At 46.4% G+C, this 57,671-nt stretch carries 59 protein-coding genes and 1 tRNA gene (2 of these 60 cut by a window edge); 28 read left to right on the plus strand and 32 right to left on the minus strand.

Going from position 1 to position 57,671, the window contains the following annotated elements:
- Positions 1 to 949, minus strand: the 5' portion of a protein-coding gene (locus tag QZZ22_RS01520) for a site-specific DNA-methyltransferase (protein WP_292461927.1). The gene continues 17 nt to the left of window position 1, outside the view; the window shows 949 of its 966 coding nt (coding positions 1–949); its start codon is at positions 947 to 949; the stop codon falls past the left edge of the window.
- 280 nt (positions 950 to 1,229) lie between these two features.
- Between QZZ22_RS01520 and QZZ22_RS01525 the strand changes: the two genes are divergently transcribed.
- From QZZ22_RS01525 to QZZ22_RS01570, 10 genes are all read left to right on the plus strand, one after another.
- Complete coding sequence (locus QZZ22_RS01525) at positions 1,230 to 2,639, plus strand: ammonium transporter (protein WP_292461930.1); 1,410 nt, start codon at positions 1,230 to 1,232, stop codon at positions 2,637 to 2,639.
- Positions 2,640 to 2,644: 5 nt separating this feature from the next.
- Positions 2,645 to 2,983: a P-II family nitrogen regulator gene (locus tag QZZ22_RS01530; protein ID WP_292461933.1), complete on the plus strand. Its 339-nt coding sequence runs from the start codon at positions 2,645 to 2,647 to the stop codon at positions 2,981 to 2,983.
- A gap of 494 nt (positions 2,984 to 3,477) precedes the next feature.
- Positions 3,478 to 5,529 (plus strand): Cache 3/Cache 2 fusion domain-containing protein, encoded by a 2,052-nt coding sequence (locus QZZ22_RS01535; protein ID WP_292461944.1) that lies wholly within the window; start codon positions 3,478 to 3,480, stop codon positions 5,527 to 5,529.
- 402 nt (positions 5,530 to 5,931) lie between these two features.
- A complete protein-coding gene (gene nifH, locus QZZ22_RS01540) occupies positions 5,932 to 6,753 on the plus strand; it encodes a nitrogenase iron protein (protein ID WP_292461946.1) in 822 nt (273 codons plus the stop codon).
- 10 nt (positions 6,754 to 6,763) lie between these two features.
- Positions 6,764 to 7,081: a P-II family nitrogen regulator gene (locus QZZ22_RS01545; protein ID WP_292461947.1), complete on the plus strand. Its 318-nt coding sequence runs from the start codon at positions 6,764 to 6,766 to the stop codon at positions 7,079 to 7,081.
- A 19-nt stretch (positions 7,082 to 7,100) separates the two neighbouring features.
- The gene (locus QZZ22_RS01550) at positions 7,101 to 7,481 is read left to right on the plus strand and encodes a P-II family nitrogen regulator (RefSeq protein ID WP_292461949.1); all 381 of its coding nucleotides are present in this window, start codon (positions 7,101 to 7,103) and stop codon (positions 7,479 to 7,481) included.
- Complete coding sequence (nifD, locus tag QZZ22_RS01555; RefSeq protein ID WP_292461951.1) at positions 7,478 to 9,055, plus strand: nitrogenase molybdenum-iron protein alpha chain; 1,578 nt, start codon at positions 7,478 to 7,480, stop codon at positions 9,053 to 9,055. The genes QZZ22_RS01550 and nifD overlap by 4 nt, the downstream gene beginning before the upstream one ends.
- Positions 9,056 to 9,068: 13 nt before the next feature.
- Positions 9,069 to 10,439, plus strand: a complete 1,371-nt coding sequence (gene nifK / locus QZZ22_RS01560; protein WP_292461953.1) for a nitrogenase molybdenum-iron protein subunit beta — start codon at positions 9,069 to 9,071, stop codon at positions 10,437 to 10,439.
- 31 nt (positions 10,440 to 10,470) lie between these two features.
- On the plus strand, positions 10,471 to 11,970 hold the full coding sequence (nifE, locus tag QZZ22_RS01565) for a nitrogenase iron-molybdenum cofactor biosynthesis protein NifE (RefSeq protein WP_292461955.1): 1,500 nt from the start codon (positions 10,471 to 10,473) through the stop codon (positions 11,968 to 11,970).
- Positions 11,967 to 13,385, plus strand: coding sequence for a nitrogenase component 1 (locus QZZ22_RS01570; RefSeq protein WP_292461957.1), 1,419 nt, complete (start codon positions 11,967 to 11,969; stop codon positions 13,383 to 13,385). The genes nifE and QZZ22_RS01570 overlap by 4 nt, the downstream gene beginning before the upstream one ends.
- 42 nt (positions 13,386 to 13,427) lie before the next feature.
- Here the strand turns inward: QZZ22_RS01570 and QZZ22_RS01575 are convergent, their stop codons facing one another.
- From QZZ22_RS01575 to QZZ22_RS01620, 10 genes are all read right to left on the minus strand, one after another.
- Positions 13,428 to 14,009: a nitroreductase gene (locus QZZ22_RS01575; RefSeq protein ID WP_292461959.1), complete on the minus strand. Its 582-nt coding sequence runs from the start codon at positions 14,007 to 14,009 to the stop codon at positions 13,428 to 13,430.
- Between the two features lie 59 nt (positions 14,010 to 14,068).
- Complete coding sequence (locus QZZ22_RS01580) at positions 14,069 to 14,416, minus strand: ferredoxin-thioredoxin reductase catalytic domain-containing protein (protein WP_292461961.1); 348 nt, start codon at positions 14,414 to 14,416, stop codon at positions 14,069 to 14,071.
- 11 nt (positions 14,417 to 14,427) lie between these two features.
- Positions 14,428 to 14,676, minus strand: coding sequence for a glutaredoxin family protein (locus tag QZZ22_RS01585; protein ID WP_292461964.1), 249 nt, complete (start codon positions 14,674 to 14,676; stop codon positions 14,428 to 14,430).
- A gap of 6 nt (positions 14,677 to 14,682) precedes the next feature.
- Positions 14,683 to 14,994, minus strand: a complete 312-nt coding sequence (locus QZZ22_RS01590) for a Rieske (2Fe-2S) protein (RefSeq protein WP_292461966.1) — start codon at positions 14,992 to 14,994, stop codon at positions 14,683 to 14,685.
- 33 nt (positions 14,995 to 15,027) lie between these two features.
- Positions 15,028 to 15,342 (minus strand): Rieske (2Fe-2S) protein, encoded by a 315-nt coding sequence (locus QZZ22_RS01595; protein ID WP_292461969.1) that lies wholly within the window; start codon positions 15,340 to 15,342, stop codon positions 15,028 to 15,030.
- Positions 15,343 to 15,411: 69 nt separating this feature from the next.
- Positions 15,412 to 16,779 carry an MATE family efflux transporter gene (locus QZZ22_RS01600; protein WP_292461972.1) on the minus strand — a complete coding sequence of 456 codons (1,368 nt, stop codon included), beginning with the start codon at positions 16,777 to 16,779 and terminating at the stop codon, positions 15,412 to 15,414.
- Positions 16,780 to 16,794: 15 nt separating this feature from the next.
- Positions 16,795 to 17,262: a MarR family transcriptional regulator gene (locus QZZ22_RS01605; RefSeq protein ID WP_292461974.1), complete on the minus strand. Its 468-nt coding sequence runs from the start codon at positions 17,260 to 17,262 to the stop codon at positions 16,795 to 16,797.
- A gap of 195 nt (positions 17,263 to 17,457) precedes the next feature.
- Positions 17,458 to 18,696, minus strand: a complete 1,239-nt coding sequence (locus QZZ22_RS01610; RefSeq protein WP_292461977.1) for an ABC transporter permease — start codon at positions 18,694 to 18,696, stop codon at positions 17,458 to 17,460.
- Positions 18,693 to 20,021, minus strand: coding sequence for a COG1361 S-layer family protein (locus QZZ22_RS01615; RefSeq protein ID WP_292461979.1), 1,329 nt, complete (start codon positions 20,019 to 20,021; stop codon positions 18,693 to 18,695). Before QZZ22_RS01615 ends, QZZ22_RS01610 begins: the two co-directional genes overlap by 4 nt.
- Positions 20,022 to 20,062: 41 nt before the next feature.
- Positions 20,063 to 20,719 carry an ABC transporter ATP-binding protein gene (locus QZZ22_RS01620; protein WP_292462188.1) on the minus strand — a complete coding sequence of 219 codons (657 nt, stop codon included), beginning with the start codon at positions 20,717 to 20,719 and terminating at the stop codon, positions 20,063 to 20,065.
- Between the two features lie 175 nt (positions 20,720 to 20,894).
- On the opposite strand from QZZ22_RS01620, the gene QZZ22_RS01625 reads away from it, so the two are divergent.
- Positions 20,895 to 21,179, plus strand: coding sequence for a hypothetical protein (locus QZZ22_RS01625; RefSeq protein ID WP_292461981.1), 285 nt, complete (start codon positions 20,895 to 20,897; stop codon positions 21,177 to 21,179).
- Positions 21,180 to 21,428: 249 nt separating this feature from the next.
- Here the strand turns inward: QZZ22_RS01625 and QZZ22_RS01630 are convergent, their stop codons facing one another.
- Complete coding sequence (locus QZZ22_RS01630; RefSeq protein ID WP_292461983.1) at positions 21,429 to 22,385, minus strand: hypothetical protein; 957 nt, start codon at positions 22,383 to 22,385, stop codon at positions 21,429 to 21,431.
- Positions 22,386 to 22,412: 27 nt separating this feature from the next.
- Entirely contained in the window at positions 22,413 to 23,345 is a 933-nt protein-coding gene (locus tag QZZ22_RS01635; protein ID WP_292461985.1) for a hypothetical protein, read from the minus strand.
- A gap of 292 nt (positions 23,346 to 23,637) precedes the next feature.
- Here QZZ22_RS01635 and QZZ22_RS01640 point away from each other — a divergent pair.
- The 3 genes from QZZ22_RS01640 to QZZ22_RS01650 all read left to right on the plus strand — a co-directional run bounded on the left by QZZ22_RS01640 (position 23,638) and on the right by QZZ22_RS01650 (position 26,088).
- Positions 23,638 to 24,676 (plus strand): IS630 family transposase gene (locus QZZ22_RS01640; RefSeq protein ID WP_292461987.1). Its coding sequence is split into 2 segments (ribosomal slippage): positions 23,638 to 24,105 and positions 24,107 to 24,676, totalling 1,038 coding nucleotides; the frame shifts between segments, so codons are not numbered across the junction.
- 393 nt (positions 24,677 to 25,069) lie between these two features.
- The gene (locus QZZ22_RS01645; protein WP_292461990.1) at positions 25,070 to 25,867 is read left to right on the plus strand and encodes a hypothetical protein; all 798 of its coding nucleotides are present in this window, start codon (positions 25,070 to 25,072) and stop codon (positions 25,865 to 25,867) included.
- Between the two features lie 98 nt (positions 25,868 to 25,965).
- On the plus strand, positions 25,966 to 26,088 hold the full coding sequence (locus QZZ22_RS01650) for a hypothetical protein (RefSeq protein WP_292461992.1): 123 nt from the start codon (positions 25,966 to 25,968) through the stop codon (positions 26,086 to 26,088).
- Between the two features lie 87 nt (positions 26,089 to 26,175).
- Here QZZ22_RS01650 and QZZ22_RS01655 read toward each other — a convergent pair whose 3' ends face one another.
- Positions 26,176 to 26,943 (minus strand): hypothetical protein, encoded by a 768-nt coding sequence (locus tag QZZ22_RS01655; protein ID WP_292461994.1) that lies wholly within the window; start codon positions 26,941 to 26,943, stop codon positions 26,176 to 26,178.
- Between the two features lie 241 nt (positions 26,944 to 27,184).
- Between QZZ22_RS01655 and QZZ22_RS01660 the strand changes: the two genes are divergently transcribed.
- Both QZZ22_RS01660 and QZZ22_RS01665 read left to right on the plus strand, forming a co-directional pair.
- Entirely contained in the window at positions 27,185 to 28,513 is a 1,329-nt protein-coding gene (locus QZZ22_RS01660; protein ID WP_292461996.1) for a glutamine synthetase family protein, read from the plus strand.
- Positions 28,514 to 28,516: 3 nt separating this feature from the next.
- Positions 28,517 to 29,056 carry a GNAT family N-acetyltransferase gene (locus tag QZZ22_RS01665; protein WP_292461997.1) on the plus strand — a complete coding sequence of 180 codons (540 nt, stop codon included), beginning with the start codon at positions 28,517 to 28,519 and terminating at the stop codon, positions 29,054 to 29,056.
- 227 nt (positions 29,057 to 29,283) lie between these two features.
- Here the strand turns inward: QZZ22_RS01665 and QZZ22_RS01670 are convergent, their stop codons facing one another.
- The 5 genes from QZZ22_RS01670 to glnA all read right to left on the minus strand — a co-directional run bounded on the left by QZZ22_RS01670 (position 29,284) and on the right by glnA (position 35,161).
- Complete coding sequence (locus QZZ22_RS01670) at positions 29,284 to 30,309, minus strand: Coenzyme F420 hydrogenase/dehydrogenase, beta subunit C-terminal domain (protein ID WP_292461999.1); 1,026 nt, start codon at positions 30,307 to 30,309, stop codon at positions 29,284 to 29,286.
- Positions 30,310 to 30,313: 4 nt separating this feature from the next.
- Positions 30,314 to 31,054, minus strand: a complete 741-nt coding sequence (locus QZZ22_RS01675; protein ID WP_342765066.1) for a hypothetical protein — start codon at positions 31,052 to 31,054, stop codon at positions 30,314 to 30,316.
- A 4-nt stretch (positions 31,055 to 31,058) separates the two neighbouring features.
- Positions 31,059 to 32,570 (minus strand): glutamate synthase-related protein, encoded by a 1,512-nt coding sequence (locus tag QZZ22_RS01680; RefSeq protein ID WP_292462001.1) that lies wholly within the window; start codon positions 32,568 to 32,570, stop codon positions 31,059 to 31,061.
- Complete coding sequence (locus tag QZZ22_RS01685) at positions 32,567 to 33,619, minus strand: glutamine amidotransferase family protein (protein ID WP_292462194.1); 1,053 nt, start codon at positions 33,617 to 33,619, stop codon at positions 32,567 to 32,569. Before QZZ22_RS01685 ends, QZZ22_RS01680 begins: the two co-directional genes overlap by 4 nt.
- A gap of 189 nt (positions 33,620 to 33,808) precedes the next feature.
- Complete coding sequence (glnA, locus tag QZZ22_RS01690) at positions 33,809 to 35,161, minus strand: type I glutamate--ammonia ligase (protein ID WP_292462002.1); 1,353 nt, start codon at positions 35,159 to 35,161, stop codon at positions 33,809 to 33,811.
- A gap of 339 nt (positions 35,162 to 35,500) precedes the next feature.
- On the opposite strand from glnA, the gene hdrC reads away from it, so the two are divergent.
- The 4 genes from hdrC to QZZ22_RS01710 all read left to right on the plus strand — a co-directional run bounded on the left by hdrC (position 35,501) and on the right by QZZ22_RS01710 (position 37,547).
- On the plus strand, positions 35,501 to 36,031 hold the full coding sequence (gene hdrC / locus QZZ22_RS01695) for a CoB--CoM heterodisulfide reductase subunit C (RefSeq protein ID WP_292462004.1): 531 nt from the start codon (positions 35,501 to 35,503) through the stop codon (positions 36,029 to 36,031).
- Positions 36,028 to 36,918 carry a CoB--CoM heterodisulfide reductase subunit B gene (hdrB, locus tag QZZ22_RS01700; RefSeq protein ID WP_292462006.1) on the plus strand — a complete coding sequence of 297 codons (891 nt, stop codon included), beginning with the start codon at positions 36,028 to 36,030 and terminating at the stop codon, positions 36,916 to 36,918. The genes hdrC and hdrB overlap by 4 nt, the downstream gene beginning before the upstream one ends.
- 60 nt (positions 36,919 to 36,978) lie before the next feature.
- A tRNA-Arg gene (locus QZZ22_RS01705) sits at positions 36,979 to 37,056 on the plus strand.
- A 41-nt stretch (positions 37,057 to 37,097) separates the two neighbouring features.
- Positions 37,098 to 37,547 (plus strand): N-acetyltransferase, encoded by a 450-nt coding sequence (locus QZZ22_RS01710; RefSeq protein ID WP_292462197.1) that lies wholly within the window; start codon positions 37,098 to 37,100, stop codon positions 37,545 to 37,547.
- Between the two features lie 11 nt (positions 37,548 to 37,558).
- On the opposite strand, the gene QZZ22_RS01715 is transcribed toward QZZ22_RS01710, so the two are convergent.
- Both QZZ22_RS01715 and QZZ22_RS01720 read right to left on the minus strand, forming a co-directional pair.
- Positions 37,559 to 37,996 (minus strand): GNAT family N-acetyltransferase, encoded by a 438-nt coding sequence (locus tag QZZ22_RS01715; protein ID WP_292462008.1) that lies wholly within the window; start codon positions 37,994 to 37,996, stop codon positions 37,559 to 37,561.
- Positions 37,993 to 39,156, minus strand: a complete 1,164-nt coding sequence (locus QZZ22_RS01720; RefSeq protein ID WP_292462010.1) for an amidohydrolase — start codon at positions 39,154 to 39,156, stop codon at positions 37,993 to 37,995. The genes QZZ22_RS01715 and QZZ22_RS01720 overlap by 4 nt, the downstream gene beginning before the upstream one ends.
- A gap of 189 nt (positions 39,157 to 39,345) precedes the next feature.
- Between QZZ22_RS01720 and QZZ22_RS01725 the strand changes: the two genes are divergently transcribed.
- Positions 39,346 to 40,287: a nucleotidyltransferase domain-containing protein gene (locus QZZ22_RS01725; protein WP_292462012.1), complete on the plus strand. Its 942-nt coding sequence runs from the start codon at positions 39,346 to 39,348 to the stop codon at positions 40,285 to 40,287.
- Between the two features lie 60 nt (positions 40,288 to 40,347).
- Here QZZ22_RS01725 and QZZ22_RS01730 read toward each other — a convergent pair whose 3' ends face one another.
- Together QZZ22_RS01730 and mptA are read right to left on the minus strand one after the other, a co-directional pair.
- Positions 40,348 to 40,662 (minus strand): DUF2098 domain-containing protein, encoded by a 315-nt coding sequence (locus QZZ22_RS01730; RefSeq protein ID WP_292462014.1) that lies wholly within the window; start codon positions 40,660 to 40,662, stop codon positions 40,348 to 40,350.
- Positions 40,663 to 40,713: 51 nt separating this feature from the next.
- Positions 40,714 to 41,691: a GTP cyclohydrolase MptA gene (gene mptA / locus QZZ22_RS01735; protein ID WP_292462016.1), complete on the minus strand. Its 978-nt coding sequence runs from the start codon at positions 41,689 to 41,691 to the stop codon at positions 40,714 to 40,716.
- Between the two features lie 423 nt (positions 41,692 to 42,114).
- Between mptA and QZZ22_RS01740 the strand changes: the two genes are divergently transcribed.
- On the plus strand, positions 42,115 to 42,405 hold the full coding sequence (locus tag QZZ22_RS01740; protein ID WP_292462019.1) for a non-histone chromosomal MC1 family protein: 291 nt from the start codon (positions 42,115 to 42,117) through the stop codon (positions 42,403 to 42,405).
- A gap of 158 nt (positions 42,406 to 42,563) precedes the next feature.
- Positions 42,564 to 43,448 carry an acetylglutamate kinase gene (argB, locus tag QZZ22_RS01745; protein ID WP_292462021.1) on the plus strand — a complete coding sequence of 295 codons (885 nt, stop codon included), beginning with the start codon at positions 42,564 to 42,566 and terminating at the stop codon, positions 43,446 to 43,448.
- Between the two features lie 39 nt (positions 43,449 to 43,487).
- Here argB and QZZ22_RS01750 read toward each other — a convergent pair whose 3' ends face one another.
- Positions 43,488 to 44,528: an archaeosine biosynthesis radical SAM protein RaSEA gene (locus tag QZZ22_RS01750; protein WP_292462024.1), complete on the minus strand. Its 1,041-nt coding sequence runs from the start codon at positions 44,526 to 44,528 to the stop codon at positions 43,488 to 43,490.
- Complete coding sequence (guaA, locus tag QZZ22_RS01755) at positions 44,528 to 45,445, minus strand: glutamine-hydrolyzing GMP synthase (protein ID WP_292462027.1); 918 nt, start codon at positions 45,443 to 45,445, stop codon at positions 44,528 to 44,530. Before guaA ends, QZZ22_RS01750 begins: the two co-directional genes overlap by 1 nt.
- A 208-nt stretch (positions 45,446 to 45,653) precedes the next feature.
- Here guaA and recQ point away from each other — a divergent pair, with 208 nt between their 5' ends.
- On the plus strand, positions 45,654 to 47,774 hold the full coding sequence (recQ, locus tag QZZ22_RS01760) for a DNA helicase RecQ (RefSeq protein ID WP_292462029.1): 2,121 nt from the start codon (positions 45,654 to 45,656) through the stop codon (positions 47,772 to 47,774).
- Between the two features lie 28 nt (positions 47,775 to 47,802).
- Here the strand turns inward: recQ and QZZ22_RS01765 are convergent, their stop codons facing one another.
- Together QZZ22_RS01765 and hxlA are read right to left on the minus strand one after the other, a co-directional pair.
- Positions 47,803 to 48,564: an A24 family peptidase C-terminal domain-containing protein gene (locus QZZ22_RS01765; RefSeq protein ID WP_292462030.1), complete on the minus strand. Its 762-nt coding sequence runs from the start codon at positions 48,562 to 48,564 to the stop codon at positions 47,803 to 47,805.
- An 18-nt stretch (positions 48,565 to 48,582) separates the two neighbouring features.
- A complete protein-coding gene (gene hxlA / locus QZZ22_RS01770; RefSeq protein WP_342765068.1) occupies positions 48,583 to 49,920 on the minus strand; it encodes a 3-hexulose-6-phosphate synthase in 1,338 nt (445 codons plus the stop codon).
- A gap of 103 nt (positions 49,921 to 50,023) precedes the next feature.
- On the opposite strand from hxlA, the gene pyrB reads away from it, so the two are divergent.
- Together pyrB and pyrI are read left to right on the plus strand one after the other, a co-directional pair.
- The gene (pyrB, locus tag QZZ22_RS01775) at positions 50,024 to 50,950 is read left to right on the plus strand and encodes an aspartate carbamoyltransferase (RefSeq protein ID WP_292462032.1); all 927 of its coding nucleotides are present in this window, start codon (positions 50,024 to 50,026) and stop codon (positions 50,948 to 50,950) included.
- Positions 50,950 to 51,414 (plus strand): aspartate carbamoyltransferase regulatory subunit, encoded by a 465-nt coding sequence (pyrI, locus tag QZZ22_RS01780; RefSeq protein ID WP_292462201.1) that lies wholly within the window; start codon positions 50,950 to 50,952, stop codon positions 51,412 to 51,414. The genes pyrB and pyrI overlap by 1 nt, the downstream gene beginning before the upstream one ends.
- Before the next feature lie 245 nt (positions 51,415 to 51,659).
- Here the strand turns inward: pyrI and dapB are convergent, their stop codons facing one another.
- The 4 genes from dapB to QZZ22_RS01800 all read right to left on the minus strand — a co-directional run bounded on the left by dapB (position 51,660) and on the right by QZZ22_RS01800 (position 53,928).
- Entirely contained in the window at positions 51,660 to 52,451 is a 792-nt protein-coding gene (gene dapB, locus QZZ22_RS01785; RefSeq protein ID WP_292462034.1) for a 4-hydroxy-tetrahydrodipicolinate reductase, read from the minus strand.
- The gene (gene dapA / locus QZZ22_RS01790) at positions 52,448 to 53,323 is read right to left on the minus strand and encodes a 4-hydroxy-tetrahydrodipicolinate synthase (protein ID WP_292462036.1); all 876 of its coding nucleotides are present in this window, start codon (positions 53,321 to 53,323) and stop codon (positions 52,448 to 52,450) included. Before dapA ends, dapB begins: the two co-directional genes overlap by 4 nt.
- 19 nt (positions 53,324 to 53,342) lie before the next feature.
- Positions 53,343 to 53,537: a 30S ribosomal protein S17e gene (locus tag QZZ22_RS01795; RefSeq protein ID WP_015053325.1), complete on the minus strand. Its 195-nt coding sequence runs from the start codon at positions 53,535 to 53,537 to the stop codon at positions 53,343 to 53,345.
- Positions 53,538 to 53,658: 121 nt separating this feature from the next.
- Complete coding sequence (locus tag QZZ22_RS01800) at positions 53,659 to 53,928, minus strand: hypothetical protein (RefSeq protein ID WP_342765067.1); 270 nt, start codon at positions 53,926 to 53,928, stop codon at positions 53,659 to 53,661.
- A 130-nt stretch (positions 53,929 to 54,058) separates the two neighbouring features.
- Between QZZ22_RS01800 and dinB the strand changes: the two genes are divergently transcribed.
- Entirely contained in the window at positions 54,059 to 55,147 is a 1,089-nt protein-coding gene (dinB, locus tag QZZ22_RS01805) for a DNA polymerase IV (RefSeq protein ID WP_292462041.1), read from the plus strand.
- Positions 55,148 to 55,337: 190 nt separating this feature from the next.
- Positions 55,338 to 57,254: a methyltransferase domain-containing protein gene (locus QZZ22_RS01810; protein WP_292462043.1), complete on the plus strand. Its 1,917-nt coding sequence runs from the start codon at positions 55,338 to 55,340 to the stop codon at positions 57,252 to 57,254.
- Positions 57,255 to 57,622: 368 nt separating this feature from the next.
- Here the strand turns inward: QZZ22_RS01810 and QZZ22_RS01815 are convergent, their stop codons facing one another.
- A protein-coding gene (locus QZZ22_RS01815) for a DNA alkylation repair protein (protein ID WP_292462046.1) crosses the window boundary here: on the minus strand, positions 57,623 to 57,671 show its 3' end. The gene runs 671 nt beyond the window's last position; 49 of the gene's 720 nt are visible here — the last part of the coding sequence; the start codon falls outside the window, past its right edge; it ends in the stop codon at positions 57,623 to 57,625.

Raw genomic sequence — 57,671 nt, forward strand, 5'->3', positions numbered from 1 at the left:
TTACAATATTCATCATTGAGAAGTAACCCCTGCCAAACTCCTGCGACAGAATGGAATAAGCCTGCCTGTCACTGACTCCCGTGCACTTTATATTATGATAGCGTTCCATTACGTTACCAGTCTCTTCTTTTGTCCAGCGTTTTCGCTGGTTGAAATGCGGATTACCGCCATTTGACCTCATCCCTGCCAGCATCCACCCGCGTTGGATGTTACTGATCTGACCAACCTGATGATCATAGGCCGTTCCGTTTATCTCAAAACCGGTAGAGTACCTCCCGAGAGAACGGGCGACCTTTGCGGTGGAAAAACTGCCCAGGAAAAAGTCACATATGAGGTCATCCTCATCCGAAGAATAAAGCATCATCTTCATAAGAAGTTCAACGGGAAGCTGATTCCTGTTCTTTGTCCTGCCCTTTTTGAAATCCCGCCCGATAGTCCATACATCCTCAAGGTCACAATACAGCATGGATGAACCCTCTGAATCCTTTTCCTCAGCACCGAAACGGCAGTAAGGATTGAACTTAACTTCTGCATTGCCCTTTTTCCGGCAGTAGAGGATATGATAATGAGAAGTCACGAATTTGTGCTTGGTGCTTACCCCGAAGTTGTATTTCCAGATCATGTGATTGATGAGCTCAAGGCCGTTCTGCTCAATGGCAAGCAAGATATCCAGCAGGTTGGTCCATCCTGAAACAATGTACATGGAACCTGTATCTTTCAGAACCCTCTTTGCCTGCTCTATCCACCTGAAAGAGAACTCCCTGTACTTTTCTTTTGAGACTTCCACATAACCTTCCACAACATATTCTTCCTTGCGATTGTAGAGCTTGTGCAACTGATCGCCTTCTATGGCAAAAGGAGGGTCAGTGATAATAAGGTCCACCATTGCATCCGGAAGATAAGTTTTCGCACCTGTGATGCAGTCCATATTGTAGTACGTGTCCCTCATCAGAGCGAAATATGCACTTACAGTATATATACACGCCTTGATATTATTATATTAATGAGTATAAATATTCAAGAGAGAGGATTTCCTGCAGCTTGGCATTAATGAGACTCGCGTACATAAGATGACTGAGCGGAAATATGAGTACTTTATACAAGACGTAATTACGGATTAATATGAATAAACCATTGTGGTAATAACCGGATAATGATTAACTATAAATAGTATAAACTCTACACTAGGTATCCGTCTACCTAATAAAACAAAATTCAGGAGTATAGCCATGATCAGAACGTTACCAAAATTTGATTCCAGAATGATATTGCAGTTCTTGCTGCTTATCAGTGTCATACTTATGGCATTTGCCGTGCCGGGTTCGGCTGAAACCGTAGAACAGAATACAGAGGATATCGCAAGTCTCCAGACTGCCCTTACATTCCTGTGGCTGATAATTGCAGGTGCCATTGTATTCCTGATGCATGCGGGATTCTCGCTTGTTGAGATCGGACTTACCCGTACAAAGAACACAGCCAACATTCTCATGAAGAATTTCATGACCATCTGTCTGGGCGTAGTTGTGTACTGGGCAGTCGGATGGGGAATAATGTACGGTGCGGATTATGCCGGGCTTATAGGCATTGACCAGTTCTTCCTGATGGGAGCTGACAACGCCATGTGGAACAGCTGGTGGTTCCAGATGGTCTTCGCAGCAACCGGTGCAACAATCGTTTCAGGCGCTATGGCTGAGAGGACCGACTTCAAGGCATATTTAATTTACACAGTACTTATGGTAGCCCTTATCTACCCTGTATACGGACACTGGGTATGGAGCGGTGCAGGAATTCTTACAAGCGGCTTCCTCGTTGATGCCATCGGTGTTGCACACCACGACTTTGCAGGATCGGGAGTCGTACACTCCATTGGCGGATATGCTGCACTGGCCGGTGTACTGGTAGTAGGGTCAAGGATCGGGAAGTTCAGGAATGGCAAGCCCCTGGCAATACCAGGTCACAGCCTTCCCCTGGCATTCCTCGGTACCCTTATCCTGGCATTCGGCTGGGTAGGATTCAACGGTGGCAGCACCCTTGACGGTAACGACCCATACATCAACCTCGTAATAGCAAACACGTTCCTGGCAGGTGCAGCAGGTTGTATCGCAGTGATGCTGATCACCTGGCTAAAGACAGGAAAGCCAGACCCTTCCCTCACAGCAAACGGAATGCTTGCAGGCCTTGTAGCAATCACAGCACCTTGTGGCTCTGTTGAGAACTGGGCAGCAATAGTCATAGGTATTGTAGGCGGTATCATAGTATACGCAGGTGTAATGTTCAATGAAAATGTGCTCAAGCTGGACGACCCGGTCGGTGCTATCGCAGTACATGGATATTCCGGAAGCTGGGGATTGCTCTCAGTGGGAATATTCTCAGTAGGCATGGGCAATGGCATACTTGCAGATGCAGTATATGCAGCAGAGGGTGTAGGACTGATCTATGGAGGATACCAGCAGTTCCTTATCCAGGTAGTTGCTGTAATAATCAGTATAGTATGGGCATTTGGTATCTCATTCATAATCTTCAAGGTGCTCGACTGGACCATAGGACTGCGTGTATCTGAAGAACACGAGATCACCGGGCTGGACATAGTAGAACATGGTATCAGTGCATACCCTGAGTTCATGATTCAGGAGGAGTGATTTAAATGATGAAGATAGAAGCGATCATAAGGCCAACAAAGATTCACGAAGTCAAGGATGCACTTGATGCAGCAGGATTTGAGAGTGTTACAGTTACCGATGTAAAAGGCCGCGGTAAGCAGAAGGGTGTAATGCAGCAGTGGAGAGGACGCAAGTATTGCGTGGACCTGCTGCCAAAGATAAAGATGGAAATTGTTGTTAATGACATAGACATCGACAAGGTCGTTGACATCATTTCAAAGGCAGCAGCCACCGGAACCATCGGCGACGGTAAGATCTTTGTTTATCCGATTGCAAAGATAGTAAGGATACGTACAGGAGAAACCGATGGAGATGCGCTTTAAGCGCATTTCCAATACCTCCTTCTACTTTTACAGGCTTTAACCCAGTATTTTCAAAAGATATAGGCTTTTTTGGTACAGGGATGTCCATTACGCGGGCTTCCTCAATTTTTCTTCATTCCAGCATTTACCGAATGTCCGTGCACATAGAGCGGAATCTGTATTACACATAGAAATAAATTGACCTGCTTTTTTGGATATGCACATACTGCACCTGACAGAGACATCATATTTTGCGTGATGATGCAACTGCAAAGATGTATGAAGATACACTGAATCTGACTATATACCTGAAAGTGCACTGCACATTCTTGATAGTGGTTTTTGAATATATGCATTCACGAGAATAGATATATATAGAATAGATATATATATATATATTAAATATAGTATATATCCGCTAATTCTATACTCAGATTTTGCAATTTAACATGAGAACTCTAGTAAAATATGTAACATACATGCGAAAGTGTATATACAGATTGGGGCGTGCTTAAATGAAGCTTAAAAACATAACAATCAATAAGAAAATAATTGCAGTTTGCCTGCTATTGACTATCCTGCCCGTTGCAATCGTCGGGTTCTATGCATATGAACAAACAGCCTCTGCTATCAGAGACCAGCTGAACGAAAGACTGGATGATCAGGTATTCCTTGAAGAACAATATATTGAAGCAGTCTTCAATGGTGCCCAGGAAAAACTTCAGGTGGGCATAAGTGTGGCTCATAATGAGGTCAATTCCCATGGTAGCCCGGCAATAGTTGACGGTAAGATGATGCTTGGTGAAGATCATACGGTCAACAGCAATTATGCTATAGTAGATGAAATAAAAAGTGAAACCGGTGCAGATGCAACCATATTCCAGGTTAAAGATGGTTCAGCAACCCGGATATCCAGCACCTTTACCAACGACAACGGAAATCGCGTAATTGGAACAGACCTTCCTGAAGCTATCTATACTGCTGTTGTCAAAAAGGACCAGACCTACAGTGGAAGAGCAGATGTACTCGGCAATTGGTACCTGACCATCTATGAGCCAATAAAAGATAATTCAGGAAAGATTATTGGAGTTCTATTCATAGGCATGCCAGAAGAGCACTACAGACAACTTATCAAGGAACAGATCTCAGGTATCACTGTTGGTGAAACCGGATATATGTATATCATGGATTCAAAAGGCAATGTGGTAATCCATCCGGAACTTGAAGGAGAAAATCTTTATGCTCATAATTTTGCAAAAGAGATGGCTTCTAAGAAGGAAGGAAATATCATTTATGACTGGAATGGCCGAGACAAGATGATGAGCTATGCGTACTACGCACCAAATGACTGGGTTATTGCATCAGGCACTTATATTGACGAGTTTGAGGCACCCGTGAGAGCTATTAGAGACAGCCTCATAATAGCAGTCCTGGCCTTTGCAGCCCTGGGCGGCGGAGCTGCATTCCTGGTCAGCAGGTCGATCTCAGGAGGAATTCAGAAGATCGTTGCAGATTTCAAACAGATATCTGATGACGCCATGAAGGGCAAGATCAATACCAGGGCGGAGACTGATGTAGATATAGATTTCACCGCAATCCCCAAGGGCCTGAACGAGATATTGAACTCAATGACAGAAGTCATCAACCTTGTGAGTAAAAGCGCTAACAGTGTCGCTTCTACAGCAGAAGAGATGTCGGCATCCATTGAAGAAATGACTGCAGCCTCAAACCAGATATCCACAACAGTTGGAGAGATAGCCAAGGGGTCACAGGAACAGGCAGGTATGTCCGACCAGGTTGCACATACAATGAACGATATGACCATAGGTGTCCAGGATATTGCCAACAATGCTCAGCAGGCAGCAGGAGCTGCGACCACTGCAAGTGAGTTCATACGGGATGTCGGAAAACAGTCTCAGGACATGCTACTCCAGATGGCTGCAATTCAGAAAGCTACCGATGGTTCTGCCAGTGTTATAAAAGAGCTTGATGAGAAATCCAGGCAGATCGGAGAAATTGCAGAGCTGATCACCAACATTGCAGACCAGACAAACCTGCTGGCCCTTAATGCAGCAATCGAAGCTGCAAGGGCAGGAGAACATGGACGAGGGTTTGCTGTGGTTGCAGATGAGGTCAGAAAGCTCGCCGAGGATTCCAGAAAAGCTGCATCACAGATAGCAAGTCTGCTTATTGAGATCAGAGACGGAACTCATGCTGCAGTATCTTCTATGGAAACAGGCACCCAGACAGTATCGACAGGAGTACAGGCCCTCAACCATACAGTAGAAGCGGTCCAGAAGATAGTGGATGAAAGCAATAAGGTTGCCCTAATGGCGCAGAACATTGCAGCTGCTGCAGAAGAGCAGTCCGCTTCCATTGAGGAGATAACTGCAACAGTAGACGAGGTCGCCTCGCTGTCACAGGAAGCAGCTGCAGGAACAGAGGAAACCTCTGCTGCCGTGGAGCAGCAGAATGCTTCCATGCTGGAGCTGGCAAAGAGTTCACAGGAACTCTCGCAGATGGCTTCCGACATGCAGCAGATGGTTTCAAAATATCTTTCAGAATAAGCAGAAGGGATTTTTTGCCCTTCTCCTATATTTATTTTTTATCGACCCTCTTTCTGGTTTTCTCGTCCTGAACCGCTGACTTTGGGATTTGAATCTTAATGCTTGCCTTGACCCATTAGCGAGCGTCCTAAAATGAAGTTCTACATAAAGATCGTTCTTGATCAGACAGAATTTCCCGTAATAACACCTGGATACTAAAAATGAAATACTCCATTGTTAATTTCCAAAGTAGCTGAATAGGTGCAACTAATATTCTTTTTGCTTATTTTTATAAATTATACCACATTTATTTTTTGCAAAGATTTATATATTATTATCTAGTACATAGGATTCCGTTGTACTACAAAGAAATGCAGCTCCGAAATAGTACAAAAACAAGTAACAAAGAATTGAGGAAAGACCATGAGACAAGTAGCAATATACGGAAAGGGCGGAATAGGAAAGTCAACGACGACACAGAATTTGACAGCAGCACTCGCCACTATGGGAAAAAAGATACTGTTAGTAGGATGTGACCCTAAGGCTGACTCAACAAGAATGCTTCTTGGAGGTCTTAACCAGAGGACAGTACTTGACACATTAAGGGCAGAAGGCGACGAGTCCGTAGAACTTGACAAGCTTTTGCAGCCAGGATTCGGAAACATACAGTGTGTCGAATCAGGCGGACCTGAACCGGGTGTCGGTTGTGCAGGAAGAGGAATAATCACATCAATTAACCTGCTGGAAAACCTTGGTGCATATGACGAGGATCTGGACTACGTGTTCTACGACGTGCTCGGTGATGTGGTATGCGGAGGTTTCGCAATGCCAATTCGTGAAGGAAAGGCTAAGGAGATATACATAGTTGCAAGCGGAGAACTGATGGCAATCTATGCAGCTAACAACATCTGCAAGGGTATCCAGAAGTATGCAAAGGGTGGTGCACGTCTTGGAGGGATCATCTGTAACAGCAGGAATGTAGATGGAGAACGCGAACTTCTCGAAGCATTTGCACAAAGACTTGGAAGCAAGCTCATTCACTTCGTACCAAGAGACAATATTGTCCAGCGTGCTGAGATCAACAGGAAGGTAGTCATTGAATTTGACCCCACCTGTAACCAGGCAAATGAATACCTGACACTGGCCAACAACATCGAAACCAATGAACTGTTCGTTGTCCCAAAGCCAATGGAAATGGATGACCTGGAAGCAATGATGGTAGAATTTGGAATCGTCGAACTCTGAGGTGATAACAATGCAAATGATCCGTGCAATTATCAGGCCGAACAAGGTCTCATATGTCGTAGAAGAACTTGAGAAGGAAGGCTTCGTCTCCCTTACCAAGGTAGATGTATTCGGAAGGGGAAAACAGAGAGGTATTCATACATCAGAGGTCCATTTTGACGAACTTCCAAAGACAATGCTCATGATGGTCGTTGACGACGAGAATCAGGAAAAGATCGTGGAAATAATTAAGCGATCAGCTCACACCGGCAAGTACGGTGACGGCAAGATATTCATCAACCCCATAGAGAGCTCATACACAATACGCACTGGAGAGACAGGCATTTGATTCTCGCAGAGGAATGAAAATGAAGGAAATAACAGCCATCATCCGCATGAACAAGGTCCAGCGGACGATCGAGGCCCTTTCAGACTGCGGATATCCTTCTTTCACGGTCCAGGTGGTCATGGGCCGGGGCAAGCAAAAGGGATTGTGTTATGAATTTGAACCACCGCTACCAAATCCGGAGGGTGCTGCGTCAAAGAACTGCATACCTTTTGTTCCGAAGCGTATGTTCACAATTGTTGTTGATGACGAGGCAGCTGATGAGGTTGTCCGGAAGATAATTGAAGTGAACAAAACAGGGCACGCCGGAGACGGAAAGGTATTTGTGACAGACATACCGGGATCGATCAGGATACGGACCGGGGAAGAAGGCGCCATTACTGTAGAGAGGGAATTACAATGAGCTCTGAAGTAGAAGCCACACAGAACATCGTTGATGAAATGATGAAGAGGTATCCGGAGAAGGTTGCCAGGGACAGGAGAAAACATGTGGTTGTAAGGGACTGTTCCACAGACCAGCACATAGAAGCCGACAGCAAGGTAGTTCCCGGCATCATGACAAACCGCGGCTGCGCTTTTGCAGGCGGCAAGGGCGTGGTCATGGGACCTATCAAGGACATGGTGCATATCGTCCATGGCCCTATAGGGTGCGGTTATTACACCTGGGGAACCCGCCGTAACATGGGAAAGGCGGAGAATGGCGGAGATAACTACCTGCAGTACAGTTTCTCAACTGATATCATAGAAACCGATATTGTGTTCGGTGGTGAGAAGAAGCTCAAGACTGCCATTGATGACGTGGTCAGGATCTTCAAGCCTGGCGCGATTTCCATCTGCGCTACATGCCCTGTGGGACTGATCGGAGATGATATAGAAGCAGTAGCTCTTGAGGCACAGAAGGAACATGGCATCAAGGTCATGGCACTTCGCTGTGAAGGCTACAGAGGGGTCAGCCAGTCAGCCGGGCATCACATTGCAAGCAACGTGCTCATGGAACATGTTGTAGGTACGGAGGAATTGGAGAATCCGACTCCATTCGACATCAACATCTTTGGAGAATATAACATCGGAGGAGACCTATGGGAGATCAAGCCACTATTTGAGAAGATAGGATACCGCATAGTCTCAAGCTTTACAGGCGACGGCTCGTTCCATAGTCTTGCAAAGGCTCACAAGGCAAAGCTAAGTATCCTGCTATGCCACAGGTCTGTGAACTATACAAACCGCATGATGGAAGAAAGGTATGGCGTACCCTGGCTTAAGGTCAACTATGTGGGAGTAGAGGGCACAAAGAAGTCACTTCGAAAGATGGCCCAGTTTTTCGATGACCCAGAACTGACCAGGAAGACAGAGGAAGTAATAGAAGAAGAAATGGCAAAGATCCAGCCCGAACTTGAGAAGTATAGAAGGAAACTGGCAGGCAAGAAGGTATTCATATACTCCGGCGGCTCCAGGTCACACCACTACCAGAATCTCTTCGAGGACCTCGGCATGAAGGTGATTGTTGCCGGATATCAGTTCGCGCACCGGGATGATTACGAAGGCAGGAAGGTCCTTGAAGGTATGAAGGAGAAGGCTTCCAGTTCAATACTTGAGGACCTGCACTATGAAATGGAGGAAGGGTACAAGCCTGCCATCAGTGAAGAGCGCGTGAAGGAACTCAAGGAACAGCTTGGACTGATGGATTATGAAGGAATGTTCCCCGAAATGAAGGATGGGACAGTCGTTGTAGACGATCTTAACCATTATGAAACGGAGTTCCTCATAAAGGAGCTAAAGCCGGACCTGTTCTGTTCAGGTATAAAGGACAAGTACATGGCACAAAAGATGGGAATTCCATCAAGACAGATACACTCCTATGATTACAGTGGAAGGTACACCGGATTCTCAGGAGTGCTGAACTTTGCGAGGGATGTTGACATGTCAGTGAACAATCCGACGTGGAGTCTGATGAAGACACCCTGGAAGGCAGAATAAAAGGAGAGATAGAATGCTAGATTATACGCCAAAGGAAAAGGTTGAGAGAAATGCACTGGTAGTCAACCCTGCCAAGATCTGCCAGCCCATAGGGGCGGTGTATGCTGCAATGGGCGTGCACAATTGTATGCCTCACAGCCATGGATCGCAGGGATGTCTCTCATATTTGCGCATGTGTCTCACAAGGCATTACAGGGAACCAACTGCAGCTACAAGCAGCAGTTTTTCTGAAGGGACCGCGGTGTTTGGAGGAGCATCAAACCTCAGGGAAGCACTCACGAACATAGAGGCAGTCTACCAGCCCGAGGTCATAGCCATACACACCACCTGTGTAGCTGAGACCATTGGTGACGATGTTAACCAGATAATTGAGGATGTGAAGATGGAGGAACTCATCGATCCATCCATTAAGCTCTGTGCAGCATCCACGCCAAGCTATGTAGGCTCTCATGTGACAGGCTATGACAACATGGTGAAGTCCTTTGTCACAAGCTTCGCCCGCAAGTCAAAGCCCAACGGGAAGCTCAATGTCATACCCGGCTTTGTGGATCCGGGGGATATCCGGGAGATCAAGAGGATACTTTCCATAATGAAGATACCTGCGATCGTGTTCCCGGACCAGACAAACGTATTCGACTCTGGCCTTTTAGGAGACGGCTCACTATACGCAAAGGGCGGTACACCTGTCGGAGATATCGAGGATACTGCAAACTCTGTCGGGACGATTGCATTATGCAGCATGGCCGGTGGGGCGGCAGCGCAGTTACTCAAGACAAAGTTCAAGGTCCCTGCACAGACAGGACCAGTGCCGATCGGTGTGCGATACACTGACAGGTTCATCATGAAGGCAGCGGAACTTGCGAATGTTCCGATACCACCGGAACTCGAGCAGGAAAGAGCAAGAGTTGTCGATATGATGACCGATGCCCATCCACACTACTATGGGAAGAAGGTCGCGATCTTTGGTGACCCTGACATAATCCATGGCCTGACAAGCCTGGTGCTTGAGATGGGGATGGAGCCAACCGTAGTCCTTACTGGAACTACGAGCAAGGTATTTGAGAGTGAGATGGCACAGTTGGTACACCCACTGTATCCGGATTCACAGATACTTACCGGAGCCGATCTGTTCACTCTCCATCAGATAATGAAGAACGAACCTGTGGATATGCTCATAGGCAATACCTACGGAAAGCACATCGCACTCGCAGAGGACATACCGCTCATAAGAGTAGGATTCCCCATCATGGACAGAGCAAATATGCACCACTTCCCGGTCATGGGATATGCAGGGGCAGCCAGGATGGTCGAGTGGATCGGCAACACTTTCCTGGATATAAAGGACAAGACAATTCCTGAAGAAGAACTGGAGGTCGTACAGTAACGACCTCATAAACCATTTAAGGAGGAACAATATGCCGGAAATCATAAGCGTTGTGAACACGCTGGACGAGAGACAGCCATACATAGCCCTCAAGCAGGCTAAGAGAAATGATACTGCACTTGCCTGTGACAGTACGTCCCTAGCAGGCGCAATGAGCCAGAGGGCTTGCGTGTATTCAGGTGCGCGTGTGGCCTTAAATCCCGTAACCGACGCGGTACACCTGGTCCACGGACCTATCGGCTGTGCAAGCTATACCTGGGATATCAGGGGCAGCCTGTCCAGCGCAAAGGAGACGTTCCGTACCAGTTTTTCCAGCAATATGAAGGAATTGGATGTGGTCTTTGGCGGTGAGAAGAAACTCTCAAAGTGCATTGAGGAGCTGGTCGGCCTATACGATCCACCAGTAGTGTTCGTATACTCCACATGTATTGTCGGAATAATCGGTGATGACCTCCAGGCAGTTTGTAAAGAAGCAAGCCGGATACACAATATACCAGTAATAGCCGTACATTCGGAAGGGTTCAAGGGTACCAAGTCCGACGGATACAAGGCAGCATGCAATGCCCTGATGCAGCTTATAGGGACAAGGGAACCGGAGATAACTTCCCCGTACACCATGAACATTCTGGGAGATTACAATGTGGCAGGAGATGTATGGCTTGTCAAGCCTCTCTTTGAAAAGATGGGCATCCAGGTCATAACTTCAATGACAGGGGATGCGACCTGCGAAACTATCTCACAGGCACACAGGGCCCGGCTGAACCTTGTGCAGTGTTCCGGGTCCATGACATACCTTGCAAAGTGGATGCATCAGGAATATGGCATTCCCTTCAGGAAGGTCAGTTACTTTGGAATTGAAGACATTGCAATCGCCCTGCGGACAGCAGCCGATTTCTTCGGTTCGCAAGAAATGAAGCAAATAGCCGAGGAAATAATAGAGAGCGAGACCAGAAGGATAATGCCTGAGATCCAAAGCATCCGTAACAGGCTTCAGGGAAAGACAGCAGCCATCTATATGGGAGGCGCTGCCAAGGCACTCACGCTTATCAAGGGATTCCGTGAACTTGGAATGGAAGTGGTCATCATAGGCACTCAGACAGGAAAGAAGGATGACTATGAGCAGATAAGTTACCAGGTAAAGGACGGGACTGTGATAGTGGATGATGCGAACCCGCTTGAACTGGCTGACCTGCTGAGAAGACAGAAGGCAGACCTGATGGTAGCAGGTGTCAAGGAACGCTTCCTGGCTTACAAACTTGGAGTTGCATTCTGTGACTTCAACCATGACAGGGTGATCGAGTTTGAAGGTTACGATGGTTTCCTCAATTTCGCAAGAGAACTTGATGCTTCCATGAACAGCCCCGTATGGAAGGCATATGGGAGCAGACTACAGCCAGCAGTGGGTTCAGCTAATAGCACAGAGAACTTTTCCAGGAGAGCGAATCAAAGAGCAGAACATGAAGAAGCAGTAAAGGAGAGAGAGAACATGCAAGATCACAATACCACCACACTGCAGGAGTCAGTAGCATGACCGACAGAAGTTATGCTACCGTCAATCCCTGCATCATGTGCCAGCCCATAGGCAGTGTGATGGCATTTAAGGGAATAGAGAACTCCATGGTATTGCTCCATGGCTCACAGGGGTGCAGCACTTACATGAGACTGCATCTTGCCCATCACTTCAGGGAACCCGTGGACATCGGGTCAAGTTCCCTTAGCGAGAAGGGAGCAGTATACGGAGGAAGTGAGAACCTTAAGAAGGGGCTGAAGAACCTTATCCTGCGTTATGATCCAAAGGTTATCGGCATTTCTACTACCTGTCTTGCCGAGACAATAGGGGACGACATCGGTCGTATTATCGCCGAATTCAAAGAGGAGGAGGAAGAAATAGCTAGTGAAAGGATAATAATTCCGGTCTCAACCCCCAGTTATGAGGACAGCCACAACAGCGGATACATAAAGGCTGTGGAGGCGATCGTAAAGGAATTCACTGCCACGGATGAATCAGGAAGTGATATCTTCAATAACAAGCTCAATGTGGTGCTCTCAGAGAACGTATCACCTGAGGACACACGCGAACTCAGGAGAATATTGTCCGACATTATCGGCACAAATTCATTCATACTGTTGCCTGACATATCGGAAACCTTTGACGCACCCATTACAGGAGAGCTCCAGAAGATATTCCCGGGAGGGACTTCCCACTCGGATATATCAGACATGAAGAACAGTGCTGCGATGATAGGGCTCGGGATCACTAATGTTAACAGGGCGGTCAGTTATCTTGAACAAACATTCGATATCCCTTCACAGAACCTGCCACTGCCTATTGGACTGGAATATACTGACAGATTGGTGGCTGCACTTTCCATGATCGCAGGAACAGACATACTCGAAGCATACCAGAAGGAGAGAGGTCGCCTGATAGATGCTATGGTAGATGCACACAAGTACATCTACGGAACGAAGGTTGCCATCTACGGAGATCCGGACAATGTCCTGGGTATACTTTCCCTTGCACTTGAGAACGGCATGCACCCCATATTAGTAGTAGCTTCCAGCAAGTCCCCCGGATTCGCAGAATATGCGATGGAAAGGGTCGGACAGGTTAAGCCGGACTGCAATGTCACCATCCTTGAAGATGTGGACTTTGACGCATTCAACGATGCAGTAAAGAAGGCAAAGCCCGAGATGCTTATTGGCAACTCCAATGGCAAGTATATTGCAAAGGAGATGGGAATACCTCTTGTAAGAGTAGGTTTCCCCATACATGACAGGGTAGGTGCCCAGAGGATACTGTCCCTAGGGTACTTAGGTGCAATGAATATGCTGGACAGGGTAACAAATACGATCCTGGAAGCCCAGGAGGAGAAGTTAGTTGCGAAATGGTCTGAACCGGACAGATACGCTCCGCTTGACAGAGAATTTCACATAACAGAAGCATGAAAAGAACTGAAGGAATAAAATTGAAATGGGAGGTCTTCCTGATCAGTGAATCCAGACTACCCGGGGATCCTGCCTCGGGGGTCTTTCCCGGGACACTTTTTCATATCCGAAAACGATGGGCGCGATAACCCGGTAATCATAGGGTATCCCCAGCTCGCTCATGAACTCGACATTATCCTGAATGAAACAGGCAGTACCCACCCAGCAGCTACCGATACCCATGGAGGTTGCTGCAAGCATCATGTTCTGGGCACACATGGCACAGTCGTAGTCTGTGGTAAAACCGGCGTTGCTGCCAAGCACAATTACAAGGATAGGAGCATCGTAGAAGATGTCGAAATCTTCATGTTCCAGATGCTTTTTAAACTCGGTGACATTATCGTTAGGCATATCCTTAAGCTGTGCTAGCAGCTTTGGTTTGCAGTAATCGGACATCCTTTTCATCATTTCCTTGTTCTGCACGACCACAAAGAACCAGGGCTCTGAACCAAAACCGGTCGGAGCGTATATCCCCGCATCGATTATATGGTTTATTGACTCTTCACTAACCGGTTTGTCAAGATAATCCCGGACACTCCTACGCGCTTTTATATTACGCATGACCTCATTGTCTTCCCCCACCATTGACCTCACTCCTCTAACCTTACTTATTTTACTCATATTAGGATGCAATTATGCCAATTTCACCCTTTGCTCTTTGATTCTTCGAATTCCTTTTTTGATATCTGGACAAGTTCATCCGGGTCGTCTACATCCTTATGGACGTAAAGCCCACACCAACAGCGCTTCATTGCATCAAAATGCTCCCTGTGAAAAGGTATGCACGGACATACCAGTTGCATGTCATGCTTCCGCTCACCTGTCAGTCCCTGGCAGGGGCAGAAGGGACTCCCTCTTTCCTTTTCCAGCATAACTTCCTGTTCCAGCAGGAAATCCACGAGCTCCTCATCCGGACTGAACTTATAGCCCAGAGGGTCGATAACCCGCTGGAACATTGTCCTGAATTGCTCTTTACGCTTCTTAGTATCCATGGATTCCCCTCTCACAAATCCAGCAAACTGGAATATTTCTGAGGGTTGTAGCCGACGACCACATCCTCACCGATCTTGACGAATGGGAAAGACATCTCCTCCCCATGGGACCTGCAATCCTCCAGAATAGACTTGCGGGTCTCCTCGTCAGCCTTATCATAATCGATGTACTCAAAGGGAATATCTTTTTCCCTGAAGAATTTCTTGGCCCTCATGCACCAGGGACAGGTACTGAGAGTGTACATTACCACTTTCTTCATTGGACCTCACCGTTCCATATTAATGTAAACCTTGCCATCAGTGACTTTTGTTTCATACGCAGGGACTTTTATCTCCCCGGCATCGAGAAATTCACCGCTCCTTATGTCGAACCGCCAGTCATGGCACGGGCACTGTATCGCATATTCATCCAGAATTCCTTTAGATAGAGGGCAGTCCATGTGCGGGCATTTGTTGGATATTGCATAGAAACCACCTGCCTGTCTGACCAGCAGTATCTTATTACCCTCCATTGATACTGCTTTCATTTCACCATCATCCAGATCATTTTCATTTGTTGCAAAGAACCATGGAACCAAAATCTAATACCTCCACCGGGACATCATATCGTATCAAAGCAGAACGAGTACTTCCCCATCTTCCACTTTGCTCTCGTAAGTCTCAAGGTTTGCGTCTTTATTACCGAGGTGCTTACCTGTCCTTATATCATATTCCCATCCATGGCAGCCGCATTTCAGAATATGCTCATCAATAAATGTGCCCTTGGAAAGTCTGCAGCCCATATGGCCGCACTTACCATAGAGAGAATAGGTCTGCTCATTTTTCCTAAAGATAATTATGGGAGTACCCTTTACCCTGACAAACTCTATGTTCGCATCGATCAGATCTTTTTCTTTTAATGCAAAGAACCAGGATTTCTCCGGCATATGTTAACCTCCCATAGATAAGCAGGGATTCAAAAATATAAATAATTGTCGTGAATTATCACAGGGGGGTCAGGTGAGTACAGGGTCCGGCCTGCCCTGGAAATAGCGGTACTCCTTAACTATGAGGAACATGCTCAAAAGACCTGCCATTAGGTCGGACAGAGGGAACGCCATCCATACACCGGAAATGTCAAAATAACGCGGCAGAAGAAGTACCAACGGTATGAGGAAAAGTATCTGACGGCACATTGAAAGAATAAAGGACGGCCTTGCTTTCCCGATAGCCTGGAATACCGTCGTGCTGATGACGTTCATTCCTATGATAGGAGTTGCAAGGACCATGATCCTCAAAGCTGTTTCCCCGCTGGCTATCAGGGTCGCATCCGTGCTGAATATCCTGAAGAATGAGCCGGGAAACATGAACAGCACGGCAAAACCCAGGAAACCTATAGCAGTCGTGATTTTCAGTGACAGTTTTATTGATTCATTGACCCTTGTGAAGTTCTGCGCACCATAGTTATAACCGACTATAGGCTGCAATCCGTGAGATACTCCTATGATAGGCATCAGAATGAGCATCATCATACGGATCGCGATTCCAAATACAGCTATCGAAAGGTCTCCTCCGTAGACAGCAAGCACGTTGTTCAGGACAAGCATCATAAAACCGTTCGAGGCGCCCATAACAAAAGAACCGAAACCTATGACAGTGATCTCTTTGAGTACCGGATAACTGGGAACCATATCATGCAATTTCACTTTTAAGTGACTGCTGCCTACAAGGTAATAATGCACCAGGTATGCCGTCCCTGCCAGTTGTGCAAGCACGGTGGCGATGGCAGCCCCACGGACACCCATCCCGAAACCGAATATGAATATAGCATCGAGCACGATATTCAAAAGACCGGAGAACACCATGCTATTCATTGCGACCTTGGCGTTGCCTTCCGCCCTGACAAGATTGTTCAGCACGAACCCGAAGGTAAAAGCAAACGTGCCCTGAAGTATGAACACAGAGTAATCCCGGGCATAGGGCAGGTTGTCGGTTGTTGCACCGAACAGGTTCAGGATGGCATCTACATTTGTAAAGAACACTATTGGCAGAAGAATGCTGACAGCCAGGGTGTACATAAAAACATTTCCAAGAGTATTCTCTGCCTTTTTGACATCTCTTGAACCCAACATCCTTGATATAACAGAAGAGCCTCCGACGCCTATACATATGGAAAATGCCATAATGATCATCTGCAGTGGGAAGGCAACCGCTATTCCCGCAATTCCCAATACACTTTGATCACCCAGGGCTCTTCCAACGAAAAATGTATCCACCAGGTTATAGAAAGCGTGGACCAGCAGCCCGATGATAGCCGGGGCTGATAGTTTCCACAGCAACCGGTCTATATTTTGAGTTCCCATAAATTCGCTTTTACTGTTCATAGAAATATCCTGAGATCATATCTGGTAATCTTCTGTTAGTTTTGCATCAGACCTTTTGTCAAATTCCTGCAAGGTGCCCAAGCCTTTGCCAAGCAGCCTGGCAAATATTTCTTTTTCATCTTCCGAAAAATCGGACAGAAGGATACCGTTCCATTGGGTCAGGGTCTTATGTACCACCGGAATGAGTTGTTTGCCCCTATCGGAAATGAATACTCTGTATATTCTGCGGTCATCCCTGTCCCTTGTACGGGAAACATACCCTTCGCCTTCAAGGTCCCTGATAGCTCTTGTTGCAGTAGCTTTGCTCAGGTTCAGATGCCTGGCAAGGCTTTCCTGTGAGCATCCATCCCAGCGGGAAAGGGTCAGCAGGAATGCAAACATCGGCCCTTTCAAGTTATAGGGTTCAAGCACCCTCTCGATATAGAGGTGGTTATGTGAGGCGATGAAGCCTATCTTTTTGCCTATGACCTCGGGTTTTATCATGGAGTACACCTTTTGAAGATAGTTCCACGTGAAACTAAATCGTTTAAAGAGAAACTATTATAAAAAGATATTGAAGGCTAAAATTACTTAGAACCTGCAGGTCGACATGGCAGCAAAAAATAGAATTGACCGAAGGCTAGCATTCCAGCTTTTCAGCCATCCGGCGTATTCCCTGAACGACCTGCCAAAACTCTCTTATTCGTACCTCAATGCGTCTACCGGCCTCATCTTCGAGGCATTGTATGCAGGCACCACGCCTGAAATTATGCCTATGAAGACAGCGATGGAAATGCCCAGAAGCATCAGTTCCGGGGAGAGGGTGGAACCCATGGATGATCTCATCATCGTCAGTCCCAACGACGGTAGCAGGGACGTTAGCCCGAGACTCAGTACGATACCGAGCACTCCACCGACAAATCCCACCAGTGCCGAGTTGACCAAGAATATCATCATGATGTCCCTGTTCCTGGCTCCAATAGCCTTCATAGTACCGATTTCCCGTGTCTTTTCCATTACCGAAGTGAACATCGTGTTTGCAATACCTACCGAACCTACGATCAGGGAAACACCTGCTATGGCTCCCAGGAAAAGGCTCATGGATGACATCATCTCACTGGCAGACTCAGCCATGGATAAGGAGTCGCTTACGCTGAAGTCCCTGTCCTTCTCATTCATGATATGCCTTGATATCATGAGTTTCTCTTCAACATCTGCGACCACTACCTCGACATTTTCTACATCGTTGACCTGAATAACAATAGAATCGTAGACACCTACCTCTCCATCCTCTATCAGTTCTACTGCAGCATCTATCGGCATTATCACGGCATTGTCATCCTCACCTGATGCAAGTATTCCTACAACCCTGACGGATTTCCCGTTGATAGTTATGACCCTGTTAAGGCCTATCTGGGTATCGTACATTTCGTTGGCTATCCTGTAACCAATGACCGCAACGTAATTATCTGCGGGTTCCAGCAGCCTGCCGGACTCAACATCATATGTGATGGTATACTGCCATAGCTGGGGATCGACACCTGTGATGGATAGTTCTGCGGATTCACCCATGTAGTACACATCCTCCTTACCGGATATCTTGCCGTACATGTAACTTATATTGTCTACAGATTTGAGAGCCCGCATATCCTTATCAGTAATTTCCGCATCATCTGAGGAAGACGAGGAACCTCCACCACCGCCGCCCGGGGGTCCCATGGCTGAGAAGGCCCGAGTGTAGCCCGGAGTAACGGTAATAGTCGTCAAATCCATATCAGCAAGGCGGCTTTCCATATCTGCTGACATGCTGTCACTTATAGACATGATTGTGACGACTGCACCGACCCCGATGACAATGCCTATTATAGTTAGCCAGCTTCTGATCTTGCTGTGCAGCAGGATGTTGGTAGCAAGCTTAAGATATGTCCTTCGTCTCATTGCCCTTCCTTCAGGATCTTCCTCTTCAGTCCCTTTAAGTGGTTTGATAGTTCCTTACGGATATCCTCATTGGACTGACCTGTTTTCCTCTTCCTGTAGTAGAGAGCTCCACCTGTAAGGACAAACAGTACCAGGCCATACATCAGGTAGCTGTTGTCAGATGTCTGCTGGGACGTTCCCCGGGGACCCATTGCTGCAGAGGTGGCACCTGTTGCAGACAGGTCTATAGGAACACTTTTCTCCACAGATAATCGCTGGCCTGTGGAATCCGTGTATTCTATCAGGACCAGAAGGTTATTCCTTGAACTGAATGACTGCGATTCTGTCGTGTTAGTGGAACTTGCCTGTGCCTGTCCCGGCCTTTCGCCGGTTGCTGTCGCCTGCATCATGCTGGTGGAGGTTACAGAGAAAGATGTAATAGTGTAGTCCCCTTTCTCAAGGTTTCCAACGATGGTGGAAGTGCTGCCTGTTGCCTGGAAATTGTCCTGTTCAAGTATGGACACCTTGACAGAATAAGCCTGGTTATTACCTACATTCGCAAGTGACAGAGAAACCTCGCCTGCACTGCCCTCAGAATAAGTCACATCGAAATCCGTGCCGCCCCCTACAAACATGCCAGCTTTTGTCTTGATAGTGCTTTCATTGGAATCGTAGTCCTGAAATGTCAGGGTGATGTCAAGCTGGTACAATCCAGGATCTGCATTCACATCAGCCATAACAGAATAAGCCACAGTTACTGACTCACCCACACCGAGATAACTTATGTACTTGGTATTGTCCGAATATACCGGCAGGATCGTACCTGTCGAATCCTCCCATGAGACAGCCATATTCTTGAGAGGAGAAGTACCTGTATTTGTAATTATAAGCTCCAGAGGCTCCACAGTGGCAATATCAATACTTGACTTACTGATAGTAACCACCTGTGCATACTCCTTGCCCTGCACATCAACTGCAACCGTAGTTGTTACAGCTGATTCACTGTCGCTGTCTTTAACGGATATGTCAATATCATAAGTCTTCTTTGCCGCGTCCGCATCTACTTTGAGTTTGAATTTGACTACTGTGGCATCATTTTCATCCTGACGGGCTTTCAGATAGGATATGGTCTTTGAAAGTGACTCCCCGGATGCCGGGGAAAAAGGATATTCCGGATTCACTGCAATGACCACATTGGTAAGATCCTTGTTTCCCACGTTCTGTACAGTCAGTGTAAGTTCTACGACCTCGCCAGGTCTTGCAGGACTCGGGCTCTGGCTCATGACATTGATGTCTACTCCACTGGCACTATTAGATATAGCTGCTGACGCCGAACTAACGGACAAGATTAAAAATAATAGTATTATCAAAACTTTTCTCATTTTCATCACATTACTTCTCTATCTATCTTTTCTACTTTCTCGACCATGCCATCCCTGATGTGTATCACCCTGTCGGCATATTGCACCGGCTTGAGATCGTGGGTGACGATGATGATGGTCTTTCCTTCGTTCCTGTGCAGATTGCTCAGGAACTCGAGGATGTAACTGCCAGTCTTACTGTCAAGGTTGCCTGTAGGTTCATCTGCAAGGATTACTTGGGGATCGACTGCAAGGGACCTTGCTATTGCGACCCTCTGCCTCTGTCCGCCTGACAGCTGCGAAGGCAGGTTTTTCTTCTTATCTGAAAGTCCGACAACTTCCAGCAATTCTCCTGCCCTCTTGCGGGCATAAGAGGAATCAGCCTCCTGGAACTCCAGCGGGAGCATCACGTTCTCTATTGTATTCAGCGTGGGAATCAGGTTGAACTGCTGGAAAATGAAACCTATCATCTGGCCTCTTATCTGGGCAAGTTCGGATTCCCCGAGCTTTGAGATGTCTTTGTTATTCAGTTCCACGATACCCCTGCTGGGAATGTCAAGGCAGCCTATGAGGTTCATCATCGTGCTTTTCCCGCTACCGCTGGGTCCCAGTATCACAACGAATTCACCTTTATTTATTGTAAGATTGACCTCTTTAAGAGCATCAAAGGTGATCTCACCCATCTGGTATGTCTTCCAGACATCACGCAGATTCAAGAGAGGTACACTGTAATCATTCTGTAATGACTGATCATCTGACCGGATAGATTCAATTTTCAAGATCTGTAGCTCCATCGCTATTACCAGTGAAAACCAGTTCTGCGCTCCCGGGGGGAGAAATATTCGACAGGCGATCGAGTTGCTCAGGAGTCAGCTTCCGGATAAGAGCCGGGGTCACGTAAGTATCATTGGCGCTAATTGCCTGAGTACGGAATTGAATGAACTGCTTAAATGTGTCTTTCATGAAATGCTTCCTGACTCGCAGGAGGCACCCATCTACATAAAGAGGCCTCCGAACGAGAGATTGGTTGTCATATATGGTGGTACGTGGTGGTTGCTAGGTGGCACGCCAGAAGTTGTCATTGGCAACCATGAGTGCCACCTCGCGGGGGTGGGCGATACTCGTCAGCAGTTATCTTGCTGACAATGCCTGAATTAGCCAATTTAAATAAAAGCATACTTACAAATAAAAGACAAAATGGAACTATTTTCCATGAATAAAGCTTTATAAGGAGATTTTTGGAGATTAAACTCTTTATATGGAGCGCATATACTTATCATAGGCAGATAAAGAAAGATATCCGCCAAAAAGAAGACAATACTCCTTTATACGGAGTGGAGAAATATTACCAGTTAATTAGAGCCTGATAGAAAGCAGGGTGAAAAATGAAGATCAGCTCTCACCTTCTACAAGAAACAGGATGTTACCCCTTCCCTTTTTGAATTTCTGGATCTTTCCTCTTTTTTCGAGGTCAAGGAGCATGAGACTTACTTTGCCTTCAGAGTATCTCAAGCGCTTTCGCATGTCTTTTTGTGTGATCCTTCCACCTTGGGACCTGAGGATATCCAGTATTTCCTGCAGGTCTGCAGGGACAGGCTCAAAAGATAGTTCAATGGCCTTTCCATCTGAAAGATTTAACTCCGGGATGAGGATATGCCCTGGAGCCATATCACTTACCCCATCTTCCTCCTGAGAATATACAATTTGTAGCTGTGTCTCAGGAATCTCATGATCAGCTTTGATAAGTGGAGCAGTAGGATATTCGGTCTTAACAGGCTCAAAAACATCAGGCTCCAGTAAAAACGGGTCAGCAGTAAGAGAGTTTGTTACCCTGGTATGAGAAACAGCCGGTGAACGTTCGCTCTTATAGCGCACTTGGTAGAACAGAATCAACAGGACTAAAATAAGTGATAATGATGCCCCTATTAGAATTCCACTGCTATCTCCAGAAGATAAAACTGCTGTATCCTGGCCGGTATTCTCCGGGCTAAGCACAACAGCATCAAGCCCTGTGTTCGTATAAGAGGGAAGTAAGAGCATGTCCACGACATAGCTGCCTTCATCGGAAACAGTGATCACCTCTTCCCCATAATGCGTCAATGCATCGTTCTGGTAATATTTTGCTTTTATCAGGTAGGTGCCGCTTGGAAGGTCAAAAGAGTAAACACCGGATTTTGCCACCATCGACTGTACAGGAGTAGAGTTCACCTCGACCAGTGTATTGTCAAGAGGTTCGAACGTACTCCATTCATAAGCAACACCGTGTACTGTGGCAACTCCGGAAGCCATGCAAAGCCCCGGCATTAATAACAATACAGCAACGCAGCTTATGTACAATATGAATTTCATTCACATCAACAATTGCTTTTTGCTATATCAAGTATTCTCAAAAAGGGAGGGTTTCCATAACTGCCTTTTTGCAGGAACGTTGCCATTCTCAAGATAATAGATGCCATCCCCGAAAAGCTCGGCTCTGCCTTTCCCAGTGGCGACAAGGGAGATATCTTCCCCTATGACCTCTACCATAAGTCCTGAACCTGATATCTGTATATTACCAGTCACATTATCATATGATATGGCCTTATGCTTCAACTCAGTCGTTGAGACTTCAGGTATCACATTATTTTCCAGTCTGACAGATACATCATTCTCAAAATCCACGTAAGAGATTTTTCCGCCGGAGAGAGAAAGGTCGATATCCAGATCACCTAAAAGAACAACAGTACCATTACCCTGTGCAACCAGACTGGCACTTTCCGGTATTCCTGCATGGAGAGCAAGATAGGGACTCAACTCGTCGAATATGCTTTTAAGCCGCTGGTTTGCCTCAATGAGGCTTTCCCTTGAGCTGATCAGGCATTCTTCGTCACTCGTACATGTACGGGTACTGGCTTCAGAGTCATTCACATGGGCTGTAGCTGATGATGTGTTTGATGACATTTCCATGTACATCCTGGCATCCCCTACAAGCAGAGTGTATTCATCAAGTAGAACTTCCATGTTCCCAACATCTTCACCTTCCTGCTTTAATCTGTCAATGCTGTCTGCAAGACGCCGGGACATTCTCTCTGACTTAAGAATGATATCTTCAAGCATTGCCCGATCATCGGTATTCAGTTGTGTATCCTGCTCAAAGAACATACCCTGAAACTGGTCATCAAAGTGTTTAGCACCTGGAGGATGCTCTGGGAAGGACATGGGGCTTTCTCTTTTGTCTCCCGGTGAGCTGATGTTGTCCGGGCCGGTAAAGGCCGATATGATGACCATGGATATAAGGATCATCAGAAATATGATCGGTGCCCTTCTCATTTAAAATCACATCTTACCATGTTAATCATTTTTTACTTCCTGTAGTCCATTACCAGGTCGAAAGTTCATGTGCTTTATGAAAGTCTCTGTTGAATATAAACATACTTAATAGTATAGCAAAAATGGGATTGCAATTGCACGATACAGAGCCCTACAGAAGGGTTATGGGCGCATCAATCCTTTAAGGCATTTCCTAGATGAGAAAAAGTGCCTATAAGGATTTCAATTTGCTAAGAAAACTCATTTATAGTCTTCAACACAACTTATTACACGTTAGCACTTATATTGCCTTATGGCGGGGAAAGAACAAATTCTGATTGACCGAAAGGTAACTCTCGACGAGATTAATGATTTGATCACACACGAGAGCAATTCAAGAGTGTTGAAAAGGCTCTATTTTGTGAAATTTAGATATTTGGGAGATTCTGTTGAAGAAGCTGCTACTAAAGTTGGAGTAACTAAGAAAACAGGATATTACTGGCAAGAGCATTGGAGTAAAGGCGGCTATGCCGCCTTAATACCACATTTTGGCGGAGGAAGGAAGTCCAAACTTACTGATGAACAGATGAAAGAATTAAGATTATTGTTAAAAAACAAGGATTACTGGACTACAAGAGAAGTATGGGATTTGATAAAGGAAAAATATAGCGTAGAATATTCCGAGAAACAAGTAGGAGTTATACTCCGCAATTTTAACATGTATCACTCAAAACCTTACCCTTTTGACTACAGAAAACCTGAGAATGCTGAAGAGATCTTAAAAAAAACTAACCGAAGCAATTCCAAAAGATATTGGTCAAGATGAGCAGTATATCATAGGTTTCCTGGATGAATCTTCACCACAAACAAAAGCAAATACGCAACGTTTATGGTCATTTAAAAGACCTGTGATAATAAAAAATACAGACTATATCAAAGCAAATGCATTTGCGTTTTATTCAATTAACGGTAACAATCTCATTGATTTTATGGAAAGTTCAAAAACAGAAGATGTGTGTGAATTCCTGGAAAAAATTGTAGAGCAAAACCCAGGGAAAAGAATAATTCTTGTTCTGGATAATGCAAGATCACACCATGCAAAGAAAACGATAAGTAAAGCGAGAGATTTAAAAATAACACTTGTGTTCCTACCACCTTATTCACCAGATCTGAATCCAGTAGAATTTGTATGGAAAACAATCAAAAGAGAAGTATCAGCCAAATTTATCAGATCAAAAGAACATTTAAGAAACATCATCGAAAGTGAATTCATGAAAGTGGAGAACTCATTATCGTTTGCAAAAAAATGGATAGAAACATTCAATCCACAAATAAAAAGTGTCATTTGTTGAGTCAATGACTATAACTCATTTTTGCCTGCTATTTTCTGACAATGCAGATATTTCCGGTACCTGAGGATTTAATATCAAAGGTTATCTCGTAGCCGATACGAGTTATTTTCATATCTATCCCCCTTCCTGACTAACAGCTGTTCCTTTTTCTGTAACCATTGGTAATCTAATATGGAATAATAGAAGCTTAAATAGTGTTTAAAGCACGGAACAAGCTTTGAAAGCTAATAAAGCTTTATTAAAGCGCCTTTTTGATAGATAGATCCTCAAATAATACTCTTTTGTTAAGTATGCTTATATTTTCGGCTGGTAATTTTGGGAATGCCGTACCAGCAATGAAAGAGAACGGGACTGGATCTGGCAGATATAACTTAAAAGGAGGAAAAAAGTGAAATGAAACTACACGGAAAGAAAGCACTGGCCTGTCTTTCTCTGATGCTTGTGGTATTAAGTGTAATACCCTCAGGTGCGATCAGCAATGAGACCGGCGTTCAGAATGCAACAGACATAGCAGACTTTGCAGAAGGCAAATTCAAGGGAAGGGGACCAATGGAAAGGTCAGCTATGGAAATTCCGGAGTTTGAGACTGAAGAAGAAGAGATAGCATTCTTACAGGAGAAAACTGTTGAATCTATCGAGAAAAGGATCGATATGGCAGAAAAGATGCTCGAGAACATAGATGGGACAGACAGTAAGAATGTGACTGTAGAATCTCTTGAAGAGGAGATCAGCGAACTTAAGATATTACTCGAAAAGATAAACTCTACCACAACTCTGGAAGAACTTAAAGAGCTCATGTCCGAATCCATGAAGATGGGACAGGGAAACATAAGAGGTCAGGGTCATGGAATGGAAATGCCTGAGTTCGAAACAGAAGATGAAGAGATCGAGTTCGTAAAAGCAAGGACTGAAGAATCAGTGAAAAGGATGATTGAAATATTGGAAAATATTGATGCTGAAAAGACCGACTCTGAGAACATCACAAGCGAGGATGTTGAAGCAATACTTGTCCAGCTTGAGGACATCAATTCAAGACTCAATAGCGAAGATCTGACACTGGAAGATCTTCAGGAGATCAAAGAAAGCATGTCCGCAATAATGGACAGCATCAGGGAAGCATGCCCTTCCCCTGCAAATGAAAGAGGAGCATTCCCGGGACACCGCGGGAACAGGGAGGGAATGACAGCGTAATTTAAGACCAACAATATGTGTACTACCAGCTGGAGAGATGGGGCCCCTGGCCCTGCCTCACTACACATCGACTCATTCTGAGGAGAAACAATGACAGTATGAAAGGAAACTTTAACGGCGGGGAACCGGAAGGCGGGCGCCTGGGAAATGAAGCCAGGGATAAAGAAAATAATGGATTGTTACCCGGTCTGATCAACAAAACAAAAGCAATCTTCAGTTAATCTAAGGATGATCAGATAAGATGACACAGGCAGCAGAGTACATTCTGCCTGCACCTATTGTCCATAACTTAAAACAGCAAACCTTAATTATTCCTTATATACTCCATCTCCGGTAACAAGCCTGCCATTTACAGTGATCCAGCCGTCCTGGGACCCTGACAACAGGACATTCATCCATTCACTGTAGCTGTTCCATTGCCAGCCCAGAATCCACCACTCATTGTATCCGGTCATGCTGACAGATATCTCTACCCGTGCATCAGGGGAAGCCTCGTACTGCACATACATGCGGCTTTCATAGTTGTGGATATTCTGCGAGCTGTTGAGGTCATATTTTGGAAGAAGGACCATTTCCCGGCCAAGAGGATTCTTTGTGTCGATGATATGGTCAGCAGGTACCATTGTTGCAAAGGAGATATGATCCTGAACAGGTGTTTCCTCAGAATACCCATCAGATATCACAGGTTCCATTTCCCGGGGCGGGTCGCTTTCATCGGATATAGGCATTGGGAGAGGACGGAATTTTGGGACAATCTTCTCAGTCTTCATGGAAAGCATAAGCCCGTGTTCAGTATCCACAAGAGCGTATTCCCATGAAGGATCATCGCTATTGAAGTTATTCTCTACAATGTCCTGTCCAACTGAAGACGCGTTATCCATAACAGGGATCGGGATGTAAAGAGTTACGTTGCTCAGATTTGAATTCGTAGTGAGCGTGACATCATAGTCATAACTGCTGTGAAAGCTATCTTCATACATCGCTTGTTTCTGGCCTGCCCACCAAAAAGACAACACTCCGGCAGACACGACAAATACCAGAACAAAGCCAACTATTATTTTATAAGAAAGTTTCATGTTTTCTACTCTAAAATTATGAATAATTATGAATAAAAGATACCCTAACAAATATAAGTATTGCTTGTTACATTAGATAATAAGTTCTATACTTATTATAATAAATAAAAAAGTAAAGGCAAATTGGAGATATTCAAATTTATTTTAACAGCAAGGTATAACTCTACCTTTTTATAATATTCAAGCGCAGTTTTTGCATGGACTGTTTAGGAACAAGAGGAAGTACAACACAGGCGATTGAATGAAAATCAACAACAAAGACGATGTTATTAAGGCCATTGAAACGCATAATGTGAAGTTCATACGATTGCAATTCACAGATATCCAGGGGACAGTAAAAGATGTCGAGATTCCTGTTACACAGATAGAGAAAGCATTGACTTCAGGGATTTCCTTTGACGGCTCCTCTATCGAAGGGATGGTAAGGATCGATGAATCGGACATGGTACTTAGACCGGATACCAGGACCTTCGCAATCCTCCCATGGGGCAGGGACAAAGGTGTCGTTGCAAGAATGATATGCGATGTACATCTTCCCGATGGCAGGCCCTTTGAGGCTGACCCGCGCTTTGTCCTCCGGAAAATGATGAAGGAAGCAGAAGAAATGGGATTCCAGCTCAATGTAGGTCCGGAACTTGAATTTTTCCTGTTCGCCAAGGAGAATGGCAGAGCCACCACAATTCCCAACGACTACGGACGTTACTTTGAGTTTGCCCCTACCGACCTTGCAGAGGACATCAGAAGAGAGATAGTGCTTACCCTCACAGACCTTGACTTTGATATCGAAGCCTCGCACCATGAATGTGCATGTGGGCAGCACGAAATAGACTTTAAGTACGACGATGCACTGACAACTGCCGACAATGTGGTGACATTCAAATATGTTACCAGGACCATTGCTAAGATCCACGGACTGCATGCCACCTTTATGCCAAAACCAAAAGCTAACGAGAGTGGCTCCGGCATGCATGTTAACCTGTCACTTTCAAAAGATGGAAAGAATGCTTTCTATGACCCTGACAAGGATATGCAGATCAGCGATATTGCCAGATACTTCATAGCGGGTGTAATGGATCACATCAAGGCAATCTCCTGTATCGCAAACCCACTTGTCAACTCATACAAGAGGATAGTGCCGGGTTATGAGGCTCCCGTATACATTACATGGTCAGGTGCAAACCGTAGCTCTCTTATCCGTATACCCACACCCCGTGGCAACAGCACAAGGACAGAGCTCAGGAGCCCGGACCCATCCTGTAACCCATATCTCACCTTTGCAGCAATACTTGCTGCCGGACTTGAAGGTATCAGGAACAAGAAAATGCCGGCACAGATAGTGGACTATAATATATTCGACCTGACAAAGGAACAGCTCAGGGAAAAAGATATTGAGACCTTGCCAGGCACCCTCAATGAGAGTGCGGACTACCTGGAAAAAGATGCATTCCTCAGAGAGAAACTCGGGGCACATGTGCATGGCAACATCCTCAGGCTTGCAAGGGCTGAGTGGGACGCGTACCGCATACAGGTGCATGAATGGGAGATAGAAAGATACCTGAACACTGTTTAAAGAATGCAGCCGGATCTTGTCATCAGGGAAGCAAGGCATGAAGACTTTCAAAATGTCTTGCGTTTTATTGAACTTGTTGATGGGGATTTTTATCCCCCTCTCAGCCAGAGGGGTGACGGCGGAATCCCCGAAAGAATAAAGGCGTCCCTTGCAAGATCCGATGCCAACTATATGATTGCACATCTCACAGAGCCGGAGGAATCCGATCTGCTGCAGGGCCTTATTGCAATGGTAGGGTTCACCTGTAAATGGCAGCATGAAGATGATGCCTATATTAATTTTCTGGCCACACATCCTTCCTATCGCAAGCATGGGTTGGCAGGAGTATTGCATGGAAGACTCGAAGAAATGCTCGTTGAAAAGGGCGTCAGCAGAGTATACCTGTGCACATGGTCCGGCAACCTGGCAGCTATGCGATTTTATGAGAAACTGGGATACAGTGTGTATTCTATTATCCTCAACGACCGGGGCAATGGGATCAATACCCTGAATTACAGGAAAGGATTGGGTACACTGAAGTCATCGATGAGTGCAAAACAATAATATAAGATAATGATATCGAGTAAGGTTTAGATAGTTCTTAATTGTTACAGCATTTGTATGTGACATTAGAACAATCTTCTTCACAACGAATATGACTGCAGGCCTGATGTAGCTCTTGGTCCAGATAGCTGTGTAGACTTAAAATACCGGACACGGATACCCTTTGCATGGTTAGTTAGAATAGAGGAAGTGTTGGGTACCGTGCCCGTTTAAACCAATGTCCTATTTCAACACTCCTCTGGCATCCTCTCCATTTTCTTTGTGGAAAGCTTATTGATGGATTCCAGGTTTACGCCCTTTTCCAGAGACAGTTTGCCGTTCCCTATCGCACTGGTGACGAACTGCCTGCCTGTGGGGTTTCGAATTATCAGGGTTGTGTAGCCCTGAGGACTTCCGATGGAGCCTGCGGAAATATCTGAATGGAGAGCAGTGAGGTCTGTACATATTTTACAGCCAGGACGCACACAGTCTTCCACTTCATTGAGGGAGAGGACTGTTAGCGAGCCGTCCTTCAGTGTTATTTCCAGCTTGCCTTTCACATCGAAACGAGTGATATCCAGAGGATCGAGATTCTTTTGTGCAATGAGCTTGTCCTGCACGAGTTTTTCATAGTCGAAGGTCTCTGTACAGAACAGGCCCACGACCAGACGGATGTATTTCCTGAAAGGCCTCAACAGGTCGAGGTCGCTCTCACGCATCTGATGGATCGCTTCCACGACACATGGGACCCCGACAACCGCTACGTTGGTGAATTTGCGGTTGATAATGGCCTCTTTCAGGGATGCTACAAGGGGCACCCACCAGTTATAGCGACTTCCCGCGTGATGTATAAGGGCTTCACCGGATGTTATCACGGCTGATGACGGCCGCAGGGTCCATGGGTCTTCAACGACTGTCACCACTGCATCTATCATGCCCTGTTCCAGCGCATTTGCAAGTATAGCCGTTACCGCGCCGCCACTTTGCTTTTTTGGGATGCCGAATTCTGCTTTTGCAGAAACTATGTCTATATAAGTACCAATTAATTCAGGTTTGCACGTATGAAGCCTGGGGCATACCTCATAGCATGCACCGCATGGCACACCGTCGTTAACTTCTTTGCAGTAACCGCTATTAAGCGGATGTGCCGATTCTATACCGGTTTTAAAGAATATGGCATCAGCAGGGCATACGGCAACGCAGGCGCCGCATGAGGCGCACTTGCCAGTATCCCATACATCTGCCTTTAAGTCAAGATAATTTTTACCTGCCATGTGATCACTCCCATGTATATTTGCCTGCAAAAGGTCTGCTGCTTGCAGGTATTATGCGGGTGTAATTTGTATCCAGGAATGGAGCGGGATCAACCTCGATGCGTTCACAGAACTCTGTTATCAAGGGAGACAAGCGCTTCAGGTCACCATCTGTGAAAGTGACCTTCCGGGCTCCGACACCAAGCAGCCGGTCCTGGATATCTCCGCGGAGGATAATCTCTCCGCCATGGATACCGCTTCCGATACCCCGGTCTTTTACGGCAACTTCATGTCCCATTCCAAGAACAATTATGATTCCGCCGGCCATGTATTCTCCCAGGAAGGCATGGGTTGTACCGCCAACAGCTAGCACAGGGCGCTTCTGGTCATATTCTTTCATGTGAATGCCACCCCGGTAGCCGATATCGCCTCTGACGAACACCCTGCCTCCACGCATACTGTGCGCTACCGCGTCACCTGCACTGCCGTGGATGACAATGGTACCGTTGTCCATCGTGTTCCCGGGCGCATGCTCACTATCGCCGCGTACAATACACTCCGGACCGCTCATGAACATCCCAAGGTCACCTCCGGGCACACCGTTGATAGTTATCCGGACATTGCTCCGGAGTCCGTTCGCTATGAAGCGCTGGCCGAGCACATTGTTGATCACTATCTCTCTTACGCCTGATGCCACTGCCTGTCGTATCATCTTGTTAAGCGGTGTGTAGTGCATCCCATTTGCGTCAATAGTCATTGTTTCCACGTTATCAGGCCCCCACAGGGTCTACATTCAGAACCTTGAGCATGCTTTCATCCAGCATATAACCACGTAACTTCTCACGGTTTCCACGCAGGCTCTCAATACTGTTGATCCCGGCAGCGCCCATAAGTTCGCTCAGTTCAAGAGTCCATGAATGGATAAGATTTGCAACGTGCTGCGAGCCGACATCCGTGTCGATACGGTTCACAAGATCAGGTTGCTGTGTGGCGATACCCCAGGGGCAGAGTCCACGGTAGCAATTACCGCACACCCTGCATCCCAGGGCTATGAGCGAAGCAGTACCGATGTAAACTGCGTCTGCTCCAAGTGCTATGGATTTTGCGAGGTCCGCACTGCTGCGTATACCTCCGCTGGCTATGACCGATACTTCATTCCTGATGCCCTGGTCATTCAGTTTCTGGTCCACAGCTGCAATTGCAGCTTCTATCGGGATACCGACGTTGTCCCTGAATACCTTCGGGGCTGCGCCCGTACCGCCGCGGAAACCGTCAATTACAACGGCATCTGCAGAGGATCTGGCAATGCCTGCCGCAATAGCTGCCACATTGTGGACAGCAGCTATCTTGACAAAGATAGGTTTCTTCCATTCCGTGGCTTCCTTGAGACTGCGCACAAGCTGTGCAAGGTCTTCAATACTGTAAATATCATGATGAGGGGCGGGGCTTATAGCATCCGAACCCAGAGGTATCATACGGGTACATGAGACATCTGAACACACTTTTTCCCCGGGAAGGTGGCCGCCAATGCCTGGCTTTGCTCCCTGCCCGATCTTGATCTCAATAGCTGCACCACGTTCCAGGTAATTGATATCCACACCAAAACGCCCGGATGCGACCTGAACGATCATATTGTTCTGATAAGGATAGAGCGACTCATGCATACCACCCTCACCGGTACCCATGAAAGTCCCGGTCTTTGCAACAGCCTTGGCCAAGCTGAGCTGGGCATTCAGGCTGATAGCACCGTAACTCATGTGACCTATCATGATAGGTGTATCGAGTTTGAGGTTGGGAGCCAACTCTGTCTTAAGTTCTATGTCACCCTTGTCACTCTTTGTGAACTCGAGCTTTGCAGGCTTCTTTCCAAGATAGGTGCGCAACTCCATGGGCTCTCTTAGCGGATCAATGCTTGGGTTTGTGACCTGGCATGCATCAAGCACCAGCCTGTCAAAGATAATGGGATAATCCATTGCATTGCCCATTCCCGCCAGGATGATCTTCCCGGTGCGTGCCTGGTTAATAATATCCTCACGGGCCTGCGCTGTCCATAGGGGATGACTGCGGTAATCCACCGGCTTCTCCTGCAGTGAGATGGCATCCCTCGGGCACATTGAAATGCAACGATGGCATGCTGTACACCTGCGGGAGTCAATCAGGATCCGGTCATCCTCGATCCTGTAAACACCATAGGAACAGTTATCGACACAACGCATGCACTTCATGCACTGGTCACGGTCAATACTAATCTTATACTTTAGAGGAACACTACCAAGGCTCATTGTGAAAACCTCCCAACAACGGGCTCGCCTGCTCTTGGCATATAGATGGTCTTCACGTCGGGGTCCATTACACGGATAGCTGCCTCCTCGCTGGATATATACAGGCGCGAGTCATTTTCTCCCACAACAAGTGGGCGAAGCTTTATCCGGTCGGTGAACCCTACAATCCCATTGCTTGTTGCAACCACGATGGCAAAGGGCCCGTTCATGAGAGCCGGGCCATATGTCAGGCGCAGTGTACGCTTCAGCTTCTGCTCTTTTTCCGGCAGGATATCGATCTCATCCCAGAAGGAAGGTGCCAGGGCTTCAACGATCATCTCGGAGGGAAGACCGTGCCGCCTGCCCAGAAGATCGAATAAGTAGGCTACTACTTCCGTGTCAGTAGACATTGTACACTTGTAACCGTTGCTTTCAACATAACTCCTGTTGGTACCATAGGATGTAATCTCACCATTGTGTACTACGGCCCAGTCAAGCAGGTTGAACGGGTGCGCACCGCCCCACCAGCCGGAGGTATTCGTTGGGTAACGGTTGTGTGCAAGCCATATATAACCCTTATAATCTTCGATCCTGTAAAAGTTCGCAACATCCTCCGGCCAGCCTGATGCCTTGAAGACTCCCAGATTTATTCCAGAAGAGAAGATCAGAGATCCCGGGATTGTAGAGTTCACTGTCATCACAAGATGCTTGATGATATCTTCAGCAGGATTATTGCTGCCTACTATGAACTCGGTATATGGTTTATAGAAATATCTCCAGGGGATATGCTCTCTCTTCAGGCAGGGCTGCTCGTAAGTCGGGATCTCTTCCTGATGGACTATCCTTCCCCACTTTTGAAGCACCTCATCTACCTTCGATTTAGGTTCTACAAGGTTGTCGAAAAACACATGAATAGCATAACAATCCGGATAATCGGGGTATATGCCGTAAGCTACATACCCTGCTCCTTCTCCACTTCCTCTTTCGTTCATCAGACTCAGGGCCTTCTTTATACTGGAGCCGTCCATTCTGGCCCTGGTCCGATCGATGACACCTATTATTCCGCACATGTTTATCACTAGGACTATGTTTTGAGGTTCCGCATATCAACTTCACGCCAGGCCAAACCATGCAACGGCCGGTAGAAGGATAGGAACCTGTCTGCACAAATATCAATACAAAGCAGGGCAGCAAGTAAAACAAATGCTGCCTCTGATACATTTAAATTAATTGGATAAGGGAGCTAACCCTTACCCGATTTACAATATACTCAGGTAGTTCTCGATCTCCCATGGGTGGACAATTGTCTTGTAATCGTTCCACTCGGCATTCTTTGCCTTGAGGAAGCTGTTGAAGGTGTGTTCTCCAAGAACGTTCTTCATGAAATCGCTTTCCTTCATGAGATCAAGTGCTTCCTTAAGGTTGCCTGGCAGAGATTCTATACCCCTACTTACCTTTTCTTCTTCACTGAGCTTGAAGATGTTAACATTCGTTGCCTCAGGCGGCTCTATCTGGTTCTTTACACCGTCAAGACCGGAGTGCAACATTGATGCAAAGGCCAGGTATGGGTTACATGCCGGGTCCGGGCACCTGAGCTCTACTCTTGTACCTGCGCCTCTTGTTGCAGGTATTCTGATCAGTGCGCTCCTGTTGGATGCGGACCATGCTGCATAGATAGGTGCTTCATATCCCGGTACAAGTCTCTTGTACGAGTTAACCGTGGAGTTTGTGACAGCTGCAAATTCTCTTATGTGCTTAAGCAGACCGCCGATGTAATACCTGGCAGTTTGTGAGAGACCATCGCTTGTTTCCGGGTCATAGAATGCGTTCTTACCATCCTTCATAAGTGACTGGTTTGAATGCATGCCTGATCCGTTCACACCGTACAGGGGCTTTGGCATAAAGGATGCATAGTAGCCATGGTGGTAGGCGACAGACTTAACGACATACTTGAAAGTGACAACACTGTCAGCCGTGGAAAGTACATCTCCGAACCTGAAGTTGATCTCATGCTGTGATGGCGCTACTTCGTGGTGGGATGCTTCGATCCTGAAACCCATGTCCACGAGTGCAAAGTCTATAGCTCTTCTGACATCCTGTGCAAGGTCAAGGGGTGCGAAGTCGAAGTATCCTCCGTTGTCTGTGAGCTGTGTAGTTGGCTTACCATCAGCATCCAGCTTAAACAGGAAGAACTCAAGCTCAGGGCCGACGTTCATTGTATAACCCATTTTGTCAGCTTCTGCGATAGCTCTCTTCAGGATGAACCTTGGGTCTCCTTCGAAAGCCTTGCCGTTAGGTCTCTTGACATCACCGATTATACGTGCAACTGCTCCTTCCTTTGGCCTCCATGGAAGGATCCTGAATGTGGATGGATCTGGCATGAGCACCATGTCGGACTCTTCGATCCTTGTGAAACCTTCAATGGATGAACCATCGAACATCACACCGTTCTTGAAGACATCCTCAAGGTCTGTTGCAGGGATAGCCCAGCTCTTGACCATACCAAGTATATCAGTGAACTGGGTCCTTATGAACTTCACATCACGCTCTTCTACGATCTTCAACACGTCTTCAACGGTTGTGGGCTTTGATACTGACTTTGAGTTTACCATACAACTACTCCTCAATTCTAGGGGGGTAAGTATCCCATTACCTACTTGCTAGTATATATAACTTTTTATTGCGATTGACTGGAGGCATTATTCCCCGAGAAAATATGAGAAACATTCACTGATAAAGATTAGTTCCAAAAACACAAAATACGATAAGAACCAGACACAATCCAGCGAGAAAGTTAAAGGTGTCCGCCGGAATAAAAGATATATCGATAAGTAGGCAAATCTTTAAAGTAGATAAATACCGGAACCGCTTTTCAATATTTGCCGTGACATAAAACATACAACTCTCAATGAAATATAATTTATAGTACAAGATACGGAATATGATATAGGATGCCAGAAACCATTACCACGGATGCCGAGATTCTTGAAAGAATGAAAGCTGCCTGCAAGGACACGCTCAAATGCATGCAGTGTGGCGTATGTAGCGGAAGCTGTCCCTCCGGCAGGCACACGGCACTGAACATACGCAGAATTGTGAGAAAGGCCACCAGGACCACAGATATTCTGAAAGACGAGCAGTTGTGGATGTGTACCACATGTTACAACTGTCAGGAGCGCTGCCCCAGAGATATCGATATTGTAGACGTGGTGTTCAAATTGAGGGCCATCGCAGTGCACGAGGGCATCATGCTTCCGGAACATGTCAAGGTGAGCGAGTTATTACTGGAATACGGCCATGCAGTGCCAATAGATGAAGATCGCAGGAAACAGAGAGCGGAGCTCGGGCTTGACGAGTTGCCGCAGACTGTTCATAGTCATCCAAATGATCTTGATGAGGTCAAAGCCCTGCTTGAATCATGCGGATTTGACAGGATCCGGGATAACAGGAACGAGAGCGTTTCAGGAAAGGAGACAGGATGAAAGGATTATCGCTATTCCTTGGTTGCGTAATACCAAACAGATATCCCGGCATAGAGATGGCAACCAAGCTGTGCCTTGCAAAGATGGATATCGACTGTGTAGAACTCAAGGGAGCTTCCTGCTGCCCTGCGCCCGGGCTATTCAGGTCATTTGACAAGGCATCCTGGCTGGCCCTTGCAGCCCGTAACATAGTCCTGTCTGAAGAGATGGACAGAGACATACTGACTATATGTAACGGATGCTTCAGCACACTGGCGGACGCAAACAGTATCCTGAAGAATGACACCATCCTTCGCGAACAGACCAATGGGCATCTGGCAAAAACTGGAAGGGAATTCAAAGGGAATATCGATATCAGGCATATTATAGAATACTTATACACAGAGATGGGACCAGATGAGATCAGGAACCATGTTGAAAGGCCCCTGAACATCCGAGTGGCTGTACACTATGGATGCCACCTTCTCAAACCTTCCAGAGAAAGAGGGCTGGGTAGTTTTGAGCGCCCGGAGTTCTTTGATGAGCTCGTTGAATGTCTTGGTGCCACAAGTGTGAACTACCCTGACAAGAACGAATGCTGCGGTGCAGGCGGTGGTGTCCGCTCTGCACTGAAGGAAGATTCCCTGAAACTTGCGAAGCATAAACTCTCAAGGATTAAAGATGCGGGAATCGATTGTATAGTCAATGCGTGCCCTTTCTGCCACATGCAGTTTGACACCGGACAGGAAGAGATCCGCCAGATCACAGGTATCGAATACAACATACCCATATTGCATTATACCCAGTTACTGGGGCTGGCCCTTGGTTTCTCTCCCCGGATGTTGGGCATAAACCTTAATGTTATAACGGACAATCAATTCATTGAAAAGATAGAAAATGGACAGTAAAAGAGGCAGCCTCACCAACAACTTTAAAATGCAAGATGATATTACACAATACCGCACAATGAGCGTGTGGCCTAGTCAGGATATGGCGGCAGCCTCCTAAGCTGCAAGCCGAGGGTTCAAATCCCTTCACGCTCGCCATTTTCTCTTTTTAGAACAATCACAACGGAGATTGACAATTGATAATAAGGAAAGCAAATGTTCAGGACGTTAACGCGATAAAGGATATTATAGAGCCTTACGCAAAAAAGGAGATCATGCTTCCCCGGCCCTTAAGCGAACTATACGAATCCATCCGGAATTTCTACGTGTGCGAGGAGGACGGAGAGATTATCGGCTGCTGCGCCATGCAGGTCAGCTGGCAGGACATGGCCGAAGTGCTCTCACTGGCAGTTAAGCCGGACTATACAAGGCAAGGTATCGGATCAATACTCCTGGATGCATGCCTGAACGATGCAAAGGAACTTAGGGTTAATACGGTTTTTACACTGACATACGCCGTGCCATTCTTTGAGAAAAAAGGGTTCAATGTAGTGGATAAACAAACACTGCCCCACAAGATATGGAGCGGCTGCATAAAATGTCCCAAGTTCCCCAACTGCGATGAAGTTGCCATGGTAAGGAAACTGTGACCATCCCGGCCTCAACTGAATCTTTTTTCAAGATACAGAGTCATACTCTCCTCTTTAACTACTTTGAAGCCATGTCTTAGGTACATACCTATCGCCACGTGCAGAGACATGTCGGTTTTCAGTACAGCCCTTGCATAACTGGCTTCTGCATAGGACAATACTGTCCCGAACAGTGCGCCACCTATCCCCCGGCCTCTCAGGTCCCTGCGAACATATATCCTCCGGATCTCACAGGTATCAGGTCCGGTTCTTCTCACAGCCGCCGTACCTCCCAATACCCCATTTTCCAATGCAATAAAGAAAGCACCGTCTTTTTTCAAGTAACTGGCTTCGATGTCTTCAAGATCGGAATCCTTCAGCGGATCATAAGTAAATCCTTCCTCCCCCAACACTCCGAGCACCAGTGACCTTACACTACCGGAATACTCATTTGAAAAAGGCAGTATCATGCTGAGAGATAATCCCCCGGGTCTTTTAGAAAATCGAGTACAAGAGTGCAGAATGCCTTTGTACCGATAAGAAGGACATCCTCATCGATATCGAAACTGCTGGAATGATTGATCTCCATAATCTTCTTCTCCGGATTCCTCGTACCAAGGATTGCGAATATACCCGGCACTCTCTGCAAATAGAATGCAAAATCCTCGGCACCAAATATCCTCCCGGCATCCTCATTGACATCAAAATGGTTATTCCGGAGCACCCTTACAGCAGCCCGTGCAAACTTTGCATCGTTCATAAGTACCGGATAACCTGCCTCCACATCAATACTATAATGGGGAAGGCCGACAAGGTCCTTTATCGAGTGTTTAGCCATCAGCCTGTCAAGAATATCCCTCATGATACGCTCTATCTGCATGGAATCATTGTTATCGAATGTCCTGAAGCTTCCGTCCATCTCGAGCTCATCCGGAGTCCTGTTGAACTGACTGCCAGAACTAAGAGCCCCGATACCAAAAACATAATTCTCAGGATTTACGTGTCCGGGCAATTCAGAATAAAGTGTCGTGATAAATTCTGCCGCTATCCGCACAGGATCGACACAGGAAGCAGGAGTTGAATGATGACCCCCTTTCCCGAAAATACATATCCTGAACCGATTGGAACTTGCCATACAGGGACCCGCCCTGATGTTAAACACACCCATATCAACATCCCCGAAGATGTGCAATCCTATGACCGCGTCCACACCTTCAAGACCTCCCTGCTCGATCACCCGCTGAGCACCTCCGGGAGGGACCTCTTCTGCAGGCTGGAAGATGAGGCGAACAGTTCCACTAAAACTATCCTGACGTTCTTTTAAAAGCCGGGCTGTGCCAAGAAGGATGGCCATGTGACCGTCATGCCCGCAAGCATGCATTACTCCTTTGTTTCCGGAGATGTAATCCTTATTGGAACCTGTCAGCTTCTCTGTAACAGCAAGAGCATCCATGTCCGATCGGATAGCTATACAAGGACCCCGGCTTCTGCCATGGACATTGGCCACAACACCAGTGTCTGCTATTTTTTCACAGTTTATTCCAAGTTCTCCAAGGACAGACATAATTCTCTCCTGGGTCCGGTATTCCGCATAACTCAGTTCCGGTCCCCGGTGGAATTCACGCCTCATATTTTTTATCCATTCATCAAGGGAGTTCAAAGGATTCACCCGATCAATAATATAATAGTATTATGCAACAATGATAGCATAAAAGATAGAACCCGATGTATTTAACTCATATGAGTGATTCCTGAGATTGTTGCAAGCCCCATATGCAAAAATGCAGCCCATTCACGAAAACACATCCGGATGATGCAAATGATCAAAACAAGGATAAGGGATTTCCTGATAACAAAAGAGGATTGGATATTCGCTGTTTCCGACTATTTCCACCCTCATGGCATCAGGTCAACTTTAAGATATGTGCCTGATGAGAACGGAGAAAGAGAACTCAACGGCATCCGATATAAAAAATATGATTTTGATGTCTCCTTTGATTTCATGAGGCAAAACAGGCCTCAATGGGTTGAAGATGTTCACGTTGTCCCCGAGAGCGAGGTAAAACAGGTGCTCAGGCCTAATGAGGCGATAGATGCACTGGCCGGGCTGGACAGGAGGATAGCGGTTATTGTTAAGACCCTTGAGGATGCCGGCGTTCCCAGAGACAAGATGGGAGTCACAGGTTCATTTCTCCCGGGACTCCAGAATGAAGGTTCAGATATCGATTTTGTAGTATACGGCAAAGACTGGTTCACTGCCAGGGATACTATCAAGGATGCAAAGCTTGCAGAGGGCCCGATAGAGGATATTGACGAGGACATGTGGAGGAAAATATACAACAAGCGAATTCCCGAGATAAGCTTTGATGAGTTTGTCCTTCATGAAAAGAGAAAAGGCAACAGAGGAGTGGTTGAAGGAACCTACTTTGACCTACTGTTCGTGCGTGACTGGGAGCAGATCACAGTTCCTGCCAACAGGGGGAAAGATATCAGGAAAATGAAGATAGAAGCAAAGGTCACCAATGTGGATCTAGCGTTTGATAGTCCTTCAGTATACAAGGTTGAACACAAGGAAATCGACCACGTACTTTCCTATACGCACACATATGCAGGGCAGGCCCTTGTCGGGGAGACCATTGAAGCTAGCGGCATGGTTGAGGAGGTAGATAATCTCAGAAGACTTGTGGTGGGCACCTCAAGGGAGCCAAAGGGAGAATGGATAAGATCCCTTACATTGCTAAAAGCAGAAGGCAGAATCTGAAAATAAAAGAGAAGAGGAGCAGGTTAAAGTATAAATAAAGGGAAAAAATAAAGTGCGGCCTTATCCGCCGCCGGTGACCTGTCCGATATCAACTGCCTGTGAGTCCCTTTGGGAATAACTCTGTGCATACGCTTCTGCATCCATTCCCTTTTCAGCCTCTTTTTTCTCCTTCAATTCGCCTGGATCGATTATCAAGAGGACATCGACTATATAGTAAAGACCTGTTGTGTCGATCTGCGCCCAGATACCTTCATCATCCTTTTTGATATCCAGCACCCTTCCTGTGGTGCCGGTATTCAGGTACCTTACAGCAGCTCCGACCATGAGGGGATTTCCGTTAATGTCCAGAGCTTCTAAATGTCCATTTTCAACCACGCAATTGGCTCCCTGTAAGCTATGTTTATACGAGGTATACAACTGACAGCATTAATGATTGACGATGTCTGTAATATACTCCTGTGAGATTTCCTTGCGCAGTTCTCCAAGAGTTGCGAGCCTTTCAGCAAAAGCATTGTGTCTGTGGATGCTTTCCTCATTGATCTGCTTGATCGTCACAATGGCTTCATCGGGCAGGAGCGGGAAGTCCTTAACTACGTTCTTGGCCATCGTGCGCACACAGTCCTCGACAAACTTGGGATTATTGTGTGCTTTCTGGACAACCATAGCTTCATCCGAACGCTTGAGAAGCTCGAAAACACTGGAACTCATTGATCTTTCGATTATCTCGATGATTGTGTCCAGTGAAACGAACTTGCTTCCCTCAACCTCTATGGAAATGATGCCCCTGCCACGCTGATTGTGAGTTGCCATAGGCACTCTGTGAAGGAATTCTGCAATCTTGATATCCTCTATTCCGAGAGACTCCAGCTCCTTGCGCGCGTTGTCCCTCATGATTTCCTGTGCGCACGGGCAGGCAGTCATTCCGACAACTTCTGCACCGATGAGCTTCTTGACCACCATGTTCTCCAAATCCTCGCGCATGGCTATAGCTTCTGCGAAGATATCCACGACTTCTTGGCATTCCATCTTTGTAGAGGGCGATTCTCTTTTCACCACATACTCACTCTTGAGGATGACCTCTGCCCGAGTGGCATACTCATGCCGGTTCAACAAGCTTTGCGCAATGTCGCTGCATAGCTGCTCGATCTCATATACAGGCATGTTGACCGCTTTCTCAAGCACTTCATCCACCGCTTCAAAGTTACGCGAGAGGTTGGCACCTTTCAGGTGAGAAGGAAGGTCTACGAAAATGTCAAACGTAGCTATCAAAATGATAGGACGCCTCTCTTTTCTTTTGACCTCCACAAGTTTCTTCACATTAGTGACACCTACACGGGTCAGATTAATCGCTATCTGGGGCCTGTTTGCCTGTATGTCAGGTAGTATAACAATAGGAACTTCCATGATATTACCTCTATTAGAATAGGAATTGAACTATGTTCAGTAATATTGCAGATACCCTCTTGAAATGGATTCATCACATGTAAATGTTGTGTTAAAAGCAGCCCGAGATTTAATTTTTTTCACAAATATAGAGCAGGTTTTCTAAAAATATTGTTCATTTTTTAATATCTTGCTCCGGCTACCGAATAATAAATTGATACTGAGAACAAGTAAATTTGTTTTGATACAGGGTACTGCTCGAGCAAAAATACAATATTCTAAAAAAATACTGAAATGACCTCTATTCCATTATTTTCCATTACCTGAAATTTGCTTTATTGGATAAAACACAAACAAAGGACAACATTAAAAGAAAAATATATATACCCCATGCACTAAATATGGTTAGCAGTGGTAATCGTAGATTGATTACGAGGTGACAATATGTCTGAAACAAGAAACTTTGTGTTAAGAGACAAGAAGGGAAATGAACATGGTGTGTTCACTGGGAAACAGCCACGTCAGGCTGCACTGAAGGTAGCTAACCGCGGAAAGGGAACAAAAACAAAGCCAGAGGAGATCAGGCTTCGCGAACGTGGGACAAAGAAGATCCACGTATTCAAAGGATGGAGAGAAATGGTCGCGGCACCCAAGAACAAGCCAGAATGGATGCCAGACAAGATCAACAAGCCATTCGTGAAGAAAGTCGGCATTGACAAACTAGAAAAGATCTAAAGTGCAAGCCCATTTATCATGGGTTTCTTTTTTCTATTGAGCAGTATGTCTCTGCTAAATAAGTTTTAAATCGTTTAAGCATCTTTTATACCATTTACGGATACCGGATCGTAAATGATTCTAATCCTGCGGCATGCATGTAATACACAGGTAATAATATGACACTTAAACGAGAGAACGTGCTGATAGAGGCGCTCCCCTACATAAGGGATTTCTACGATTCAGTGATGATAATCAAGGTTGGTGGCCATGCCATGGTCAACTCACAGGTAATGAGTGATATCGTCCAGGATATCGTATTGCTCAGGTTCGTTGGCATTCACCCCATCATAGTCCACGGCGGAGGACCGGAGATTACCGAAAAGATGGAACGCATGGGGAAGAAACCCGAGTTTGTAGGCGGGTTGCGCATCACTGACGATGAGACACTGGAAATAGCAAGGATGGTGCTTGTGGGCAATATCAACACAGAGATCGTATCACTTATCGGCAGGCATGGCGGCAAGGGGATAGGCCTTTCAGGAAAGGATGGTAAACTGATAATTGCCAAGAAGAAGCCTTTCCAGAAAGTAATGATCGAGAATGTCGAGCATGAGGTAGACCTTGGATGGGTCGGGGATACAGAGATAATCAATACGGAAATCCTGAACATAGTCACCCGGGAAGGCTACATCCCCGTTATATCCCCTATTGCCATGGATGTGAACGGCAAAGCCCTGAACCTGAACGCCGATACTATTGCAGGAGATATTGCCGCAGCCCTGAGTGCCAAGAAACTCATCCTGATGACAGACGTGCCCGGAGTGCTGATGGAGCCAAGCGACAGGTCATCACGTATATCCAGGGTGACCCTTGAGGATGTCGAGCACCTTATCAGTACAGGTGTTATCTCAGGCGGCATGATACCGAAGATGAGGGGCGCCGCAACTGCAGTAGAGAGTGGTGTGGAGAACGTCCACATCATCGATGGAAGTATATCACATTCTGTATTGCTTGAACTGTTCACGGATTCGGGGATAGGTACAATGGTCTGTAAAGACTGAGACGGGATATAACCCGTCACATCCTATTTTGCGCCGGCTTCAGTCAGTTATAGGCGCACCGAATGTATGGTCATCCAGTTCCAGCACTGATTCCCACAGGCCCTTGCATCCACAGTCCAGTGCATTCAGGCAGGCAAGGTCCTGTGTCACCGAGAAGAGCCTTATTGAATCGGCCACATCGTGGCTGCATTCCTTGCAATTGTGCGGACCTCTTTTGGAACCTGCACCCACAGGGTCCGAAGTGATGACCTTATCAGGGAACTCTTCTTTAGCCTTCTTCAGCACTTCAACGATGCTCCACAGCCAGGGAGGACGATACTGACCCTTCTGCCACAGATTTTCAACGAATGTGCCGTTCTGTATATTGCACAGGTTGATCGAGAAAGTATCAGCGCATGCACCAGCATCCCTTATGGAGTTTACCATGTCATCCATGGCCTCTTTCTCTGAAAGGAAAGGAGGCTTGAGCATAAGGTATGCTTTTACCGTGGCACCGCTGTTCCTGGCAATAGTCGCAGCCCGCTTGAAATCATCAAATGTGAAACCTTTGTTGATGGAATCCTTGCGCACTATGTCGGAGCTTGTTTCAAGACCGACGGCGATCTCAAAAGGCTTGCCTCCCATTGAGTTGCGGCAATCGATCATCGCATCCTCTTTGACAAATTCCGGCCTGGTCTCCACTAACACTTTTATGACCCTCGAATCACTTTTTAATGCTTCCAGTATCCTGTGCCTGACTTCCAGCGGTATCTCCCGCGTATCCAGGAAACTGCCGGAGGTGAATATCTTTACCATGAACTCGCTAAAACCAGAAGCCTTTCTCATCGCTTTCCCAAGCTGGGAGAACAGGTCTTCGTCAGATGGGGAGACTTGTGCACTATCGTACACATAGCCGCACATGGTGCAGCCGCCTGCCTTGCCCCACCAGCAGCCGGAGGTACTGAAGATTATAGTGAGAGTATCTACTTTCTTCCCGTCGACCAGATCAGCTCCGGTCCACATTGCGCACGGCTCATCCGGACGTGAGGATTTGACCTTCTGTCGGTTCCGGATGTCAAGAACTATTTTATTCAGTGTCATCATTCGAACTCTATTGTTGCCGGTGGCTTTGGAGTGAGATCGTAAACAACCCTGGAAACGGTAGGTAAAGATGCCGATATCCGGGATTCTATCCTGTTAAGGACTTCCCATGGCAGCTCCATGGCTTCTGCGGTCATGCCATCCCTTGAACCGACAGCCCTTACTGCAATTATCCAGCCGTGAACCCTTACATCACCCTTGACACCAGTACCCTTTCCGATAATGGCTGCGAAGGTCTGCCACGGATGGAACTGTTCCACCAGTTCATCCTCTACGATGGCGTTTGCTTCCCTAACGATACTCACAAGCTCTTCAGTGACCTCGCCCACTATCCTGACGGACAGTCCCGGTCCCGGGAAGGGCATCCTCTCAGAGATCTCATGCGGCAGCTCAAGGGCCCGCGCAAGTTCACGAACCTCGTCTTTGTATAGGTCCTCTACAGGCTCGACTATTGACTTAAAGTCCATTACAGAAGGGAGGCCGCCTACATTATGGTGGGACTTGATACCTCCCTCTGACTCTATCCTGTCCGGGTAGATGGTACCCTGGATCAGATAATCGGCCTTGAGCTCTTTTGCTTCCTTTTCAAAGACGCGGATGAATGTCTCACCCACTGCCTTTCGCTTCTCCTCAGGGTCCGTGATACCTTTAAGAGCGCCAAGGAAGCGGTCTTTTGCATCAATGATTACTAGGTTCATGTCGCAGAATATTTCCTTTATCCGCTCTGTTTCGCCTTTTCTCATGAGGCCTGTATCGATGTATATAGGAGTCAGCCTGTCGCCGATGGCGCGATGGGCCAGGACAGCACATACAGAACTGTCAACGCCACCAGAAAGAGCGATTATTGCCCTGCCGCCTGTGACCTGCTGCTGTATCTTCTCAATTGCCTTAGGAATGAACTTATCTGCTTTTACCATAAATGTGAACTCCAAAAATAGGATTTTTGTTTCTGAGATTTTACTCTTGAGATATAAGTTTGTGCATATTAATGCTCGCCTTTTTTAAAACCCCTATAAGAGAGCCGCCATAGTTAAGAGTTACTGCACGCCTATTACTTACACCCCGCTTACAAGGGAGTTATATATACCTGGAACATAGGTCGAACAAAATAAATGCGGTTGTATAATGTATCAAACCCTCCAGAAGTACTTCGGATATTCTGAATTCCGCCCCCTTCAGAAAGACATAATCCAGGATGTGCTTGATGGAAAGGATACTTTTGTGCTTATGCCCACAGGAGGCGGGAAGTCCCTGTGCTATCAATTGCCTGCATTGCTGATGGACGGGCTGACGGTTGTGATCTCTCCCCTGATATCCCTTATGAAAGACCAGGTCGACAGCCTCAGGGCCAACGGCGTCAATGCGGCATTCCTGAACAGCACCCAGAATTATACCGAATCCAGGAAGATCTGTGACGACATTGCCACAAACGACATCAAAATATTATATATGGCGCCGGAGAGACTTGCAATGTCCGGCACATTATTGATGATCACAAAGGCAAAGGTCAGTCTTTTCGCCATTGATGAAAGCCACTGCATATCTGAGTGGGGCCATGATTTCAGGCCCGAGTACCGCAAACTCAGCATGCTCAAAAAGAAGTTTCCCAAAGTGCCGATCATTGCCCTGACAGCTACCGCAACACCTAAGGTGAGGGAAGACACCCTCAACCAGCTGGGACTTACAAACCCCAAAACCTACATTGCAAGCTTCAACCGCAGCAATCTTCTTTATGAGATCAGACCGAAAAAGGAAACCTATGACCAGATATTGCAGTACCTGAGAAGGAATAAGGGAAAGGGCGGAATAATCTACTGTCAGAGCCGCAAGAACGTAGATACAGTCACCGCAAAGCTCAGAAAAGCTGGTTTCAATGCACTTCCATACCATGCAGGACTGAGTGACACTCAGAGGGCGAGAAACCAGGAAGCTTTCATCAAAGACAAAGCAGACATCATTGTCGCTACCATCGCTTTTGGCATGGGTATCGATAAACCTAACGTGCGCTTTGTTATCCACTATGATCTCCCGAAGAACCTGGAAGGTTACTACCAGGAAACCGGGAGAGGTGGCAGGGATGGGCTTGAATGTGAATGCATCCTATTCTTCAGCCACGGCGACAGGTACCGTATAGAGTATTTTGTCAAGCAGAAGGGCAGGAAGGAAGAGCGGGATATCGCCCTGAAACAGCTTCAGGATATGGTAAACTACTGTGTGAGCACAACATGCCGCAGAAAAGCTCTTCTCAGATACTTCGGGGAAGAACTGGAAGAAGACAACTGCAGCGGGTGTGATGCCTGTCTCAGGCCCAAGGAGACGGTGGACGGGACAGAAGAAGCAAAGTTGCTCATCAGCTGCGTAGAGGAGCTTGGCGAGCGCTATGGCATGAATCACGTTATAGATGTCCTGTGCGGTGCCAATATAAAAAAGATCAAGGAAAAGAAACACGACAAGCTGAAGACTTACAATTCAGGCTATCGCCACACCCGGCCCAATTGGCAGGACATGGCACGCGAAATGGTGCAACAGGGAGTGGTCGCGGTAGAGGGCAGCAGGTATCCCCTTCTCAAGCTCAACAAAGTGAGCAGGGAGGTTATGCAGGGCTCGCGTAAGGTAGCCTTTACAAGAATTGCACCGCTTGAATTCCCTGACACACAGACCTGTGAGGATGATGAGCCTTATGAACCGGATACAATCGCAAAGCCAGTCACACCGCCGCGAGCCCGGAAAACCGCACAGAGCAGTGACAGTGAACTGTTCTCCAGGCTCAAGGACCTCAGGAAGGAAATGGCCGATCTTCAGGATGTCCCCCCTTACATAATATTTGCGGACACGAGCCTCAAACAGATGGCTGCAAAAAAACCTTCCAGCAAGGAAGAGATGCTAAAGATAACAGGTGTCGGAGAGTACAAACTGAAGAAGTACGGCGACATTTTCCTCAGGGAGATCAGCAAGTATTGTGAAGAGCAGAACGGTGGTTCCCCTAAAAGCGCGGTAGAGGAAAAGGCTCCGTCATCACTTCATAAAAAGACCATGCAAGACCTCGTGGAACCGGAGCTGCCGGCAAAGGACGCTGGGAAGGAAAAAGATAAGCCCGAAAAGAAACACGAGACCATCCTGAGGACCATCAGCGGGCTTGAGAGGGAGATGGTCATCCTGGCAAGGGCCAAACTCGGGGACTCATTCTCGGAAGAGGAGATAAGGGAAGTGTGGGCGGAAGTAATCTCGGGAAGCAGACAGGCTTAACCCACACTTGGATTTAACAAGGGCTTTTTCACATCATCATGAACTGCATTGTCAGATAGAATATCAGGTCCCCGAACACAACTGCGGTGATAAATCCGGCTGTTATGGGTATCATGAAGGGAAGGCCCGGTGTTACCCATACACTGTCATCCATCCTGCCTGCCTTGACGTGGCTTTTCAACTGAGCAACGACGTTTGAGGTAAGTTCGGTACCGGCTCTTGTGAAGCTGAATTTGACACCTTCCTTGGTTTCCTCATAGGACTCTATCATGCGGATATGATCTTTACCAAGTCCGGATACAGGAGTCCTGTAACCGATGAACATGTAGAATGGCCTGCGCAGTGACTCTTTCAGTGGATTGTGCAGTAGATTGTAAATGAAAAGCCCGATTGGTACAACTATTGTGAGTATAATGGAGTTGCCAAAGACACTGAAGGCGAAAATATCAAAGATAGGAGTTCCCTGGAGAGGCAAGCTGGTATTGAATACCATAATAGCCGGGAAGGTTGGGACTATTAACGATATTACCATGAGCGCCTTGGCATCGGCGCCACCAAATGCCCCGAACTGGAAAAGGATGTAAACGAAAAGGTAAACGAACGCGAAGGTCAGCAGGTTCCTGATAAGGTAAGGCATTCCAAGGGTCATGAAGTCGTACAGGATGAAAACGTAACAGACACCAAACATCGCCACCCATACTTCATTTACGACCCTGCGGCTTTTTATGTCAGAATAGCATGCATACAATAAGAAAGGCATGCAGGCAAGCACTTTAAGTAGTTCCATCATTTCCGTTATCTCCGTTTTTCAATGTTTTTCCCATTTTTTGAGCTTCATGACCTCAGAAAGGGTCGCTCCTCTTCTTATTTCTTCGGACAGGCGTTGTTCTGTCTTCTTAACTTCCTTTGCCCGCCTTGCAATCTCATAGGCACGCTCCCTCGGAATCACTACTACACCGTTATCGTCTCCCACTATGTAGTCGCCGGGCCTAACGGTCTGGTTGCCGCAAACGATCTCGGAGTTGATCTCACCAAAACCCTTGGGCTCCCCGGCGTTGGGAACATGACACGTGGCAAATACAGGCAGCACCATTGACCGGATATCCTCTATATCCCTGACAGCACCATCAACAACGACGCCTGCTATCTCCTTGTTCAGGCAGCTCTGGGTCGCAAGGCCACCCCATGGAGCCACATGACTGCTTCCGTTATAGATCACGATCACATTATTTTTCCCTGCCACATCAATGGCCTCAACAGGCTTTGCCCAGTCACCCCTGAAGGTCTGTACTGTAACAGCAGTGCCGACCATTTTCCTGCCGGGCACCTGAGAAAATATGTTCTGCATAGCTCCCTTGCGGTGCATGGCATCGGAGATGTTAGAAGTAGAAACTGACATGAGAATATCACGTATCTCGTCATCGCGGCTTTTTCCCGAATGGGATACATTAGAAGGCACATCCACACTGCTCCTTATGAACCTGGCTGAGGCTGTCACGTCAGATGAACGGACTATGTTGCCCCCCACTATCACTATCTGAGCACCGGCTGTAACGGCCTGTGCGCATGAAACAGAGTCTAAGCCGCCTGCAACAGCAACAGGTATGTTCACTTTCTTTAAGACTTCCTTCATGATAGTGAGTGAATCGTGCCCTGTCATCTGCTGATCGATGCCTGCATGCACGTTTATGTAGTCAACACCCATACGCTCGAGGTCTTTTGAGCGGGATATCGGCTCGGATGAAGATATGAGATCAGCCATGATCCGGGCGCCATATTTCTTTGCGGCCCTGACAGCTTCAAGTACTGTGGAATCATCAGCACTCCCAAGAATGACTACTATATCCGCACCGGCCTTTGCTGCCATCTCTACTTCCATGGCTCCGGTGTCGGCTATCTTCATATCTGCCACAAGGGTCCTACTGGGGAACGCTGCTTTGAGCCTCCTTATGGCATCCATTCCCTCGCTTTTGATAAGCGGAGTGCCTGCCTCTATCCAGTCCGCACCTCCCTCCAGGGCTTCTCCAGCAATCTGGATAGCGCGGTCTGTTTCCAGAATATCCAGGGCAACCTGGATTATAGGTCTTATATGATCACCTTCATTTATTTCTGTACTACTAAATACTTTAGAACGTATAAATCTAATCTCAACAAAATGTCAGTAAGATAAGGAAATGACCTGATGGGAAATATCCGAACAGGGAATCCTATCAGTAAACATTTATCCCATGTAATTCCTTTATTGTCCGATGAAATTTAAGGGCCACCACATCATCTCAATGACATCGTTTTCCAGGGATATGATCGATAGCATCCTTGAGACAGCAGAAAGAATGGAGCCGATAGCTCTTGGAAAACAAAGATCAGACCTGCTTAGTGGCAAGGTCCTGGCAGTGCTCTTCTTTGAACCAAGCACAAGAACCCGCATGTCTTTTGAAACAGCCATGTACCGCCTTGGAGGAAATGTGCTTAATCTGGGATCCATAGATGCCAGCTCGATCGCAAAGGGCGAAACCCTTGCAGATACTATAAGGGTCGTGGACGGTTATGCAGATGCAATCGTGTTGCGCCATCCAAAAGAAGGGGCAGCACGGCTTGCATCCGAGTTCTCAACTGTACCCATCCTGAATGCAGGTGATGGTGCAGGTCACCATCCCACACAAACTCTCCTGGACCTCTATACCATTAAAAGGGAAAGTCATCTTGAGGGAGTAAAGATAGCACTTGCAGGAGACCTGAAATATGGCAGGACTGTACATTCCTTGTGTTACGCGCTGTCCCTGTATGGTGCAGATATTACCCTGATATCGCCAATGGAACTTAGAATGCCGGAGGAGATAATAAAGGATCTTGAAAAAAGAGGTGCAAAAGTCACCGAGACAGACTCCATAGAACATGCCATTAACGAGGTTGATGTGCTATACATGACCCGCATACAGAAGGAGAGATTCCTTGACCCGACAGAATACGAGAAAGTCGCTAATAAGTTAAAGATCACACCGGAGCTCCTGGCAAATGTCAAAACTGAGCTTAAGATATTACATCCGCTTCCAAGGGTTAACGAAATACATACTGGAGTGGATGAGATGCCGCATGCATGTTACTTCAGACAGGCTTTCTATGGAGTGCCGGTCAGGATGGCTCTGCTTGCGCTTGTGCTGGGGGCGATGGAATGATTAACGAGGAACAGGAACTCAGGGTTAAGAGAATCGAAAATGGAACGGTTATAGATCATATCATTGCCGGTCAGGCCCTTAATGTGTTAAAGATACTTGGCATCCCGGATTCTTCACAGGGGGTTGTGAGTGTGCTTCTCAACTCACCCGGAAAATTTGGGATTAAGGATGTTGTTAAGATAGAGAACCGGGAGCTAAATGTCCGCGAGGTGGACAGGATAGCACTAATAGCACCCAATGCCACTATCAATATAATCCGGAATTTCAATGTCTCTCAGAAAAAGAAAGTTCACATCCCCATTTTCGTTGAAGGTGTTGTCAAGTGCGTGAATCCGAATTGTATCTCCAATAGTAATGAACCTGTCACATCAAAGTTCGATGTTGCGGTAGAAGGATGCCTCCGGTTAAGATGCACATATTGTGGCAGATTCATCTCTGAAGATATTGCAAAGCATCTTCTCTAAATTGAGAAAATAAACAGAAAATAGGAATATTGGATATAGCCAGCGCATATACCACCCTGACGTGGAGTTGGGTGCTATAAATGAATATATATTTGTACAAATATATAATACTCACGCTCATAAATGAGAAATTACGGTCTATTTTTACGACCATCTAAAAAAACATCTATATCCTTTTGGCCACAAAAAGTATATGAAAATACCACACTTTCAAATAAAGTCAAAACGGGGGAATTCGATGAGCCTTATAACCCAAGAATGTCCTCCATTGTATAGATACCAGGATTTGCACGGGCAATCCATACAGCAGCTTTTACCGCGCCGCCTGCAAATGCCTGCCTGGAATGCGCCTGATGTTTTATCTCGATCCTTTCACCATCGCCTGCAAAAAGTACGGTGTGATCCCCTACAATATCCCCGCCGCGCACAGCATGGATACCTATTTCCCTGCCTCTTGGGGCCAGCCCCTCACGTCCGTAGACATATTCCTTACCTCCAAGGGCCTCACTGATAACTTCAGCAGCCTTTTTAGCAGTACCGCTTGGAGCATCTTTCTTCTGATTGTGATGGGCTTCGATAATCTCGACATCCATTTCACCGAGATACCTGGCGGCTTCTTTCAGTATTCTGAAGAAGACGTTGACGCCTACCGCGTAGTTAGGTGATATGATTCCTGCGACATTGTTCTTCAGGATAGCATCTTCAATGGTTGCCTTCTGTTCAGCAGTAAAGCCTGTCGTGCCTATAACAAGATTCACTCCGCATGCTGCAGCCTTTGGAGCATTGACAACCGTTGCCCCGGCAATAGTAAAATCCACAAGTACATCAGTATCAGATGACTTAAGTACGGACTCGATGTCCTTAACATCTGAGATTGGAACATTCAGTGAGCCTAACTGGGCAGTTTCCCCTACATCCTCCCCTATGTTCACAAGGTCAAATGCAGCTGAAAGCCTGACACCTTCGGTTTTAAGGATATTGGATAAGATGAGCTTACCCATTTTACCTGATGCGCCCGTAATTGCTATATTGATCATGCTATACACCCAAGTTCATGAAGTATGTCTTTCAGGATATTATCGCCCTCTTCACTGAGAGGTGCCAGCGGGAGTCTGAGATCCCCTCTTGCAAGACCCATTAGCTCCAGAGCACGCTTAACGGGTATGGGATTTGTCTCAGAGAACAGCGCTCTTATGAGCGGGGCCATTCTGAAGTGCATTTCCCTTGCAGTTTTCAGGTCCCCTCTGCGAGCCGCATCTACGAGCTTTACCATCATCCCGGGTACCACATTGGCAACAACTGAAATAACACCGATGCCACCAAGCGACAATATCGGCAGTGTCAAGCCATCCTCGCCGGACAGGACTTCAAAGTCCTCATCAGCGGTCAGCTCAAGGATACGAGAAACCTTCTCAACACTTCCGCTTGCTTCCTTGACAGCTACGATATTTCCAACTTTTGCAAGCTCTGCGATTATTTCCGCCGAAACATCCTGTCCGGTACGGGAAGGCACATTATAAAGGATGATAGGAATATCAGTGGATTCAGCTATTGTCTTAAAATGAGCAAGAAGCCCTGCCTTATTGGACTTGTTGTAATAAGGAGAAATTACAAGAGCCGCATCGGCCCCTGCATCTGTCGCATGCTTGGTCAGTTCGACAGCTTCAACCGTGTTGTTGGAACCCGTACCGGCAATTACCGGGACATTGGCGCAATCCATGGAAAGGTTAATGAGCTGTTTATGCTCCGTCATTGAGAGGGTTGCCGACTCACCTGTTGTGCCACAGGCCACGATTCCTGAAACACCGCCTTCTTCAACAAATGAGACAATCTTCCTGAAACTTTCCGCGTCAATGGTATTGTCCTTTGAGAATGGCGTGACAAGCGCAGGTAGAACTCCTTCGAACATGGGACACCCCTTCAAAGGTTTATTCTTTGGGCTTGTGTGTGATCTTTCTTGTTACGTAACCTGCAACACGGTTTCTGATAACTTTACTCTCTATGGTGGTATACTTTGTCACAAGAAGCTTGTTTGCGTCAAAGTCCCCTGTAAAGGAGTCGCTATACTTGTCAACTAACCGTAGTGAGATAGTCTTGATGTTGTTCTGTCTAATATTTCCCATGATAATTCTCCATTAGTATGTAATGAAACTGTAAACTTTATGACAATAAGTTGTAACGGCTTATAATAAATACCCTTACATTTATACCTTTTGGATTATCGGGATAGACTTCCAACCTTAATTAAATGTCGGTCTTGCCCAACAACCTATCTATGGTTCCCGCATCCCTGAACACCTTTTCCCTGATACCTTTACGGTTTATGAAAAGTCCGATAAAGACTATAAGCAACCCAGGATTTGGGAACAAAGTAGTGAGCAGGGTACCCACGAGTACCACAGTTGAGGCCATGAGCCCTTTAAAGGCTCCCTTGCGGTACGATGCCAGACCCGTGCGCCTGTAGATGCGGATGTCGCGCAGGGTGAGGAAAAGAACAACAAGATAAGCTAACATTGCAATATATGTATAATACATTCTTCACCTGATGATTGATTCAATCGGTAGATTCCAGTACCTTTATGGAATACTTTCATGGCGCTACCAATAGTTTAATTAAAGTACTTATTATATAAAAATAATCTCAATGAACAAGCCACCGCACAGCAGGATAACAATGCACGTGGACATGGACAGTTTTTATTCTTCCATTGAGGTCAGGGAGCGGCCTGAACTTAGAGGTTTGCCTGTGGTTGTAGGCTCTGACCCAAAAGGAGGGAAGGGAAGAGGAGTTGTCAGCACCTGCTCATATGAAGCAAGGAAATTCGGCATCCACTCAGCAATGCCCATATCAAGAGCCTATCGTTTGTGCCCTGAAGCCATCTACCTGCCTGTTAATATGGAGCTTTACAAGGAAACATCGAACAATATAATGGAAATACTGCGTATATTTGCAGACAGGTTCCAGCAAGTCAGTGTTGACGAAGCCTATCTGGACATCGGGGACAGCATAGAAGACTACCGATCAGCCACCATGCTTGCACAAAAGATCAAGCAGGAGGTGCTTTGCAAGCAGGGTCTGACCTGCTCTGTTGGGGTCGCGCCCAACAAGGTCATTGCCAAAATAGCTTCCGACATTAACAAGCCCGATGGACTGACGGTCGTAAGACCAGAGGAAAAAGAAAGTTTCCTCTATCCTCTTTGTGTGTCCCGGATACCCGGGATTGGAAAAAAGACACAACCAGTATTGGTAGAGATAGGCATAAACACAATCGGGCAGCTTGCGACAGCCGATGTCCAGCTTCTGATATCACGTTTTGGGAAATATGGCCTTGTAATGCACCAGCTTGCAAACGGCATTGATCCAAGGCAGGTAAAAGAGAAGGAAGAGGTAAAGTCCATCAGTACAGAGGATACCTTTGACGAAGACATTTTCGATCCCGGACTAATAAAAAACGTGTTCTGTGAACTTACTGAAAAAGTACATGCAGACCTTACGAAAAAGAGGTTCCGGTTCAGAACAGTTAGCATAAGGGTCCGCTTTGATGATTTCAGGACCTATACACGAGCCAAGACCCTGCATGCAGCAACGACCGATAAGATATCAATAACTAAAGTGGCTGTTGAGCTGATGGAAGAGTTCATGGGCTGTGGCAGGTTCAGGTTGCTTGGGGTAGGGGTCAGCAAACTCGAAAAGATCGATGAGAGGCAGACATTCCTGAGCGATTTTTGCTGACGCGGGGTAACTGTGAATTGAAAACTTAAAACGGCAGCCATATTTGAGCATATTTAAAAAATATAATTAATATAAAATATGCAGCACCAGCAAAAAGTCTTGTGCGGACATAGATTTTTATTCTTAAGATATCTATTTTCAGCTTAAATGTATCGATAGATACAGCCCATAATTCAGAGGGAAATACCTGATGAAAAATAAAGCCAAAAACTACCAGAACAAATGCAAAAGCAGACCAAGGACACTCGGGCCTGTCTCACGTCTTGAAGAACATGTGAATCCGGAGTGGTGGAAAAAGATATTCAATTCCCTTTACCTGAAAACAGATGCAGATATAGTTGATGATGCCGCCATCACCAGACAGGAGATAGACACTTTTCACAACATCCTCAAATTAACACCTGAGAGTCACGTGCTTGACCTGTGCTGCGGGCAGGGAAGGCATACACTGGAGCTTGCAAGAAGAGGCATGAAGAATGTGGAAGGGCTGGATAGATCCCATTATCTTATCCAGAAGGCAAAGACATCTGCGAAAAAAGAGGGACTGAGTATTAAGTTCAGGGAAGGCGATGCCAGGAAAACCCCCTATATAACTGATAGTTTCGATGCGGTCATGCTTCTGGGAAACAGTTTTGGTTATTTTGAAACAGCTGAAGAAGACCTGAGAGTATTAAAAGAAGTCAAACGGATACTCAAGCCCTGGGGAAAGATCCTGCTTGATGTGGCGGATGGTTCTTATCTTAAAGAGAATTACCAGCCAAGGTCCTGGGAATGGATCGATAAACACAATTTTGTGTGCAGGGAGCGGTCCATATCCATCGACGGTCAGAAGCTGATATCAAGAGAGGTAATCGTCAACGAAACCTCGGGTGTTGTTGCAGACCAGTTCTACGCAGAGCGACTTTATACAAACGAAGGCCTCATTGAACTTCTGAAGGAGGCAGAATTTACAGATATAGAGATAGTGGATTCCATTAAGTCCGAGACCCTCCGCAACCAGGACCTGGGAATGATGGAAAGGCGCATATTCGTAACTGCATCTATCAAGAAGGAATGGACACCCAAGAAGAAGAAAACAAAAGATGCTGAAAAGAACATAGTGGTCGTTTTCGGGGACCCGAAGAAGAGAGATGAACTAAAACCCTCTGGCGTCTTTGATGATGACGACCTGTATACCATTGATCAGCTGAAAGGCAGTATCCAGCCAGCCGAAGGTTACTCTTTCAAATACCTGGACAACCACGATACGCTCATCCCTGACCTTGCAAAGCTCAAAGGCAAAGTAGATTTCGTGTTCAACCTGTGTGACGAGGGTTACAGCAACGATCCCAGAAGGGAACTGCATGTACCCGCACTGCTGGAAATGCTGGGTATCCCCTACACCGGATCAGGACCTCAATGTCTTGCATTCTGTTATGATAAGGCACTTGTCAGAGGAATTGCAAAGGATCTGGAAGTACCGGTGCCTGAAGGTATAATCATAAAGGCGGAGGACAGCATGTTTGAGCTACCATTGGGCTTCCCAGTTATTGTAAAACCTAACTTTGGCGATTCGAGTTTCGGACTTAACCAGCACAGCGTATGTAACAGCTATGATGAAGTTGTCAGGGCCATCTACGGCATAAGAGAGGGTCTGGGATACGATAAACCGATACTCATTGAAGAGTTCCTGACAGGAAAGGACCTCAGCATAGGGATCATCGGCAACCCTCCTGAGAACTACACAGTCCTTCCTATAATTCAGGAGGACTACTCCGAGCTTCCGGAGGACCTGCCAAAGGTGTGTGGATATGAGGCAAAGTGGATACCGGAATCACCATACTGGAAAATAAAATCTGTTTCTGCGGACCTGCCACGGGATATAGAAGAAAAGATCATAGATTGCAGCCTGAAGCTCATCAACCGGCTTGAGTGCAGGGATTACACTCGCCTTGACTGGAGACTTGATGCAGCAGGCAACCCTAAGCTTCTGGAAGTGAACCCAAATCCAGGCTGGTGCTGGGACGGCCACCTGGCAAAGATGGCAAAGCTTGCTGGCATTTCATACGAGGAAATGCTGCTATATATACTCAAGAGCGCGGATGAAAGAATTTTTGCACAGAAATGAACCTTTGAAGACATTGATATTCGAGATTCACAGGGAGGAGTAAGTTCTTACTTACTCTCTCCGATTTACTTGCCTCCAGATGGATTCTGAATTGTATTTTAGTACATGTTATTCCTCATGATTATTAGTTTTCCGAGGTTAATCACAGTCTGCTGCCGGAACTAAGTTAAATATAGTATTTTTGAAAGGGTTTATTTAAGTAGGATTCCGGCAGAAAGTTAACCTGAAAGATGTCGACATATTTGTATAATCAGTACAAGCAGAGATAGGGGAGAACATGGAAGTAAATCGCGGCATAGGGGAGCAGCTGGAAGATATTGGAGAGATAGATGTTGTTGTGGGAATCCTTACAAAGAATGTAGAACCCACTATATTGCATGTAATGAACGTTGTAAGAGAGGGAATACTTCAATACCT

Source organism: Methanolobus sp. (assembly GCF_016278365.1).
GTDB lineage: Archaea > Halobacteriota > Methanosarcinia > Methanosarcinales > Methanosarcinaceae > Methanolobus.

Bases quoted from the DNA above. Each gene is read 5' to 3' on its own strand.
- QZZ22_RS01570 (WP_292461957.1), top strand. From the start codon at position 11,967: ATGACCGACAGAAGTTATGCTACCGTCAATCCCTGCATCATGTGCCAG.
- QZZ22_RS01525 (WP_292461930.1), top strand. From the start codon at position 1,230: ATGATCAGAACGTTACCAAAATTTGATTCCAGAATGATATTGCAGTTC.
- hdrB (WP_292462006.1), top strand. From the start codon at position 36,028: ATGAAAGGATTATCGCTATTCCTTGGTTGCGTAATACCAAACAGATAT.
- pyrB (WP_292462032.1), top strand. From the start codon at position 50,024: ATGAAATTTAAGGGCCACCACATCATCTCAATGACATCGTTTTCCAGG.
- guaA (WP_292462027.1), bottom strand. From the start codon at position 45,445: ATGGTAAAAGCAGATAAGTTCATTCCTAAGGCAATTGAGAAGATACAG.
- glnA (WP_292462002.1), bottom strand. From the start codon at position 35,161: ATGGTAAACTCAAAGTCAGTATCAAAGCCCACAACCGTTGAAGACGTG.
- QZZ22_RS01670 (WP_292461999.1), bottom strand. From the start codon at position 30,309: ATGGCAGGTAAAAATTATCTTGACTTAAAGGCAGATGTATGGGATACT.
- QZZ22_RS01660 (WP_292461996.1), top strand. From the start codon at position 27,185: ATGAAAATCAACAACAAAGACGATGTTATTAAGGCCATTGAAACGCAT.
- QZZ22_RS01765 (WP_292462030.1), bottom strand. From the start codon at position 48,564: ATGATGGAACTACTTAAAGTGCTTGCCTGCATGCCTTTCTTATTGTAT.
- recQ (WP_292462029.1), top strand. From the start codon at position 45,654: ATGTATCAAACCCTCCAGAAGTACTTCGGATATTCTGAATTCCGCCCC.
- QZZ22_RS01530 (WP_292461933.1), top strand. From the start codon at position 2,645: ATGATGAAGATAGAAGCGATCATAAGGCCAACAAAGATTCACGAAGTC.
- QZZ22_RS01645 (WP_292461990.1), top strand. From the start codon at position 25,070: ATGAAACTACACGGAAAGAAAGCACTGGCCTGTCTTTCTCTGATGCTT.
- nifK (WP_292461953.1), top strand. From the start codon at position 9,069: ATGCTAGATTATACGCCAAAGGAAAAGGTTGAGAGAAATGCACTGGTA.
- QZZ22_RS01535 (WP_292461944.1), top strand. From the start codon at position 3,478: ATGAAGCTTAAAAACATAACAATCAATAAGAAAATAATTGCAGTTTGC.
- QZZ22_RS01740 (WP_292462019.1), top strand. From the start codon at position 42,115: ATGTCTGAAACAAGAAACTTTGTGTTAAGAGACAAGAAGGGAAATGAA.
- QZZ22_RS01550 (WP_292461949.1), top strand. From the start codon at position 7,101: ATGAAGGAAATAACAGCCATCATCCGCATGAACAAGGTCCAGCGGACG.
- QZZ22_RS01585 (WP_292461964.1), bottom strand. From the start codon at position 14,676: ATGAAGAAAGTGGTAATGTACACTCTCAGTACCTGTCCCTGGTGCATG.
- QZZ22_RS01800 (WP_342765067.1), bottom strand. From the start codon at position 53,928: ATGTTAGCTTATCTTGTTGTTCTTTTCCTCACCCTGCGCGACATCCGC.
- QZZ22_RS01545 (WP_292461947.1), top strand. From the start codon at position 6,764: ATGCAAATGATCCGTGCAATTATCAGGCCGAACAAGGTCTCATATGTC.
- QZZ22_RS01650 (WP_292461992.1), top strand. From the start codon at position 25,966: ATGAAAGGAAACTTTAACGGCGGGGAACCGGAAGGCGGGCGCCTGGGA.
- QZZ22_RS01630 (WP_292461983.1), bottom strand. From the start codon at position 22,385: ATGAAATTCATATTGTACATAAGCTGCGTTGCTGTATTGTTATTAATG.
- QZZ22_RS01605 (WP_292461974.1), bottom strand. From the start codon at position 17,262: ATGATAAAACCCGAGGTCATAGGCAAAAAGATAGGCTTCATCGCCTCA.
- QZZ22_RS01750 (WP_292462024.1), bottom strand. From the start codon at position 44,528: ATGACACTGAATAAAATAGTTCTTGACATCCGGAACCGACAGAAGGTC.
- QZZ22_RS01610 (WP_292461977.1), bottom strand. From the start codon at position 18,696: ATGAGACGAAGGACATATCTTAAGCTTGCTACCAACATCCTGCTGCAC.
- QZZ22_RS01725 (WP_292462012.1), top strand. From the start codon at position 39,346: ATGATCAAAACAAGGATAAGGGATTTCCTGATAACAAAAGAGGATTGG.
- QZZ22_RS01795 (WP_015053325.1), bottom strand. From the start codon at position 53,537: ATGGGAAATATTAGACAGAACAACATCAAGACTATCTCACTACGGTTA.
- QZZ22_RS01810 (WP_292462043.1), top strand. From the start codon at position 55,338: ATGAAAAATAAAGCCAAAAACTACCAGAACAAATGCAAAAGCAGACCA.
- QZZ22_RS01685 (WP_292462194.1), bottom strand. From the start codon at position 33,619: ATGTGCGGAATAATAGGTGTCATCGATCGGACCAGGGCCAGAATGGAC.
- dinB (WP_292462041.1), top strand. From the start codon at position 54,059: ATGAACAAGCCACCGCACAGCAGGATAACAATGCACGTGGACATGGAC.
- QZZ22_RS01600 (WP_292461972.1), bottom strand. From the start codon at position 16,779: ATGAACAGTAAAAGCGAATTTATGGGAACTCAAAATATAGACCGGTTG.
- QZZ22_RS01620 (WP_292462188.1), bottom strand. From the start codon at position 20,719: ATGGGTGAGATCACCTTTGATGCTCTTAAAGAGGTCAATCTTACAATA.
- nifH (WP_292461946.1), top strand. From the start codon at position 5,932: ATGAGACAAGTAGCAATATACGGAAAGGGCGGAATAGGAAAGTCAACG.
- nifD (WP_292461951.1), top strand. From the start codon at position 7,478: ATGAGCTCTGAAGTAGAAGCCACACAGAACATCGTTGATGAAATGATG.
- QZZ22_RS01595 (WP_292461969.1), bottom strand. From the start codon at position 15,342: ATGCCGGAGAAATCCTGGTTCTTTGCATTAAAAGAAAAAGATCTGATC.
- QZZ22_RS01715 (WP_292462008.1), bottom strand. From the start codon at position 37,996: ATGATACTGCCTTTTTCAAATGAGTATTCCGGTAGTGTAAGGTCACTG.
- QZZ22_RS01655 (WP_292461994.1), bottom strand. From the start codon at position 26,943: ATGAAACTTTCTTATAAAATAATAGTTGGCTTTGTTCTGGTATTTGTC.
- argB (WP_292462021.1), top strand. From the start codon at position 42,564: ATGACACTTAAACGAGAGAACGTGCTGATAGAGGCGCTCCCCTACATA.
- nifE (WP_292461955.1), top strand. From the start codon at position 10,471: ATGCCGGAAATCATAAGCGTTGTGAACACGCTGGACGAGAGACAGCCA.
- hdrC (WP_292462004.1), top strand. From the start codon at position 35,501: ATGCCAGAAACCATTACCACGGATGCCGAGATTCTTGAAAGAATGAAA.
- QZZ22_RS01635 (WP_292461985.1), bottom strand. From the start codon at position 23,345: ATGAGAAGGGCACCGATCATATTTCTGATGATCCTTATATCCATGGTC.
- QZZ22_RS01575 (WP_292461959.1), bottom strand. From the start codon at position 14,009: ATGGTGGGGGAAGACAATGAGGTCATGCGTAATATAAAAGCGCGTAGG.
- dapA (WP_292462036.1), bottom strand. From the start codon at position 53,323: ATGTTCGAAGGAGTTCTACCTGCGCTTGTCACGCCATTCTCAAAGGAC.
- mptA (WP_292462016.1), bottom strand. From the start codon at position 41,691: ATGGAAGTTCCTATTGTTATACTACCTGACATACAGGCAAACAGGCCC.
- QZZ22_RS01680 (WP_292462001.1), bottom strand. From the start codon at position 32,570: ATGAGCCTTGGTAGTGTTCCTCTAAAGTATAAGATTAGTATTGACCGT.
- QZZ22_RS01665 (WP_292461997.1), top strand. From the start codon at position 28,517: ATGCAGCCGGATCTTGTCATCAGGGAAGCAAGGCATGAAGACTTTCAA.
- QZZ22_RS01720 (WP_292462010.1), bottom strand. From the start codon at position 39,156: ATGAGGCGTGAATTCCACCGGGGACCGGAACTGAGTTATGCGGAATAC.
- QZZ22_RS01580 (WP_292461961.1), bottom strand. From the start codon at position 14,416: ATGGATACTAAGAAGCGTAAAGAGCAATTCAGGACAATGTTCCAGCGG.
- dapB (WP_292462034.1), bottom strand. From the start codon at position 52,451: ATGATCAATATAGCAATTACGGGCGCATCAGGTAAAATGGGTAAGCTC.